Origin of the sequence: Lacimicrobium alkaliphilum, from assembly GCF_002591895.1 — a bacterium.
GTDB lineage: Bacteria > Pseudomonadota > Gammaproteobacteria > Enterobacterales > Alteromonadaceae > Lacimicrobium > Lacimicrobium alkaliphilum.
Genome location: NZ_NISX01000006.1, coordinates 173,014 through 222,024 on the forward strand (window position 1 = coordinate 173,014; position 49,011 = coordinate 222,024).

General features: G+C 49.6%; 40 protein-coding genes (1 of these 40 only partly in view). 23 read left to right on the plus strand and 17 right to left on the minus strand.

The features are described from left to right. From CDA54_RS07910 to asnB, 4 genes are all read left to right on the plus strand, one after another. On the plus strand, positions 1-771 hold the 3' portion of the coding sequence (locus tag CDA54_RS07910; protein ID WP_099034451.1) for a sodium:solute symporter family transporter. The gene continues 660 nt to the left of window position 1, outside the view; the window shows 771 of its 1,431 coding nt (coding positions 661-1,431); its start codon lies off the left edge, out of view; the stop codon is at positions 769-771. Further along, entirely contained in the window at positions 758-880 is a 123-nt protein-coding gene (locus CDA54_RS19940) for a hypothetical protein (protein ID WP_268235317.1), read from the plus strand. Before CDA54_RS07910 ends, CDA54_RS19940 begins: the two co-directional genes overlap by 14 nt. After that, a complete protein-coding gene (locus CDA54_RS07915; RefSeq protein WP_099034452.1) occupies positions 874-1,947 on the plus strand; it encodes an aspartate/ornithine carbamoyltransferase family protein in 1,074 nt (357 codons plus the stop codon). The genes CDA54_RS19940 and CDA54_RS07915 overlap by 7 nt, the downstream gene beginning before the upstream one ends. Positions 1,948-2,021: 74 nt before the next feature. After that, positions 2,022-4,031 (plus strand): asparagine synthase (glutamine-hydrolyzing), encoded by a 2,010-nt coding sequence (asnB, locus tag CDA54_RS07920; protein WP_099034453.1) that lies wholly within the window; start codon positions 2,022-2,024, stop codon positions 4,029-4,031. Positions 4,032-4,482: 451 nt separating this feature from the next. On the opposite strand, the gene CDA54_RS07925 is transcribed toward asnB, so the two are convergent. Further along, on the minus strand, positions 4,483-4,902 hold the full coding sequence (locus CDA54_RS07925; protein ID WP_099034495.1) for a Dabb family protein: 420 nt from the start codon (positions 4,900-4,902) through the stop codon (positions 4,483-4,485). 86 nt (positions 4,903-4,988) lie between these two features. After that, positions 4,989-6,026, minus strand: coding sequence for a sodium:calcium antiporter (locus CDA54_RS07930; protein ID WP_229748117.1), 1,038 nt, complete (start codon positions 6,024-6,026; stop codon positions 4,989-4,991). A gap of 104 nt (positions 6,027-6,130) precedes the next feature. Here CDA54_RS07930 and CDA54_RS07935 point away from each other — a divergent pair, with 104 nt between their 5' ends. Then, on the plus strand, positions 6,131-6,445 hold the full coding sequence (locus CDA54_RS07935; protein WP_099034454.1) for a hypothetical protein: 315 nt from the start codon (positions 6,131-6,133) through the stop codon (positions 6,443-6,445). 161 nt (positions 6,446-6,606) lie between these two features. Here CDA54_RS07935 and CDA54_RS07940 read toward each other — a convergent pair whose 3' ends face one another. Then, complete coding sequence (locus CDA54_RS07940) at positions 6,607-7,059, minus strand: hypothetical protein (protein ID WP_099034455.1); 453 nt, start codon at positions 7,057-7,059, stop codon at positions 6,607-6,609. 102 nt (positions 7,060-7,161) lie between these two features. On the opposite strand from CDA54_RS07940, the gene CDA54_RS07945 reads away from it, so the two are divergent. Beyond that, positions 7,162-8,262, plus strand: a complete 1,101-nt coding sequence (locus CDA54_RS07945) for a PQQ-dependent sugar dehydrogenase (RefSeq protein ID WP_099034456.1) — start codon at positions 7,162-7,164, stop codon at positions 8,260-8,262. Between the two features lie 69 nt (positions 8,263-8,331). Here the strand turns inward: CDA54_RS07945 and CDA54_RS07950 are convergent, their stop codons facing one another. The 4 genes from CDA54_RS07950 to CDA54_RS07965 form a co-directional block, all read right to left on the minus strand. Further along, entirely contained in the window at positions 8,332-8,604 is a 273-nt protein-coding gene (locus CDA54_RS07950; protein ID WP_062481643.1) for an HU family DNA-binding protein, read from the minus strand. 255 nt (positions 8,605-8,859) lie between these two features. Continuing rightward, complete coding sequence (gene ppx, locus CDA54_RS07955; RefSeq protein ID WP_099034457.1) at positions 8,860-10,389, minus strand: exopolyphosphatase; 1,530 nt, start codon at positions 10,387-10,389, stop codon at positions 8,860-8,862. Positions 10,390-10,393: 4 nt separating this feature from the next. After that, positions 10,394-12,469: a polyphosphate kinase 1 gene (gene ppk1 / locus CDA54_RS07960; protein ID WP_099034458.1), complete on the minus strand. Its 2,076-nt coding sequence runs from the start codon at positions 12,467-12,469 to the stop codon at positions 10,394-10,396. Between the two features lie 85 nt (positions 12,470-12,554). Then, positions 12,555-13,058 (minus strand): glycine cleavage system transcriptional repressor, encoded by a 504-nt coding sequence (locus tag CDA54_RS07965; protein WP_099034497.1) that lies wholly within the window; start codon positions 13,056-13,058, stop codon positions 12,555-12,557. 179 nt (positions 13,059-13,237) lie between these two features. Between CDA54_RS07965 and CDA54_RS07970 the strand changes: the two genes are divergently transcribed. The 6 genes from CDA54_RS07970 to CDA54_RS07995 all read left to right on the plus strand — a co-directional run bounded on the left by CDA54_RS07970 (position 13,238) and on the right by CDA54_RS07995 (position 20,674). Further along, the gene (locus tag CDA54_RS07970; protein WP_099034459.1) at positions 13,238-15,343 is read left to right on the plus strand and encodes an ABC transporter permease subunit; all 2,106 of its coding nucleotides are present in this window, start codon (positions 13,238-13,240) and stop codon (positions 15,341-15,343) included. Continuing rightward, positions 15,336-16,913, plus strand: a complete 1,578-nt coding sequence (pstA, locus tag CDA54_RS07975) for a phosphate ABC transporter permease PstA (RefSeq protein ID WP_099034460.1) — start codon at positions 15,336-15,338, stop codon at positions 16,911-16,913. Before CDA54_RS07970 ends, pstA begins: the two co-directional genes overlap by 8 nt. Positions 16,914-16,939: 26 nt before the next feature. Beyond that, the gene (gene pstB, locus CDA54_RS07980) at positions 16,940-17,752 is read left to right on the plus strand and encodes a phosphate ABC transporter ATP-binding protein PstB (protein ID WP_099034461.1); all 813 of its coding nucleotides are present in this window, start codon (positions 16,940-16,942) and stop codon (positions 17,750-17,752) included. A gap of 131 nt (positions 17,753-17,883) precedes the next feature. After that, positions 17,884-18,606 (plus strand): phosphate signaling complex protein PhoU, encoded by a 723-nt coding sequence (gene phoU, locus CDA54_RS07985; RefSeq protein ID WP_099034462.1) that lies wholly within the window; start codon positions 17,884-17,886, stop codon positions 18,604-18,606. A gap of 113 nt (positions 18,607-18,719) precedes the next feature. Further along, on the plus strand, positions 18,720-19,397 hold the full coding sequence (locus CDA54_RS07990; protein ID WP_099034498.1) for a TIGR00153 family protein: 678 nt from the start codon (positions 18,720-18,722) through the stop codon (positions 19,395-19,397). A gap of 11 nt (positions 19,398-19,408) precedes the next feature. Continuing rightward, a complete protein-coding gene (locus CDA54_RS07995; protein WP_099034463.1) occupies positions 19,409-20,674 on the plus strand; it encodes an inorganic phosphate transporter in 1,266 nt (421 codons plus the stop codon). 49 nt (positions 20,675-20,723) lie between these two features. Here the strand turns inward: CDA54_RS07995 and CDA54_RS08000 are convergent, their stop codons facing one another. The 3 genes from CDA54_RS08000 to CDA54_RS08010 all read right to left on the minus strand — a co-directional run bounded on the left by CDA54_RS08000 (position 20,724) and on the right by CDA54_RS08010 (position 25,120). Further along, entirely contained in the window at positions 20,724-21,761 is a 1,038-nt protein-coding gene (locus tag CDA54_RS08000) for a helix-turn-helix domain-containing protein (protein WP_180237150.1), read from the minus strand. A gap of 135 nt (positions 21,762-21,896) precedes the next feature. After that, positions 21,897-22,862 (minus strand): alpha/beta hydrolase, encoded by a 966-nt coding sequence (locus CDA54_RS08005; RefSeq protein WP_099034465.1) that lies wholly within the window; start codon positions 22,860-22,862, stop codon positions 21,897-21,899. Positions 22,863-22,867: 5 nt separating this feature from the next. Continuing rightward, positions 22,868-25,120, minus strand: a complete 2,253-nt coding sequence (locus CDA54_RS08010; protein ID WP_099034466.1) for a TonB-dependent receptor — start codon at positions 25,118-25,120, stop codon at positions 22,868-22,870. A gap of 202 nt (positions 25,121-25,322) precedes the next feature. Between CDA54_RS08010 and CDA54_RS08015 the strand changes: the two genes are divergently transcribed. The 5 genes from CDA54_RS08015 to CDA54_RS08035 all read left to right on the plus strand — a co-directional run bounded on the left by CDA54_RS08015 (position 25,323) and on the right by CDA54_RS08035 (position 30,246). After that, a complete protein-coding gene (locus CDA54_RS08015) occupies positions 25,323-26,228 on the plus strand; it encodes a hydrogen peroxide-inducible genes activator (RefSeq protein ID WP_099034467.1) in 906 nt (301 codons plus the stop codon). Between the two features lie 655 nt (positions 26,229-26,883). Further along, positions 26,884-27,426: an RNA polymerase sigma factor gene (locus tag CDA54_RS08020; RefSeq protein WP_099034468.1), complete on the plus strand. Its 543-nt coding sequence runs from the start codon at positions 26,884-26,886 to the stop codon at positions 27,424-27,426. Continuing rightward, positions 27,419-28,069, plus strand: coding sequence for a hypothetical protein (locus CDA54_RS08025; protein WP_099034469.1), 651 nt, complete (start codon positions 27,419-27,421; stop codon positions 28,067-28,069). The genes CDA54_RS08020 and CDA54_RS08025 overlap by 8 nt, the downstream gene beginning before the upstream one ends. Before the next feature lie 20 nt (positions 28,070-28,089). Beyond that, positions 28,090-29,013: a hypothetical protein gene (locus CDA54_RS08030; RefSeq protein WP_143452271.1), complete on the plus strand. Its 924-nt coding sequence runs from the start codon at positions 28,090-28,092 to the stop codon at positions 29,011-29,013. 105 nt (positions 29,014-29,118) lie between these two features. After that, on the plus strand, positions 29,119-30,246 hold the full coding sequence (locus CDA54_RS08035; protein WP_099034471.1) for a beta-ketoacyl-ACP synthase III: 1,128 nt from the start codon (positions 29,119-29,121) through the stop codon (positions 30,244-30,246). A 60-nt stretch (positions 30,247-30,306) separates the two neighbouring features. On the opposite strand, the gene CDA54_RS08040 is transcribed toward CDA54_RS08035, so the two are convergent. Together CDA54_RS08040 and CDA54_RS08045 are read right to left on the minus strand one after the other, a co-directional pair. Next, positions 30,307-31,182 (minus strand): metallophosphoesterase family protein, encoded by an 876-nt coding sequence (locus CDA54_RS08040; protein WP_099034472.1) that lies wholly within the window; start codon positions 31,180-31,182, stop codon positions 30,307-30,309. Between the two features lie 142 nt (positions 31,183-31,324). After that, positions 31,325-34,033, minus strand: coding sequence for a TonB-dependent receptor (locus tag CDA54_RS08045; protein ID WP_099034473.1), 2,709 nt, complete (start codon positions 34,031-34,033; stop codon positions 31,325-31,327). Between the two features lie 309 nt (positions 34,034-34,342). Here CDA54_RS08045 and CDA54_RS08050 point away from each other — a divergent pair, with 309 nt between their 5' ends. The 3 genes from CDA54_RS08050 (at position 34,343) to CDA54_RS08060 (ending at position 38,291) form a co-directional block, all read left to right on the plus strand. Next, positions 34,343-35,272: a GGDEF domain-containing protein gene (locus tag CDA54_RS08050; RefSeq protein ID WP_099034499.1), complete on the plus strand. Its 930-nt coding sequence runs from the start codon at positions 34,343-34,345 to the stop codon at positions 35,270-35,272. Continuing rightward, positions 35,244-36,257, plus strand: a complete 1,014-nt coding sequence (locus CDA54_RS08055; RefSeq protein ID WP_143452272.1) for a helix-turn-helix transcriptional regulator — start codon at positions 35,244-35,246, stop codon at positions 36,255-36,257. Before CDA54_RS08050 ends, CDA54_RS08055 begins: the two co-directional genes overlap by 29 nt. 117 nt (positions 36,258-36,374) lie before the next feature. After that, a complete protein-coding gene (locus CDA54_RS08060) occupies positions 36,375-38,291 on the plus strand; it encodes a S9 family peptidase (protein WP_180237152.1) in 1,917 nt (638 codons plus the stop codon). Between the two features lie 239 nt (positions 38,292-38,530). Here CDA54_RS08060 and CDA54_RS08065 read toward each other — a convergent pair whose 3' ends face one another. Continuing rightward, positions 38,531-40,702: a malate synthase G gene (locus tag CDA54_RS08065; RefSeq protein ID WP_099034475.1), complete on the minus strand. Its 2,172-nt coding sequence runs from the start codon at positions 40,700-40,702 to the stop codon at positions 38,531-38,533. Between the two features lie 207 nt (positions 40,703-40,909). Between CDA54_RS08065 and CDA54_RS08070 the strand changes: the two genes are divergently transcribed. After that, positions 40,910-41,710 carry a hypothetical protein gene (locus CDA54_RS08070; RefSeq protein WP_143452273.1) on the plus strand — a complete coding sequence of 267 codons (801 nt, stop codon included), beginning with the start codon at positions 40,910-40,912 and terminating at the stop codon, positions 41,708-41,710. On the opposite strand, the gene CDA54_RS08075 is transcribed toward CDA54_RS08070, so the two are convergent. Next, positions 41,707-42,645 carry a LysR family transcriptional regulator gene (locus tag CDA54_RS08075; RefSeq protein WP_099034477.1) on the minus strand — a complete coding sequence of 313 codons (939 nt, stop codon included), beginning with the start codon at positions 42,643-42,645 and terminating at the stop codon, positions 41,707-41,709. The two genes, CDA54_RS08070 and CDA54_RS08075, sit on opposite strands and share 4 nt — an antisense overlap. A gap of 169 nt (positions 42,646-42,814) precedes the next feature. On the opposite strand from CDA54_RS08075, the gene CDA54_RS08080 reads away from it, so the two are divergent. Further along, on the plus strand, positions 42,815-44,410 hold the full coding sequence (locus CDA54_RS08080) for an isocitrate lyase (RefSeq protein WP_099034478.1): 1,596 nt from the start codon (positions 42,815-42,817) through the stop codon (positions 44,408-44,410). A gap of 79 nt (positions 44,411-44,489) precedes the next feature. On the opposite strand, the gene CDA54_RS08085 is transcribed toward CDA54_RS08080, so the two are convergent. Next, the gene (locus tag CDA54_RS08085) at positions 44,490-46,490 is read right to left on the minus strand and encodes a tetratricopeptide repeat protein (RefSeq protein WP_180237154.1); all 2,001 of its coding nucleotides are present in this window, start codon (positions 46,488-46,490) and stop codon (positions 44,490-44,492) included. 196 nt (positions 46,491-46,686) lie between these two features. On the opposite strand from CDA54_RS08085, the gene CDA54_RS08090 reads away from it, so the two are divergent. Then, positions 46,687-47,637, plus strand: coding sequence for a chemotaxis protein CheV (locus CDA54_RS08090; RefSeq protein WP_099034480.1), 951 nt, complete (start codon positions 46,687-46,689; stop codon positions 47,635-47,637). A gap of 674 nt (positions 47,638-48,311) precedes the next feature. On the opposite strand, the gene CDA54_RS08095 is transcribed toward CDA54_RS08090, so the two are convergent. Continuing rightward, positions 48,312-48,686, minus strand: a complete 375-nt coding sequence (locus CDA54_RS08095) for a thiol-disulfide oxidoreductase DCC family protein (RefSeq protein WP_099034481.1) — start codon at positions 48,684-48,686, stop codon at positions 48,312-48,314. Between the two features lie 70 nt (positions 48,687-48,756). Next, a partial coding sequence (locus CDA54_RS19700) for a hypothetical protein (RefSeq protein ID WP_218962382.1) occupies positions 48,757-49,011 on the minus strand: 255 nt, incomplete at its 5' end.

A 49,011-nucleotide genomic window follows, 5' to 3' on the forward strand; every position in this document is an offset into this window, starting at 1 on the left:
GAATTGCTTAATGTAGCTTTTCCTGCCGCCATTATGTTCCTGTTTAACAATATCTTTTTTGGAATTGGCGAGATATTTCATTCCAATGTCTGGTGGTCGCGGGCCTTTGCATTTAAAACCGGTGTGGGTAAACGGGCCTTTTTGTTGGGTGGTTTACTGTGGCTGCCGATCCCGATTGTGACCGGCTTTGTGGCGCTGGCAGCTTTGTCATTGGGTATTATTCCACCCAGTGCCGATATGGTGGGCCCGCTGGTAGCGGCGAAGCTATTGGGTAGTATTGGCGCCATATTCGTGTTTGTGGTGGTGTTTTCTGCACTGGCATCAAGTATGGACTCGTTACTGGCCGCCACCTCGGATCTCATTACTCAGGATGGCTATAAACGCCTTATTAATCCCAGGGCAGACAGCGATACTCTGCTCAAAGCCAGCAAACGCATTGTTATCGGGTTAGGGGTATTGACCTGGTTATTATGTCTGCCCAAGGTGGCGACCCTGGGGGCCTTACTCAACTTCACCGGTGCCTTTGTGGCTTCGGCTATCTGGCCTATTGTCTTTGGCCTGTATCACCCGGGCCTGACCGGTCGGTTTGCGACCGCAGCTATGGCATTAGGCACTATTACCGGTCTCGTGCTTTACTTTGTTATTGGTTTTTATGTGGCGGCGATAAGTGCCTGCCTGATGTCTTTGGCCGTATGTTTGCTCGGTTTGTGGCTTGCCCCCGGTAAGTTCGACTGGCAAACCTTTAAGGAGCCTGACAATGTACCTGAGTGAGACGTTATTAACCTTACTGGTGTTAGTGGCATGCGCTGGCGCTGCACTGGCTCCGATTATTTTATTGCTGCTGTATAAGCGCGATCTGAAGGATAAGTCGTTATGGTAGATCCCAAAATCGAACAGGTAGTTCAGTTCGAGCGAACCCGACCTGATGTAAGAGGTGATGCGCACCCCAAAAAATTATTGCGGGCTATTGAAGAAGATGGTGACAATCTGGCCAAGCTTTCAGATCAGCATATATTTTCGTCTGACCAGTTTGATCGGGGAACGCTGCTGCAGTTGTTCCGGCTGGCGGCTAAGTATGAAGCTAATCCGGGGCGTTTCAGTACCTCGCTGAATGGCCAGATACTGATCTCTGCTTTTTACGAGCCCAGTACACGTACCCGTCTGTCCTTTGAGAGTGCGTGGCATCGTCTTGGTGGCGATATTATGTCAATTACCGACAGGTCAACCACCGGTATTGCCAAGGGTGAATCCCTCGGTGATGTAGCGGAAATGTTTAATAACTATGGCGACTGTGTGGTACTGCGTGATTCACAGGAAGGTTCAGTAAAAGAAATGATGAATGCCTTGCGCATTCCCATTATAAATGCCGGGAACGGGATTGATGAGCACCCTACGCAGGCGCTGGCTGACTTGTATACCATCTTCAAGTGGCGGCCGGATCTGGTTACAGATAATCCGGGCGAACCGCTCAACTTGTGCCTGGTTGGGTTGCCATCAAAAATGCGTACCGTGCGCAGCTTGTTAAAGCTGCTGTGTGATTTCCCGGAAGTGTTTGCCTCTGTCACTATTGTGAATGATTTCAGTCGTGAAGAAATGTTTGCACCGGGGCAACTTGAACAACTCGAAGAGTCTGGATTGAAAATTCATACCGCCGGTGACCTGGACAAGGTATTGCCCGAGGCCGATGTGGTATACATCAATGCCATCTCCTGGGAGGACAACTCGTTTAAGGAATATGGCAAGGTATTTCATATTGATGCCAAATCGCCATTGAAAGAAAACGCCATTGTGTTGCATCCCCTGGCGCGTGGTGAAGAACTGTGCACCAGTCTCGATGGCACAAGCCACAACTGGTATTTCTCACAGGCAAGGGGCGCCGTGTTTTTAAGAATGGCTTTGCTGACTTGTCTTGTACAGCGGGCCGAGCGGGTGCTGGACGTGATTTAAGGTTTTCAGCTATCACAAAGCAGAACATCCTTGCTGATAACGTATGACTGAAAACTGACAACTTAGGAGTATTTATGTGCGGAATAGCTGGCATCTTTGCCAACACCCCTGAGCGTGAAATAGATTCACAAATACTGGTCAATATGGCGGCTATAATGCATCACAGAGGGCCGGACAATTACGGATATTGTAACCCTAAGGAAGTGGGGGTTGGGTTCAGCCATGCCCGTTTGTCGATTATTGACCTGAACGAAAGCCGTGGCCGTCAACCCTTTTTCCTGCATGGTGGCAGGGTGATTTTCGCCCACAATGGTGAATTTTATGATTATCAGCGCCTGCGCGGTGAGCTGACAGCGGAAGGCGAATATTTCGAAACTAAAAGTGATTCAGAAATTGTACCCCATCTGTACCTGCGAGAGGGGATGGATGAAACCCTGAAACACCTGCGCGGTGAGTTTGCCTTTTCTTTGTATGATGAGCAGCAGGACGCACTGTACCTGGTCAGAGATCGCTTCGGCATTAAGCCGCTGTACTGGACCCAAACTAATAACCATATTGTGTTTGGCTCTGAGGTGAAAACGGTACTGGCCCATCCTGAAGTGAACGCAGAATTTGACAGTCACGGTTTGTTTCATCAGCTTATTCAGGTGATGGTGCCGGGTACTACGGCTTTTAAGGGTGTGCATCAGGTTGAACCGGGTTACATGCTCAAAATTACCCGTAAAGATGGCAAGTTCAATATCGAGAAAACCAAATACTGGGATATGGATTTCCCCACCCCTGAACAGCGCCCGCGTATGGACGATGATTATTACATTAAAGGCGTTCGTGACCAGCTGTTAGAGGCCGTTCAACTTCGCCTTACTGCGGATGTGCCGGTAGGGTGCTATCTTTCGGGGGGCATTGATTCCTGTTCCATTCTTGGCCTGGCATCGGCCGCGGCGCAGGATCCCATTCGCGCCTTTACCATCAGTTTCGATAACGATGAATATGATGAAGCCAGTATCGCCACTGAAATGGCCCGCGCCACGGGCGCCGAACAGGATATCCTGAAACTTAATGCGGAGTTGTTGTATGACAATTTCTCCCGCACCATCTGGCACACTGAACGAACCATCTACAATACACTGGCGGTTGCCAAGCTGATGATGAGCCAGCATGTGACCCACAATGACTACAAAGTGGTGTTGACAGGCGAGGGGTCTGATGAACTCTTTGCGGGTTATCCGGCTTTCAGAAAAGACATGTTCCTGCATGGTATGGAAGGGCTGAATGCCGAGCAGGCGGCAGAATGGCAGCAAACTCTGGCCGAATCGAACAAACTGTTCCAGGGTGCGATGTTACCTAAAGACGAATATGTGTCTGAGAAGATTAATGCCAAAGTCGGCTTTACCCCCAGTTGTCTGCAACCCTGGCTGGGCTGTTCTGAGCTGGCCCGTAATCTGTTGACGCCGGAAATTCGTGAAGAGCTGGCAGATTACGAGCCGGGCGAGGCGATTGCCGACAGACTGGACGAGGATTTTCTGACTGATCGCCATCCATTGGACAAGGCGCAGTATGTGTGGATTAAAACCATGCTGGAAGGGCAGATTCTTACCTGGGGCGGAGACAGAGTGGATATGGCTAACTCTATGGAAGCAAGACCGCCGTTTCTGGATCACCATCTGGCTGAGTTTGCGGCCACCATTCCCCCTGAAATGCGCATTAAGGGCAGCAAGGAAAAATACGTATTACGCGAAGCCATGAAAGGCTTATTGCCTACGGTGTTGTATGAGCGCCAGAAATTTGCCTTTATGGCGCCGCCGGCACATACCGACGATAAAAAGTGGCAAAAGCTCAAAGGCCTGTTTGAACGTTATGCTTCAAAAGAAAAGCTGGAAAAGGCTGGCTTTATCGATGCGGATTATGTGCAGACCCTGATGCGAAAACAGGAGAGCCGTGATACCGACCCGGCCGACAAGGTACAAATTGACGCTGTACTTAACCATGTGCTCGGTGTGATGCTGTTACATCATCACTTTATCGAGCAGGATCTTCCTCAACTGGCCCATGATAAGGCGCAGGAATTAGGCTGGGTAGTTTAGGTTTTCTAAGGCAATTGTGGACAGGCCGATACCCAGCCGGGTTCTCGGCCTGATCATCAAAACACGCGGGTATTTAAAGATTGTCTCGCAGAGGCGCTAAGGCGCAGGGTTGGGTACCGCAGAGAAGGTACTTAGCGCTGAAATATACGGAGAAAGTAAACGAATTAACAAGCGTATAGATACACTTTATCAAATAATAGCAAAGCCCTAGCGTCTGTGCGCGAGATGAACCCCGCTCGCGTTTTTTATGTGGTTAGTGGTAAAAAGCATTCAACCACGAAAGGCACGAAAAGACACGAAAGAATACCACAAGCATCTTTCTTTGCGCCTTAGCGCCTCTGCGAGATAAATGCTTTTAGCTCTTGCAGCAGGAAAGAGGTTATTTGATATCGAGCCTCTTTAGCGCTTTGTTGTGCGCCTCACCCCGTTCTCTTTTGCCGACAGCCAACGCTTAAAGGGTAATGGAGTCGTACACTACAACCTTAGCCCACAGATGGGAGTATTGTTCGACAAACTCCTGATGCAGGGGATGAACCTGATAACTATTTTGCCCCTCTGTATTGTCAAAAAACATGGTCTCTGAAACCTGATAGCTGTTATCCACCACTTCTCGCTTTTCGGTAGAAGCCGGAACGCCGATCTGTAAACCGCGTATACTTTCAATCCGGCGCAGGTCGTTGAGCCCCTCAACCAGCTTATCGCGATCCTCAATCGAATCTGGATTCTTAAGCCAGAAAAATACCTGATGAGTCAGTTTAGGTAACTGGCTACATATTTGTTGCGCACCTGCTTTTGCTTTGCCTGACAGCAGCGAGGCCGCGCCCAACACTGCAGTAGTGGAAAGAAAACGTCGGCGGGAAGTATCGGCCATGAGATGCTCCTGATTGAAACCTGCTTTCAAGTTACCAGAGTTATACCAATCCGCATAGATAATTGCCCACTGATTCCGGGCAAATATTACAAATTCTGGTCTATCAGCAGCCATGCTCCGCCAAGATAAAGCAGTATAAGCAATACGCTCTCCACGCCAATGCGCCCCGGGCCCTGGCGCTCTCGGCGGATCAGCCCCATCATCAGAATGCCAGACATTAATAACGTCAGGCCCGCCCAGAAGAGCGTGTCGTCGGTCATGGTGTGGTAAATAGAGCCTTTGCGATAGGAGATGTCTGAAGCGGCAGTGAACAGGGTATCGAAGGCGTTGCCGCCAATAATACCGCCCACTGCCAGGGTGAGAGCGCCCCGTCTTACCGCAGCAATTGAGGTCACCAGTTCAGGTATGGACGTGCTGATCGCGGTAAGCATTACCCCGACAATGGTCTGGGTCAATCCTGTCTGGGAGGCGATAACCGTCGCCGAAGGTTCTAAGGTCCAGCCTGCCACGCCGAGAATTACAAACAACAATGTAAATTCAGCCCAGAGTCGACCCATGGAGGACATCTGGCTGGTATCGTCTGGTTGGTCTTCCCGTGTTTCCCGTGTTCTGGTGGGGGCCCACATTGGTGAGATATGAGCACTCTGTGACAGATGGATACCATACATATATGCAATAAAAAGCACAGGGGTGACCGGATGTACGCCCCAAAAGGTTACATCTGGCAGTAGTGGTGCGATCATAATTAACGCCAGCAGCGTAATCAGCAAGGCGTTTTGTATCATGTTGGGCACTGACGCGGCGGCATGCTCCAGGTTGGCACGCCGATAAACCATGTCGGCAACTGCGAGGAAGAAGGTCTGCACGGCGATGCCGCCAAGGGCATTACTGACAGCCAGTTCTGCATTGCCATTCCAGGCTGCGGTCACCGACAGCACCGAGCCACCAATGGATGTAGCCGCGCCAAGCAATACCGCACCCGCAGCAGCTTCGCCAATTCCGGTACGATCGGCCAACTGATCAACAATCAGTGTAATGCGGGTACCCGCCACCGCAATGACTAACGCGCAGGATGAGAATACCAGCAATGCCTGCATTAAGGTCCAGTTTTCGGGATTCAGCAACTATGCGCTCCTTATCTTACTGAGTATTATCTCATTTCTACTGACCGTAATATAATACACTCAGTAGTATTTGTATGGCGCTCTAGGGCAGCAGAGAAAAGTATATGAAAGAAAGTGACTGGAAAAAGTTTAAAATAATCAAAGAAAAAGCCATTGAACGATTCTGCACTGAGACGCTGGAAGAGTTCGGGCAGATTATATCGAACAGCGAAGAGCATATTCATAACCGTTACCTTCAGCTCTATACACAGGTGCAGGATCGAAATAAAGAGATGGCGCGGATATTTGACGGCCACAGCAGAAATAATGCGTGGTGCCAGCTTATTGCAATGCGGGCCAGAGGTCTGGCAGATGAATCATTGTTAGCCGAATTGTCTGAGGAATTTCTTCAGCAAACTGATCCCAAGCGTTTTGGCTAAAGGTTTTTCAAGCACGAAAGGCATTAAATGACACAAAAAAATACCAGAAGCACCGCCAGCCTGGCCCAATAAATTGGGCCCCGTGTAGGGTTGAATTTATTCGACAAATATCCTGAGGCGGTCCATTAGATTGGGCTCTACAGGGGCAACACAGCGTAGAGTCAGTCAAAATGCAGTTTGGGTTTTTTACGCAGCGCGTAAAATGCCCATCCGCCAATCAATCCGGACAGTGCCTGTAACGCCAGACCGGTATTGCTTCTGGCTCCGGCAATCAGGGTGATGTCCATAATCGGCTGCATTGCCATCACAATACTGAGCATAGCCAATGCGCCTGCTACGGGATAAAGCAGTCCTCCCGGGGTGCCGGTTTTTTTGCATACCCATCCGCCAAAACACAACGCAATCAGCATTCCCACGGCGATAACGGCGCCATAGCCTGGTAATAATCCCCACCAGTCACTCAGCGTCATTTGCAGGCGTTCAAAAGGGGGAATGACAATACCCTGTTGTTCCAGACCAGATAGCACCATCTGACTGTGGGCGATACTGGCAAAGGTAAAGGTTGTCAGCCAGGCGAGAATAAAGCGAAGCGTCAATCGGGCAAATTTTTCCATTAGGTGTACTCTTTAAGCATTCGGCCTAAAATCTAAGTAAAACAAATAATTGCATAGTTGGTGAATAATTAACACACTGTCTGAAAACGCTGAGGAATATCTATGTTACTGATCAAACGATTGATACTGTTGCTTGCCTTAAGCTGGACTGCTGCTGTGTCAGCTAATGAGGCGGACTTCGGCGACTATGAGATTCAGACGCTGGCCTCCGGGTTACATTATCCATGGGCGACGGTGGAATTGCCTGATGGCAGCGTGCTGGTTACAGAGAAACCGGGCCAGCTGCGACGCATTCAGGATGGAAAAATTTCACCGCCAATTCAGGGGGTACCTCAGGTTTATTATAAGAGCCAGGGCGGGTTAATGGATATTATTCTGCACCCTCAATACAATGCCACCGGCTGGATATATCTCACCTACGCCCACGGCAGTGATGAGGCCAATCAACTGCGCCTCATGCGCGCGCGGCTTGAGGACGATACACTGACAGACCAGCAGATTTTGTTCAGTGCTGAGCCAGTCAAAGCGACACCTGTGCATTATGGTGGCCGGCTTGTTTTTATGGACGACAATACCCTGGTACTCAGCAGTGGTGACGGCTTTGATTATCGTGAACAGGCGCAGAATCCTGCCAGTCATCTGGGTAAGTTAATTCGTTTAAATGATGATGGCAGTATTCCGGCAGATAATCCGCAAATTGAAGGCGCGGCAGAAGGGGTGTACAGTCTCGGTCATCGCAATGCTCAGGGGCTGGCCTGGGACCCCTTCAAAACGTTGCTGTTTTCTAACGAGCATGGCCCCGCCGGTGGAGATGAGATCAATATTATTCGTCCTGGGCGTAATTATGGCTGGCCGGTGATCACGTATGGAAAGGATTACTCCGGCGCCAATATCAGCCCTTTTACCGAATATCCGGGAATGATACAGCCGCTGGTAGACTGGACGCCTTCCATTGCACCCTCCGCATTGGTGGTTTATCGCAGAGCCATGTTTCCTGAACTGGACGGCAACCTGCTGTCAACAACACTTAAATCAAAGGAAGTGCGACGGGTTGTACTTGGTGGTATCGAAGTGCGAGAACAACAAAGCCTGTTTACTGAACTGGATGTGAGGTTACGGGATATTGCACTGGCAAGTGATGGTGCGATTTATCTGTTAACGGATGAAGAATCGGGACGCTTACTGAAAGTGATACGGGATTGAGAGAATATCAGGGGCGCGCACTTTCACATACCGGGTATGAGAGAGCGCTGAGCCCCTGCATCAGAAACCTTAGTTACAGGCGTCTTTCAGTGCTTTACCTGCTTTGAAAGAAGGCAGCTTGGAGGCAGCGATCTGAATAGTCGCACCAGTTTGTGGGTTACGGCCGGTACGGGCGGCGCGTTCGGAGATTTTAAAGGTACCAAAACCCAGGATAGCGACTTCGTCACCACTGGCCAGGGCTTCTGTTACTGCGCCAGTGAAGGCGTCAACAACACGGCCAGCTGACGCTTTAGATACATCAGCGCTTTCTGCGATACGGTTAATAAGATCAGTTTTATTCATTGAATGCTTCCTTTTGTTTTACGTTGATAGTGAGCAGAAGCTAAGCTACTCCAAACTCATTATTTTAGCGACGGCTGCCGGGTATATGACGGTACTCGGAGTTACCAAAAAACATACATTACCCGCGTGCACCTGGCACAGTCTTTATATCACACCCTATCTGTTATCACATCTGACAAAACGCGATTGCGGCTCAGGCTGTGATAATTTGATTAATGGTTATACTGCGCTGCCCTGAAAGAGCAGCAATCATCATTAACGCACAACCAGACGAATCCCGCAACCCCGCATGTACTCTGCTTCAAGCTCGAGGTCGGCCAGGACCAGCGGAGAATTCTGTAACCAGTGCTGGTCAAATTCCAGTATTAACTTATCTTGTTTCGCTTGTGCACTAATTTCGGGTAAAAAATCATCCTGGCGTCGAATATTTAAAAGCACGCCAAGTTGCAGGATACAAATCAGCTTCAGTACCTGTTCGTTGCTGTATTCAATAAACTCCGGTAACTCATTAGTGCGAACTTTTTTGCGGTGAAAACGCACCAGAGTGGCGAGCAGATCCTGCTGTTGCTGGTTAAAGCCGGGCAGTTCAGCATTTTGCAGTATGTATCCGGAATGATGCTGTACCCGGCGTGAGTTGATTTGTAATCCGACTTCATGGAGCAGTGCAGCCCAGCCCAGTAATTGTTGTAATTCTGTCGTCTGCAGGCACCAATCTGACGCAACCTGCTGATAAATTTCCAGTGTGGTCTGCAATACCCGCCTGGCATGGTCAGTATCCACATCATAGCGGGTGGCAAGACTATCGGCGGTGCGCTCGCGAATATCATCATGTTCCAGGCGGTCCTCCATTTCATAGATGACCCCCTCGCGCAGGGCTGAAGGTGAAAAGACCAGCTCTGTTATATTCAGGCTATCAAAACTGGCAGCCAGAATGGCCAGGCCAGCGGCAAATACCGGGGCGCGTTCTTCGCTTAAGCTTTTAAAGGGCAGAAGTGAGTATTGGCCAGCCTCACAGCAACGTTTGATGATTGTCTCTATCTGGCTGAGGTTCACAGTGCCAGGTTTGGCTTGTGGATCAATCTCTTCGGCAATACTGACTATGGTCTTGATGGTTCCTGACGTGCCGATGCACTGGTCCCATGCCAGTTTGCGAAAGCGGCGCTGAATCATCTCCAGCTCCTGGCCTGCCGCCAGCCTGGCTTTATGAAAGGCTTTGGGTCTGAGTTCGGAACGGGTGAAGTATCGCTGCGTATAATTTACACAGCCCATCTGCAAACTACGCAATAACAGAGGTGTAAAACCTTCCCCGATAATAAACTCAGTGCTGCCACCACCAATATCCATTACCAGTCGTTTGCCGCTGTTTTCACTGGTATGGGCCACACCCTGATAGATCAGCCGGGCTTCTTCAATGCCGGCGATAATCTCAACGGGATAAGCCAGAACCTTGCGTGCCGCTTTGATAAATACATTAGCGTTGCGGGCCTGGCGCAGGGTATGCGTTGCAACGATACGCACCGAGTCAGGATTAAAGCCGCGCAGACTGTCGGCAAATTGCTGCAGAGTTTCTATGCCTCTGTCCATGGCTTCGTGGCTGAGGATATCTTTTTCATCAAGGCCTTCCGCCAGCCTGACTTTTTGCTTAACTTTATGCAGGATCTGCACACTACCTGCATTTATGCGCGCCACAATCAGGTGAAAGCTGTTTGAACCGAGATCCAGCGCGGCCACATGGGTTGTGTCCCTGACTTCTATATCGTTGAACGCTGTATCGAGTTGGTTCATTAATTTATCTGTTGTCTTCGAGTGCTTTCAGATAATGGTATATCTCTACCTGTGAACGCAACTTTTTCCGGTTGCCCCGGCGAACATATTTGTTGGTTTGTTCGGCATCAATGACTCTGGCCTTGATGGTATCTTTAAACTGAATGTTGAGAATATCCATAATGCGCTTTTTTAACACCGGGTCATTGATAGGGCAGCCTACTTCAATGCGGTTGTCCATGTTACGGGTCATCCAGTCAGCAGAGGAAATAAAGACCTTCTGGTCACCGCCGTTTTCAAACACCATCACCCTGGGGTGTTCAAGGAAGCGATCGACGATACTGGTGATATAGATGTTCTCACTCAGCCCTTTGATACCGGGTATTAAAGAACACATGCCGCGAATAATGGCCCTGACTTTCACGCCAGCCTGGCTTGCACGATACAGATCGTCAATCAGGGCGATGTCTACCAGATTATTAATTTTCAGCAGGATCTGAGCCTTTATTCCTTCCTTGGCATTCTGAGTTTCCTGACGGATATGCATTTGCAGGCGGGTACGCGCGTTAATAGGAGAGACCTGCAGATGCTGGAACTTAAAGCGGCGATAGGGGTACTGAATAAAATCAAACACTTCAATGGCCTCAAGGGCCAGTTCCTGATCCCGGGTAAAGAGACTGAAATCAGTGTAAATTTTAGCTGTTTTTTCGTTGAAGTTACCGGTGCCGAAGTGCGCGTAATGGATCAGTTCTGCGTCTTCTTCGCGACTGATGACACAGAGTTTGGAATGCACTTTCAGGGTTGGCAGTCCGAGCAATACCTTAACACCTGCATCGGTCATGGTTTTTGACCACTCGATATTGGCTTTTTCGTCAAAACGGGCACGCAGTTCTACCACCACGGTAACCTGCTTACCATTGTTTACAGCATCGATCAGGGAATTGATGATGCGGGACTTGTTTGCCACCCGGTAAATATTCAGGCGAATATGTTTAACGCTGGGATCGAAGGCGGCCTGACGCACAAATTCGGTCAGATGCAAAAAGCGGTGATAGGGATAGTACAGCAGTATGTCACCCTGGCGAATGGCATCGAAGGCAGTAAAATGATCGGCAAAATAACGGGTATTGATAGCCGGCAGTAAAGGGTTTTCCAGATAGGCGCGACCAATATTCGGGAAGCCGATAAAGTCTTTGAAATTGCGATAAGGGCCGCTGGCAATCAGGCTGTCGTAAGAAGAAATGCTGAGCTGTTTCCTGAGGAAGTTGAGCATGTCGTCAGGCATATCACCGTCATAAATAAAACGCACCGGCTCTGCAATCATGCGTTGTTTCATGCTTTCTGACATCTTCTCTACATAACTTTCATCAATTTCGTCATTGATGGAATATTCAGCATCCCGGGTCATTTTAAAGGAGTAGGCTTCGAGCTGGTCAAATTCGATAAAGCCACGAAAAATCTGCTCAAGACACAGAGTGATAATGTCGTCTAACAGAATGATGTACTTCTTTTTACGGCTTTTTTGCGGCGGAATCTGCACAAACCGGGAGGTATAATCGGTGGGGACTTCCAACAGCGCATATTCGGTCTTCTTATCTGCCTTGCGGATTGCGACGAACAGATAGGTTGCGGCGTCGTTGAGCCGCTCTACCAGCTTGACCCTGTTGTTGATCAGTACCGGGGCGATATAACGCAGGATCTTGTTCTGAAAGTAGCTCTGTAGCCAGTTCACCTGATACGCATCCAGCTGATCCTGGGTGATCAGGTATATATGGTACCTGGCCAGGCGCGCCACCACTTCAGCATGGATTTTTTCGAATTCCTCGGTCATGACTAAAACCCGTTCCTGGATTTTGTCCATCAGGGCTTTAGTCTGCTCTGCAGCTGCCAGGTTCTTATCGTTCAGATGGATGTATATCTGGCGTTTAACATCGGCGACCCGCACCCGGTAGAACTCATCCATATTATTTGAATAGATGCCTAGAAAACGGATACGCTCGACAATAGGATTGCGCTTATCTGCGGCTTCTTGCAGTACCCGCTGGTTGAACGCCAGCCAGCTAAGTTCTTTCGGATAGTAAGGCAGTGTCGTAATACTCATCTATTTGAAATGGCCGGGAAAAATTGGCGAGAGTTTAACAACAACTGTTCCTCGCCAGGATGAAGCTTTTATGACAGAGACGGCGCTAATCCTGCCAGTCAATGTCCACCACCAGATCGTTGGCAATCTGTTCCAGTGCCAGACTTAAAGGAGCAATATCGAAACCTTCAGGGTACGCGATATCAATATTCGCTTTAAATAAGAGGCCTCCCCAGTTGGGTGCCGCTTCACAGCTTGAACTGAACCTGATGATATTAATATTAAATTGATGCAGTACAGAGGTGATCTCCTGCACAATGCCCGATTTATCATTACCCATGATTTCCAGGCTGGCTCTCATCGTCTGGGCCGGCTGTGATTCGCCTTCAACCAGACGAATATTCAGCTCCGCCATCCCGTCCAGTTTATCCAGCAGCGCAGCGATGTTCTGTTCAGGCAACTGAATTTCCACAAAACCGGTAAAATGTCCCGCCATGTGGGCAAAATTACTGGCCAGCCAGTTGCCTTCTGACAATCTGACCTGTTTAGCGATGGTTTCCACAATGCCGGGTTTGTCTTTACCCAGCAGGGTGATAACAATGGATTTCATAGACTCTACCTCTTTGGCAACATTTTGTACCTTGATAGTGAAACTATAATGCACCTTGTAGGTGTGGGCGAACAAAAAAATGATTATTTTCCAGCGGCTTCAAAGCGTTAGTAATTCAGAGGCAGGATCTCTACAATGTCCCGATTATCAGGGTAGACTTATTCTCCAGTGGATACGCCGTGCAACTGAGTCAACAGCAATCACATAAAGGCCGCGCCTGGCGCGACAAAATGGCGGGTCGTATTATCACTGTTGGTGGTCTGACGGTATTGGTTACGCTGGCGGTTTTAATCTGGCATCTGCTATATGTGACGTCTCCCTTATTACTCACTCCTTCTTTAAAGTCAGTAAACAGCTGGTCAGTTCCGCAAAATGAGCAACTGCTTTTACTCGAAGACGTCAGCGCGGGTCGCACGGTATTGAGTATGGCAGAGGATTGTCAGCTCAATCTTTATCAGGCGAAAGCCCCCCGCAGCAGCGATATGGAATTGTTGAAGACATTGCCGCAGTCATGTCAGGTCAGTACCAGGGCATTGCATCACGGCGGTGAACGTTACTTATTTCAGCTCGGTGGCGATGGTCTGATAAGAATGGAGCGGCTGATTCGCGTGGCACAGCGGATTGAGAGAATGCAGGAGTTGTCTTTTTTGGTGAAACCGGCTTTACCAGAGGTTATTCAACACTGGCAGGTGGCGTTGTCACAACGATGGCTGACAGTGGCGATTCAGTCTGACCAGCAATGGCACATTCACTGGGTATCGAGAGACAGACCGCTGGATAACTTTACTCAGGAGCTGGATGGAAGTGGCCGTTTATTGTTGTTGCCTTCAGTCAAATCGGCGTTGTGGTATGAAGATAATCAGGCTGTTTTCACCAGCCCGGACTCAAGCCAACGGATTGTCACCCAACAGCCTATTGAGACCGTTACCGCGTTCCCGGATCATAAAGCCGTACTGATTGGCTTGGAGGGAGGCGAAGTGCAGAAGTGGTCGAGCTTTAATCAGCAAGGCCAGTTTGTGTATCAGCAGATTTATACCCTGCCTGAACAGGTTTCAATCAGGCAGATGCAGATGTTCAGTGGCAAGGATCTTGGCGTGATCCTGTCCCACGAACAAGAACTGTTGCTCTTTCTTGGCAGTACCGGTGAAATACTCCAACGTCACACGCTGGACAAGCCAGCACGGGGATTTTTCCTTTCCGGAAATAAGCTGTTTGTGCATCATAACAGCAGTATTGAACAGTGGCATATCGACCATGCCAGTTCTATTGTCAGCTTTGAATCTTTGTGGGAAAAAGTCTGGTATCACGGTTACGAAGAGCCGGATTATATCTGGCAATCCACCACATCTGCTGATACCGCTCAGGCAAAATATAGTCTGGTTCCACTGGTGGTGGGTAGCCTAAAAGCAGCGTTATTCGCTTTAATGGTGGCCATTCCTCTGGCCCTGGGCGCCGCGATTTATACCGCATACTTTGTACCCGACAGCCTGCGCAGCTGGCTTAAGCCCGGTATTGAGATGCTCGAGGCGGTGCCTTCAGTGGTAATTGGCTTTATTGCTGCTATCTGGCTTGTTCCTGTTGTCGAGCACCACATGCTGGCAATTGTACTGTTTCTCTGGGGCTTGCCTGTGGGGCTGATTATCAGCGCATTTTTGCAAAAACCCGTATCCCGTTGGTTTAGTCTGAAATGGCAGTCTGGCTGGGAGTTAATTATGGCTGTGCCACTGGTACTGCTGATTGCCTGGCTGGCATTTGAATCTGGTGGCAGCCTTCAGCAATGGCTGTGGCCACAGGGCTGGTTTACAGACAGTCATACCTACAGCAGCAAGAATGCTCTGGTGGTGGCATTGGCTCTGGGTTTAGCCATAGTACCCAGCATTTATTCTCTGGCCGAGGATGCTATTTATGAAGTGCCTTCCCATTTGCGACAAGCGTCTTTTGCACTCGGCGCGACCCGTGCTCAGACCTTAAGATATGTGGTGCTGGTGGCGGCTTATCCGGGGATCTTTTCTTCGGTGATGCTGGGTCTGTCGCGAGCATTTGGTGAGACCATGATCGTATTGATGGTGACAGGTAATACACCGGTGGCAGACTGGGATCCGTTCTCCGGGTTAAGGGCCCTTACGGCAAATATTGCCATTGAGTTGCCAGAAGCCGAGGTGAACAGCATTCATTACCGTATCCTGTTTTTTACTGCCCTGTTACTTTTTGCCTTTACCTTTGTCATTAATACGCTGGCGGAACTGATTCGGGGCCGTCTGAGGAGGCATTATCAGAATGTCTGACGGAAAATGGTTTAAGGCTCAGAAAGAAGGGCTGCCGGTGATCACCAGCGCGGCCCTCGTTGGTATCATTCTGCTGTTACTTGGCGGCATCATCACGCTGATGTTGTTTAAAGGCGCGCAGCATTTCTGGCCACCCTCACTGTATAAGGTGACATATATAGAAGAGGACGCTTCAGATCAGCCGGTTAAGACAATCTACGCAACCCTGCTGGCCGATGATTTTGTTACTACCGGCAGTGAAACGCGTTGGCTGTTTAACGAGGCCAGATTGGATCAATTCACTGATCAGCAATACCTGATCCCTAAGGGGCAGCTTATTGAGCTGTCGACTCCGGAGTCTCTGATAGATATCCGGCTTACCAGTGGTAACCGGCTTTTCGCCAGCTTGCAAAGCGTGGTTTTTGATCAACATGCCATCGCAGCTGATGAAATTGAGGCAAGATGGAGGGAGGTCACAGAGCACCAAGAGCGTATTCTGGACCTGACTGTGAATGAATTAGCCGCTGTTCACTCAGAGCTGGCGGAACTCGACCGACGCCAGGTTGAAGCAGACGCCCCGGCCAGAGTAAAGCTGTTGCAACGTTATCAGGAAATTAATCAGCAGATCAGCGTATTACAAAAGGATATCGATCGTTATCGTGTACGGGTCCGGCTTGCTGATGGTTCGGCCAGATCTCTGGCGCTGGCTGATATCGAAGAGTATCGCTTGCTAAATCAGTTATCCGGGCCACAAAAGGCCGGCGCAGCACTGGAAGCCATATGGCGGTTTGTCAGTGAAAAGCCGAAACGAGCCAATAATGTAGGTGGCGTATTCCCGGCTTTGTTCGGCACGGTGGTAATGGTGCTTATGATGACGGTTATTGTAACGCCTCTGGGGGTGCTGGCTGCGATTTATCTGAACGAATATGCACCGGCTAACATGCTGACATCACTCATTCGTATTGGCGTAAACAATCTGGCGGGTGTCCCCTCTATTGTTTATGGCGTGTTTGGCCTGGGCTTTTTTGTCTACCAGGTGGGTGGCAACATCGATAAATTGTTTTTTTCCGAACAGTTACCCGCTCCTACCTTTGGCGCACCGGGTATTTTTTGGGCTGCGCTGACCATGGCGATGCTGACATTGCCGGTCGTTATCGTAGCCACGGAAGAAGGATTGCGACGGGTACCCAACACCCTCAGACAGGCGAGCTTTGCTCTTGGCGCGACAAAGTTTGAAACCATCTGGCGTACCGTTATTCCCATGGCGAGTCCCGGCATAATGACCGGGGTTATTCTGGCGATTGCCCGCGGGGCAGGGGAAGTGGCACCGTTATTATTGGTGGGCGCAGTTAAATTTGCGCCCAGCCTGCCAGTGGACGGAGAATTTCCTTATCTGCATCTGGAGCGGCAGTTTATGCACCTGGGAGTACTGATTTATGATGGTGCCTTTCACAGCAACAATATCGGTCATGGCTCGTCAATGATGTTTGCCTCATGTCTGTTGTTGCTGCTGGTAGTATTGTCTCTGAACACCATAGCGGTGATGGTTCGGGCCCGGTTACGTCGTCAGTATCTGGCTATGTCCAGATGAGAAAACTGAACTCAAGAGAGTATTGAATGTTTGATTATTTCGATTTGGTAAAACCACAGGTCAGTCTCGATAACCTGCCTGCTGATCAGGTAGCCATTGATGTGGTGGGGCTGACTTTAACCTTTGGTCAGACCCGGGCCCTGCATAATATCAATATGCGTGTTCCAAAGTGTCAGATTACCTCATTGATTGGTCCCAGTGGCTGCGGCAAGTCTACGTTGCTGGGATGCTTTAACCGCCTTAATGATCTGACGCCAGGGTGCCATGTAGAGGGCGAAGTGTTGATTAACGGTAAGAATATTTACCATCGCAGGCAGGATGTGGCTGTATTACGAACTCAGGTAGGTATGGTGTTTCAGCGGCCAAACCCCTTTCCGATGTCCATCTATGACAATCTGGTTTATGGTCTGAAAATACAGGGGATTCGGGACCGGCGGACACTGGACAATGCGGTAGAGCAGGCGCTGATTGATGTGGCGCTGTGGAAGGAAGTCCGAGACCGGTTGTTTGACTCGGCACTGACCCTCTCCGGTGGTCAGCAACAGCGGCTGGTGATTGCCAGAGCAATCATTCTGCAGCCGGAAATCCTGTTGCTGGATGAGCCGACTTCGGCACTGGATCCGATCTCGACCCTGACCATTGAGGAGCTGATCTACCAGCTCAAGGAAAAATATACGGTGCTGGTGGTGACCCATAATATGCAACAGGCAGCCAGAGTCTCCGACTTCACTGCCTTTTTACACGAAGGGCATCTGATTGAATATTCCGATACTAATCAATTATTTACTCGTCCAAGACAACAGCAAACCGAAGAATATATAACGGGCAGATATGGGTAAGAAAGAGGAGTCAGGGGTGAGGAGTCCTCACGCTTAACCCCTCACTCCTAACCGATCATTCTTTTTCGGGCCTTATAAGTAACGATATGTTAAATTCGCCGGGCTATAAATGGCGAGTCAGGCATTTTCTTATGCAAGAAATTAAACTCAATACGCATATCTCCGGTCGATTTAATCTAGAGCTGGAAAATCTGCGCAATTCCGTACTGACCATGGGAGGCATGGTTGAACAGCAGCTTTGTGATGCTATCGCTGCGCTGAGAGATAATCATATGGCCCTGGCAGAGAAGGTCATTGTCAATGATTTCACGCTCAATACCATGGAAGTGCAGATCGATGAAGAATGCACGCGGATTATTGCCAAACGTCACCCCGCCGCCAGTGATTTGCGACTGGTTCTGGCCATCAATAAAACTACCGCCGACCTTGAAAGAATGGGAGATGATATTGAACGCATCGCCAATCTGCTGATCAAGGGCAGCTTACCTGTTTCTCAGGACATCAAGAACGGCATGATTGCTACCGGCAATCATGTGATGGAAATGCTCAGGAAAACGCTCAATGCTTTTGCCCGGCTCGACGGTGAAGCGGCATTAGAGATTCATATGGGCGATCAGGAAATTGATGAGCAATATAAGCAGTTGCTGACCCTGGCGGTGACCGAAATGCAGCAGGATACGGAACTGTTACCTCAGTGGCTGGAAGTCTTATGGGCAATGCGGGCCCTGGAGCGGGTTGGAGACAGGTGTAAGAATGTATGTGAGTATATTATTTATCTGGTTAAAGGTAAGGATGTCCGGCATATCTCCAGGGAAGAATTGCAGAAACGACTTGCAGAGCTTCGCCAGAGTTAATCTCTACACTAAAATGTTACTTAGGTATATGGTTGTCATCAAACTGAAATATTTCTGTCATCTACTATGGTGTATTATGCGCCGCACAAAAAAGGGTTAATGTTGTGTCATTTATGTCTACAAGTGCATTCCTTGAGGTTTTTGCCAAATCACCGTTAAAACCTCTCGAAGAACATATCAATACCGTACATCAGTGCAGTCAGGGTCTTTTGCCGTTTTTTGAAGCGGTATTCAAAAACGACTGGAAACAAGCGGAGAAATGTCAGGGCGATATCTCTCATCTTGAACGCAAAGCTGACGCACTGAAACATGAACTACGTGTGAACCTGCCGGCCGGTATATTTATGCCGATTCAGCGCCAGGATTTGCTCGATCTGCTAACCACTCAGGATAAAATTGCTAACCGGGCCCGGGATATATCCGGTTTGGTGCTGGGACGTGAACTTCAGCTCCCGGAGCCGATGCAGGAAGATTTTCTGAAGTATTTACAGCGTTGTCTGGATGCGACAAAGCAGGCCAAAAAGGTTACCAACGAACTGGACGAATTGCTGGAAACCGGTTTTCGTGGTCGTGAAGTAAAAGTGGTTGAGGAAATGATCAACGAACTGGACCAGATTGAAGATGATACGGACAAGATTCAAATCAGTGTTCGTCGATCCTTATGGAAGATGGAAGACAAGCTCAATCCTGTTGACGTGATGTTTTTATATAAAATCATCGAATGGATCGGCGACCTGGCCGATATCGCTGAGCGTGTTGGTTCACGCCTGGAACTCATGCTAGCTAAGTAAAGGCCTGATTGATGGATATACTTACAACATACGGTTTTGTACTGATCATCACTGCTGCGGTAGTGGGATTCTTAATGGCCTGGGGTATTGGTGCCAATGATGTGGCCAATGCTATGGGCACTTCCGTTGGCTCCAAGGCACTGACGATTAAACAGGCGATATTGATCGCCATGATTTTTGAGTTCGCCGGGGCTTATCTGGCTGGTGGTGAGGTGACGTCCACCATTCGTAAAGGCATTATTGACAGTGCTTATTTTGTAGATAGTCCGGAGCTGCTGGTATATGGCATGATTGCCGCACTTTTTGCTGCCGGTATATGGCTGGTTATCGCGTCCTGGTTGGGCTGGCCGGTTTCCACTACTCATTCCATTATCGGCGCTATTGTTGGTTTTGCGGCTGTAGGCGTCAGCCCCGAGGCTGTTGAGTGGATGAAGGTGGCTGGTGTTGTCGGCAGCTGGGTTGTAACGCCGGCAATTTCAGGGATTATAGCGTACATCATCTTTATGAGTGCTCAGCGGCTGATCTTTGACACCGACAATCCGTTTGCCAGCGCTAAACGTTATGTGCCTTTTTATATGGCATTAGCCGGGTTCGTGATGGCGCTGGTGACGATAAAAAAAGGCCTCAAACACGTGGGCCTGGGAATGGGCACCGCCGAAGGTTTTATGCTGGCAATCGCTCTGGCCGTAGTGGTCGGCTTGATCGGCAAGGTTGTTATCAATCGCATCAAAACAGACAAGTTATCTAATCGCCGCATGCAATTTGCCAGCGTGGAGAAAGTCTTTGCTGTTCTGATGGTGGTTACCGCCTGCTGTATGGCCTTTGCCCATGGTTCAAACGATGTCGCCAATGCCATCGGTCCTCTTGCCGCAGTGGTCAGCGTGGTGCAGAACAATGGTCAGATTGCCAGTAAAGCGGCGTTGGCCTGGTGGATTCTGCCGCTGGGTGCAGTAGGTATTGTTATGGGGCTTGCACTGTTTGGCTCAAGGGTAATGGCCACTATTGGTAAAGGCATTACGCACCTTACGCCAAGTCGCGGGTTTGCCGCCGAGCTGGCCGCCGCAACGACAGTCATCATCGCTTCCGGCACCGGATTGCCTATTTCTACCACACAGACACTGGTGGGTGCAGTACTGGGTGTGGGCATGGCACGCGGTATTGCTGCATTGAATCTTGGTGTGGTGCGGAATATCGTGATTTCCTGGGTTGTTACGCTTCCGGTCGGTGCCGCACTGTCTATTATGTTCTTCTTTATGCTCAAAGGTATATTTGCCTGAGAGGCCAGTTGACCTGTTCCCAGAATAACCTCGTTGTATATGATGCCGGTCAGCTTAGCTGACTGGCATTTTTCCTTTTCGTCAGGCTGTATTCTTTTGGTGTCAGGCCGTTCCAGCTTTTAAAAGCACGGTTAAAACTCCGTACATCGGAAAAGCCCAGCGCCAGTGCCACATCCTCTATGGCTAACTGCGCAGACAGCAGCGTTTTAGCCTGATGATCCAGCACCTGCTCTTTTACGGCCCGAAAGCTGGTTTGGTATTCTGCCAGTTTGCGCCTGAGGGTCGCGCCACTGCAACCTAAGTAATCTGCTACGGCATCCTGACTACGGTAATCCGAATTAATTGCCTGTCTGACCTTTTCGAGAAAATCCTGATGTTGCTGGTCTCCTGAAGGCGCGATTATCCTTCGTTGTAACTCACTATAAACTTTGGCTGAAGTCAGAGTACCTATTCTCTGCCAGTCAAGAGGCTCAGAGGCAACAGTATTGGCATAGCGCAGAGCGTAACAAGAGGCCTCAGATTTAATCGGGGTGGCATTGAGAACAGATTGTAATAATGTATGTTTAGTTGCAGGGGCCCGGCTATAGATCTTCAGCAGAGGAATATGGGGCTTATCGGGCAGTAAAGCACATATGATTCCGTGCACATACAGCAATACCGATTCCAGATTAAATTGGATGTATTCAGATCTGGCATCAGACAGATAGGGAAATTCTCTGTCATCGATAATATATTCCAGGTGCCTTTCTGATAACTCTGCCTGATTGTAATTACCACCGTGAATCACATTATAGGATAAGGCTAATTGTTTCAGGGCGTCATTCAGGTGCTGGCAATGCCCCAGACTTGCCAGCACATAGTCATTAGTACCGGGTAACAGAGGCCGCTTGGACATATGCCAGGACTCATCGCCAACTTCCAGCGCAAAAGCTTCCTGAAGTCTCAGGAAATCTATGATTTCCAGTCCAGGCTCATCCGTCTGAATATGCAACTGCCGCATCAGGCGTGCCAATGAAACATCCACCGAGGCCATCATGGTTTGCATCAGCTCAATATTCCCGGACGGGATACAGGTTTTGCTCGTCACAGACTGATGCGCTCCTGTCATAATCTTGAGAATAAGTAGATCAAGAATAGAGCACAAAGCGCCAGGCGGGTCAATCTGACTAAAGTACAGGCCCTGTGTGTTTAAGGGCCGTGAATGCCCTGAATCAGATGGCATTTAGCTGTTATCCAGATCCTCTTGTAATTGTTTGGCGAGCAGGGCTCGTGTCTGTCTGGCGACGGGTAATACACCAAAAGACAAAAACGCGTGAATCGTTCCTTCCTCACAGTGATAACGACTGAGCACGCCATCCTCCCTGAGCCTGTTTGCAAACTCCTTGCCTTCGTCCTGAAGGGGATCGAGACCGGCAGTTATGATCGATGTAGCGGGCAGGTGACTGAGTTTTGACAGAAAAACCGGTGAAACTTCCGGATTATCGCTGCGGCTGTTTTCATCCAGATACCAGTCGCGGGTGCCATCTATAGCATCTCTGGATAGCAGATAATCGCCGTTACCATAGGTGATCCTCGACGGATATGTCTTATGGGGGTTGTGAACATCCATTACCGGGTAAATCAGGTACATGGCCGTCAATCGTATTGAGGTTTTGCTGTGCAGCCGATGACTGACCGCAATGGCCAGGTTGGCGCCGGCACTGTCTCCCATAATAGCGATACGCTTGCTATCTGCCCCTAACTGCTTTGCATTGGAAAATATCCACTCCATGGCATCGGTGGCATCGTTGAGTCCTTTCGGATATTTGTGCTCCGGTGCCAGACGGTAATCGACACTGATAAAGAGGCAGCCGCTGAGACTGCATAGCTCTCTGATCAGGCCGTCGTAGCAGTCCAGGTCTCCTAAAGACCAGCCTCCGCCATGCAGGAACATCACCAGCGGCATATTTTTTTGCGTTGTTAACGCTGGGCGATAGAGCCGGGCGGTGATGCTTTGAGTCGGGCCGTTTATGTTCAGCTCTTTTACCTGGCAATCGCTATCAATAATCCCGGCGAGGTTGAGAAACATCGCCCTGGCACCGTCCCGCGCGCTCAGGATTACGTTCTCAGCGTCGGCTTCTGGCTGCTGAATATCCGGCGTTTGCTGATTGAACTGTGCCAGTAACGCCTGGGTATCTTTATCAATCATGTGCTTCAGAACCTGTAGGTAAAGTTAATGCCAAAGGTACGGGGAGCCCCGTAATAGCCTAGTTGCACGCCAGGAGAGGCGCTGAGATCAAAAGCATGGTGACGGTAACGTTTATCGGTAAGGTTATTGACGTAGAGGCTGGCCTGCCAGTCCTGGTCAGAAAGGTAATTCAGTGATACATCCACCAGTGAGTAACCACCCTGAGCAAGAATTTCACTGCTGCTTACTGTCAGATAGGTTTTGGAGCGATAGCTGACAGAAGCATTTAATGACAGGCTGCCGCTGGTGACGCTGTTGAACCAATATTCGAGGGCCGCACGACCATTCCACTTTGGGGCATTGACCAGCTCGCGCTGATCACTGACTTCCTGTTCAAAATCACCGATGAGCTCGTCATAGCCTCCGCCCAGATAGCCGGCATTCAGGTTCAGCGTCAGTGCATCACTGATAACAGCACTGAGTTCCATTTCACCGCCGTAAATCGTGGCTTTACCGGCATTTTCAAACAGTGATAAAAAGGCGCCTGTGTCTGCATCGATGGAGAATCGGCTTAGTTGGAAGTTTTTGTAATCATTGTAAAAGGCGGCCAGATTCAGTCGCACGTTTTGCTGATTGAGCAAGGATTTTGAACCTATTTCATAGCTCCAGAGGGTTTCCGGGTCGAATGGCTGGGCAAATGACGTCAGCCGCCCATTAAAACCACCACTTTTAAAGCCTTTGCTGGCACTGGCATAGAGCAGTGTATCCGCTGAAGCCTTGTAATCGAGAACCAGTTTGGGAGAGAAATTACTCCATTGTTGTTCTGCACTAAAACCCGTCTGACCGTAGCCGATTCCGGTACCGAAGACAGCCTCCATTTGCTCTGCGCTGTCGATGCCCGTGCCGGCAAACTCTTCACCTGCGCTGATAACCTGTTTTTTCTCTTTGGTATAGCGTGCGCCAAGGGTCAGTCCCAGAGCATCGGTCAGATCCATGCTGAGGTTGGCATATATTGCCCGGCTGCTATTTTGTTGGTCCCTTTCTCCGGCATTGATTACGGGAAAAGGCAGGAATACATCATTACCTAATGGCACAAAAAAGTCCGGTGCAACAGCACCGCCAAAGGTCAGATCATCTTCGCTGAAATAGTACAGTCCTGAAACCAGAGAAAGGTTATCGGTGCGATACAACAGCTGTAGTTCCTGACTGACCTGGTGTTGATCTTCGAAGTTGTAAATACCAAACGAACTGTCCGGGGTGCCATCCAGATCCAGATGGGTGCGGTATTCCATTTCCCGGTAAGCGCTGATGGACTTCAGAGTCATGTTTCCGACCTGATACTCAAGCGTCAGGGCTGCACCCTGGGTTTCAAGCTGCTCAAGATCGTTATAATTGGCATTAACCGTGAAAGGATCGCTGCCGGGTTGGCGGTAGTCATCACTGACAACAGAATAAATGGGCGTCTCTCGATGGGGCGTTCGAGAGCGATCGGGGCTGTTATCAGAGCCATCTATCACCAGGTAGGCATTAAACTGCTCGCTCGGGGTGTACAAGAGACTGCCACGCCAGGCAAGACTGTCCTTGTCGTAATCTTCTTTTTCGTCAAACAGATTGTCGGCATAACCATCGCGATCGGTTTTGGCGATGGCAAACCGCCCGGCCAGCTTACTCTCCATTAACGGGCCGCTGATACTGGCTTTGAGTCCCCGGTGATTATAGTTGCCAATGTTAAGGCCAACATAGCCTTCGGTATCCTGGGTTGGTTTGGCACTGGTGAATTTTACTGCACCGCCGATGGTATTGCGGCCATACAATGTGCCCTGGGGCCCACGCAGAACCTCTATTTGCTGAGGATCTACGACATCCAGAAAGGAGCCCTGCACACGTCCCATATAGACATCATCAAGATAAACGCCGACACCGGGATCGTTAAAAGAGATGGAATCTATCTGACCGACCCCACGAATATAGATAACCGCATTGGAGGCATCACCAACGTGCAGATTTAAGTTAGGAATATGGGACTCCAGATCACCGAGATCCATAATCTGCATCTTTTCCAGCTCGCTGGCTGAGAGGGCCGTGATGGCAATGGGTACATCCTGAAGGTTCTCGGTCTGGCGGGTGGCAGTGACATTAATGACTTCAATACTGCGCTGCAGCTCCTGGTCTTGTTGCTGTTGTGCTATTGCCTGATGGCAACAGAGGCTTAAAGCCAGCGCAGTTAGTTTGAAAGCGACGGGATACACCCTGTGCTCTTGCATGGATAAAGCAAACATAAGCTCTCTCTATGTAAACGGATTGTTATATCGATGTAAGGAATCATACGTGTTGCTGAACCGCCAACAAGGACAAAACCAGTCAAATTAGGTGGGTAAAACAGCTCATATGAGGATGTTTACGGCTGCAATCAACGCTGGCCATATTAGTGAAACTGATTGATAATGGGTTTTCTAATCGTTAAAAATGGAGTTTCTGTTAATGAAATGGCCCAACCTTAAGCATCTGCATTATCTGGTTACTCTGTATGAAGAACAGCATTTTAACCGCGCAGCGCAGCGCTGTTTTGTCAGTCAGTCTACCTTAAGTACGGCAATCCAGAACTTAGAGGAGCAACTGGGCTGTCAGTTGCTGGAGCGGGATCACAAAACCTTTATCTTCACTGCCCTGGGTCTGGAGATGGTGGAGCGTAGCAAAATTTTGCTAAACGGCGCCAACGAACTGGTTGAGTATGCACAAAGCGCAGGGAACTGGCAGGCTGGTAAACTCAAACTGGGCATTATTCCCACTATTGCGCCATTTTTACTCGAAGGGTTGATCGATAAGGTAGGCCAGTCTTTACCCCAGTTGAACCTGCAACTGCAGGAAAATACCACCTCTAATCTGCTTAAAGAGCTCACTAGTGGAGAGCTGGATCTGTTAATTCTCGCATTGCCTATGGACACCCCAGGTTGTAAACAGATGGTGATTGGTCATGACCCATTTCATCTGGTTGCCCATCCTGAAATGATGAAGCAAATGCCCATGCCTATGGATTATTCGGCGCTGCCCAAAAATAGTGTGTTTCTGCTCCAGCAGGAACACTGTATGACCGGTCATGCGGTGAGTGCTTGTGGGCTAAAGCATAAAGAGCAGGTGAGTGCCCTGGCCGCAAGCAGTCTGTTTACGCTGGTTCAACTGGCCAACAGTAAACTGGGGCTGACGTTCTTGCCTGAGTTGGCTTTAAAAAGCGATATCCTCTCTCATAGTCAGTTAGTTTCATTTCCGGCAGAGGATAAAGCCTACCGGGAAATAGGTCTGGTCTGGCGCAGCGGTACTACCAGAGTTAAGCTGTTCCGGCGTCTCGCCGAATTGTTACAGCCGCTGATGCCCATTCCAACTCTCTGAACGGGTTTCTTAAACACTAAAAGCGGATTTTCACCACAGAGACACAGAGGGCACAGAGGTTTTCCGGCTATTGGCTCCGCGACCTTTGCGGCTCTGCGAGAAATAGCAATAGGTTCGTGCTTTTAGTGTTTTTCGTGGTTGAAGGCTTTTTACCAATTACCACGCGAAAAAAAAGTCTGCAGTGATTTTTAACGCCAGTAGTTTAATGGTGACCCGAAGGCCACAGAGATAAGAAGAGTTCTAATCCTCTGTGCCCTCTGTGTCTCTGTGGTTAATTTTTTAATAAAAAGTTTTTTCAAAACCGGCAAACTTTTTTGCAGCAGCTAACGACTTTATAACTAAGCCGATAATCAGAGCGCGATAAGAACAAGAAGGAACGGCCCTAGAGCGCCGAATGGTTAGATAATGAACACCAGCGGAGACTGAAATTTTTCCAGACAATCCAGGTCGTTTTAGGGTTTAGTGGGCCTAAATCTTAAAACGCCTGGGGCAGACTGGGGAAATTTCAGCCCCGCCCTTCGGGAGCCGCCTGAAATTCGCTCATCCTGCGTTGCGGCAGTTTGAAATATGGCCGATATTCCTGCACAGCCACGCCTTGACTGAGCGAATTTCAGTCAGGCTCTGGTGGTTATTATCTAACTATTAGGTGCTCTAAATGTTTTCACAAAGTGATGCCAGCCTGATTCACAAGGCGCTGGCTGGCAATAATAAAGCCTGGCTTAAGCTGATCAAGCGCTATGAACAGGCAATCTATAACTATGGCCTGCGCATGACCGGCAATGCCGATGATTCAATGGATCTGATGCAGGAAGTGTTTCTTTCTGTATTCAGAAACCTGGCCAGCTACCGGGGAGAGGGGAGTTTTAAGAGCTGGTTGTTTCGTATAGCTCACTTTCGTTGTGTAGAGTTTTACCGGCGCAAACGGTATCACCAGGATATTGATGAGGGTGAAGAAATGATCGATGACCGTGCCTGTGCAAGCCAATGGACGTTTGAGCACACTCAGAGCCAGGAACTGGTGGCCGCGATGCAGGCCTTGCCTCTGGAGCAAAAGGCCGTTATTGAACTCAAGTTTTTCGGTCAGTTTACCTTTGAGGAAATCGCACAGCAGCTGGATGTATCGGCGAATACAATCAAATCTCGTTTGTACAGCGCGTTGGGTAAAATGAAGACGCTACTGGAGGTAACCGATGTCTGACAAAGAAAATTTATTTGCGCTGTGGCTGGAAGAAAGACTTAATCCGGCGCAACAACAACAGTTCGAACAGCTGTTAGCGCAGGACGATGAGCTGGCGCAACGTGTAGCGACTGCCCGGCAGATAAAACAATCTGCCAGTGAATATCGCCCTCAGTCTGTGCCACCCTGGCAGCCCGGTGCTGTTGCACATCGACAACAACGTTCTCAGCCCTGGCGGGGATGGCTACCCTTGTCATTTGCGACCTCTATGCTGGCTATCGTGATGGTGCTGCTGCAGGTGGAAATTCAATGGCATAAACAGGGAGTGATGATCAGTTTTGCCGGTCAGGGCACCGAGCAAAAAATTGCCAATGAGGTTGCAGCCCGGCTGGAGAACTTTGAACAACAGCAACAGCAGCAACTGGCGCAATATGTAAATGAACTGGAGAAATCTCAGCAGCAGGCCAATATGCAACTGACTAATTATCTGCTCTCATCCAGCCGCACCGAGCGTCGAGAGGATTTTGCTGAGTTAATTAAGTTTGTGAATGAGCAGCGCAGTGATGATCAACTTTATTTTGCGCGGCAGTTAAATCAAATACAGCAGCAGGTTTATGAGACTACGGTACCAATGAGTCTGGAACCCAAATCAGTGAATAACTGAGAATGAATGAGGTGTACAAGATGAAAAAGACAACGATTGCACTGGCTTTATCCGCTCTGGTAGCAGGCAGCGCGGGCGCAGCAACGGACATGCAGGAACTGCATAAAGAACTGGAAATTATGCAAAGTATTATGCAGACGGCTCTTGAGCAGAACAGTAAAGACGAAAAATTAAAGGTTCGCGATCTGGATGCCACCTATCTTGACGGATACGGTGTGGTGTTTGAAATCGCTGCGGCTGGGGGTAACCGTATTTTCCGTTTTAATTTTGGTGAGTTATTTGAGGGGCTGGCACCTAATCCGCCCATGCCACCCTCACCCGGTGGCGAGAATGGTGATTTTGAGATTAACCTTGATTTCGATGAGCAGACCATAGAAGAGAATATCGAATATGCTATGGAGCAGGCCTCAGAAGTGTGGCAGCAGGTGGCCGAGAAAACACAGCGACTTAAATCAGAGGTTCGTGAACTGGCCTGGGAGATGCGGGAAAATGAACGCAGGCTAACGGACCTGAGGTTCGAAAAACGCCATGCCGATGAGCAGCGCCTGAAAGAAATTGAACAACAGAGTGCCGAATTGAGAAAAGAACTGCGTGAACTGGAGCAGAAAAAAGAAAAGCTGACCGCATCTGCCGAGAAAATGGAGCAGGAAAAGCGACAGCAAATAGCACTTAAGCGTCAGGCCAGACAACAACAGTACAAGAGCTTTCTGGCGCGCTTTGAAGACACCCTTGCCGATACACTGTGTAAGTATGGTAGTGGCCTGAAATCGTTGCCAGAGGATGAGTCGGTTTCCGTTGTACTTAAAGATTTTGTACAACAGGATGAGCGTGGTGATCGCCAGGATAAAATCTATATTTTCCGTCAGCAGGATATTACTGCCTGTGTTACCGGCAGGCTGGACAAAGACACGCTGTTAGGCAAAGTGAACACCTATCAGTTCTGAAAACGAATATCTGTCCGGATTATATTCGGGAGCAGGGGCATCCTGTCATGACAAAACAGGCGTAACTGGTTAAGCTAGGGCAAAGTGTCCTTAATCGGAATCAATATGCCTTCAAAATCTGTCGTTATCAGTGGCAGTGGTCTGTGGACCCCGGAATACAAAATTACTAATGCCGAACTGGTAGAAAGTTATAACGCCTGGGCCGACCAGTACAATCAGCAACATCAGCATGAAATTGATCAGGGGGAACTAACAGGCAAACCCCAATCCAGTGTCGAATTTATCGAAAAGGCTTCAGGGATAAAAAGCCGCTATGTTTACGCCAAGGAGGGAGTGCTTGATATCAACCGTATGAAGCCCCGTTTTCCTGAGCGGAGTGATGACGAGTTATCTCAGCAGGCTGAGATTGCCCTGGCTGCGGCGAAAAAAGCGCTTAAAGCGGCAAATAAGCAGGCATCTGACATCGATGCAGTGATTGTCTCCTGTGCCTATACGCAACGTTCTTATCCGGCCATTGCCATAGAAGTGCAGGATGCGCTGGGTATTGAGGGCTTTGGTTTCGATATGCTGGTGGCCTGTTCGGCGGCGACTTTTGGATTGCACCGGGCTTATGAGATGGTCAAAGCCGGTAGCGCGGGCGCGGTACTGGTGATCAATCCGGAACTGGTATCCCCCCAGGTGAATTACTGTGACCGGGACAGCCATTTTATTTTCGGTGATGTGGCCACGGCCATGGTGATCGAAGGGGCCGATACTGCAACCAGCGAACATCAGTTTGAAGTTCTGGGTACCAAAGCTGTGACAAAATATTCTAATAATATCCGTTCAAACTTTGGCTTTATGAGCCGGGCGCAGGATACGGATCCATATGCACCGGATAAGCTGTTTCATCAAAATGGTCGCAGTGTATTCAAAGAGGTCTGCCCCATGGCGGCCGCGCATTTAGAAGCGCATCTTCTCCAGTATGGCTTCACCACTGCGGATGTGCGGCGCTGGTGGCTGCACCAGGCCAATATCAATATGAACCTGCTGATCGTGAAGAAGCTGTTGGGTCGTGACGCCAGCGCTGACGAAGCGCCCATTGTGCTGGATGAATACGCCAATACGGCTTCAGCGGGTTCGATGATAGCGTTTAATCTGCATCATCAGGATCTGCAATCCGGTGATATTGGTGTGCTGTGCTCCTTTGGTGCCGGTTATTCCATTGGCTCTCTGGTGATTAAAAAGCGCTAAGCACAAGAATACCGGGGCGGGTAATTTGTGTCAGCCCCGGAACCTCTCATCAAGCTTGCTTCACAGCGTAAATTGATAATCATGACGGGTAAGCGGCTGGGGCTCTCCCACTGCATAGGTCTCTACCGTCACTTTCCCTGAGCGGCTTACGCTGAATACTCTGAACATTGGCGAATGGTTGCTGGCATCAGGTATTTTGGTGCGCTCCAGAGCCGGAATGTGCAGGTAATGCACACCATCTTTCTGTTTGGAATGTACGACTCTGTCCATATCCATATGCAAATCACCTGAGATGATTGCACCAAGATTCGGCTGCGTAGCGACTTCAGCAAAACGAGGATGGGTAATCCCCTTATCTGCCCGTTCAGGGTAAATACCAGTCTGAGCGCCATGTACTACCAGTAATACCGGTTTGGGATGCAGGCGTTGTAATTGTTTAAGTAACCACTTAATGCCCTGATCATTAAAATCCCGGCCATGATCCGGTGAGGCCATCACCAGTGCTACAGAATCAAATTCCAAAACATACTTGCTTGACTCAATAGCAGGCTTACCCTGATTCCATTGACTGGCGAAGTCCAGAAAGCGTTCAACGGCGTTTTCAGCATTATGCTCTTCATTACCCATGATGGGGTAAAAGGGCAACTCAAGACGCTGTAACACCGGAGTGATATTCTGATACTGAATCATGGTGCCTTTGTGGGGCAGGTCACCCACACCTATTACAAAATCGAGTTTACGTTGCTCTGCCAGCCGGTTTACATCCTCAACGGCGCGGATCAGGTTAGGAAATTCAGGCAGAGGCTTGGGCTCGGCATCGCCTAATACGGCAAAGCGCACGGTTACTTCCTGTTCCTTGTCGGTGTCAGCCTGGGCGCTGCTGAGTAACATCAGCTTTCCGAGTAAAACCGCCAGCAGCAGTGTGAGTCGTTTCATTTTATTGCTTATCCATTGTGTTAATGCCCCTGATAGCAGGGGCGAATTGCCGGACCTGGCAGTCAGTATCTCTGATCTGTCCGTCTTTGTACCTGACGCCAGTGCGGCCTGTTTATTGATACCCGGAATCAGCCTGTTGCCGTTACATCTTCCAGGTGAAGCCTAATTCAAAGGTACGGCCATATTCTTCATACTGGGCATTGCGGCTGCGCTGGTTAAAATAGGCGTAAAAGGGCTCATCAGTAATATTGATGGCGTTCAGATACAAATGCATATCCTCGCTGATGTAGTATTTTCCGGAGAAATCCAGCTGTTGGTGGCTGTCTTCCATTAACAGCATATCACCGTCGACCTCCTCCAGATTCTCACTCTTGTGTGTCATGGTCAGGCGCAGACTCCAGTGATTGTCCTCATAACCCAGTGTGAAGTTGCCGACCCGGTCAGACTGATTGGGCAGAGACGTTTCAAAACGTTCGCCGTCTAACAGGGTCACGGCCTCTGAGTCTGAAAAGGTGGCGTTGGCGGCCAGCAACAGACCGCTATCAAAGGTTTTTACCCAGGCCAGCTCAATACCCTGCAATTTGGCATCTTCACCGTTAATGGGCTGAACGACTTCATCAAAGCCATCCCACTCGGGTAAATCTGCCACATCGGCAAAAATAACGAAGTTACTGATATCTTTGTAGAAGTAACCCGCCGACAGCACGCCTATACCACCGGGGTAGTATTCTAAGGTGAGGTCAATATTATCTGACTCGAAGGGCTTCAGTTCCGGGTTACCCACTTCGGCTTCACGCTCAGTATCGAACCCGCCTTCATCATTTTCTTCGGTTTTGGATTCGATGATCTGAAAGGCGGCCGATTCCTCAAATTTTGGCCGGGCTACAGTCTGCGTGTAAGCAAAACGCGCCAGCATGTTATCACTGATGGCGTAACGCATATTCAGACTGGGCAACAGATAGTCGTAATTTTGCTCAGCTATCCAGGGAGTATTGACGACCTGTTCGATATCATTGAGTTCATCTTCAATCAGTTCAACCCGTTGTCCGGAGGTGCTGAAGTCGGTTTTTTCATAACGCAGACCTGCCACGATACGCAGGTTGTCCATGTCGATTTTACCCATCAGATAGGCGGCAAAGATATCCTCCTCATTGACAAAAGACTCCCCGTTGGACTCGATCTCTGAGTCCAGTTTCGCAATCTCAAAGCCACTGCGGCTGGTATTGAAATAGCTTCGCAATGCGGCTTTATCCAGGCCCTGACCAAAATCTCCCAGACCCCAGTCCGGCGTCTCGTCTGCGAACATACCCGGGTCAATATCATCAAAGTCACCGTCAAAGAAGGTAACATTGGTATTCTGTTGCTTTTCGCGGTTGCGGTATTTGCTACCAAACTTGATTTGTGCAGCATGGCCGGAGAACGTCAGATCGCGGGCGATATCAACTTTAATGCTGTATTCCTGATCCTCAGCCTGGTTACTGGCAAATTCAATTTCATCCAGTTCATAGTTACTTAGCTGTGAAACGCCGGCTTCCTGTTCAACATAAGGGATCTGATCGAGCAGATCAGAGTTAATCGCGAAGCCGTCTGTTTTAAACACATAGTAAAGGGCATCTGGTTCGTCTTCGGAAGACTCGGAATAGCCCGCCTGATAGGTGAGCAGCCATTGATCGAGCTGGTGTTCGGCACCGGCGGTTACTGAGAAAATCTGCTGCTCTTCAAAACGGTCTTTAGACTCGCGCTCGACTTCTGAATCTTCACCATCGAAAACAAAGATATTTGCCTGTCTGAATTCGGTATCGGAAAACTCACTGTACAGGGTGCGCAGGTAATACTGGTTGTTAAAGTCCGGGCGATAATCCAGGTTCAGTGCAGCGCCCAATCGTTCCCGGTTAACCGTGTAATGGCGCTGCTCCAGTTCATCTTCACCGTTTGTTTCGATATTGTCTGAGCCAAAATCGCGGTCAAACCAGGATACGGCTGTGGCAATGCCCAGCACATCCTGCTTGCCAGCCAGATCGTAGCGATTGGTGTAACTGGCAGAAACTTTCGGGCTGGTTTGATCCCGTAACTGATTCTGGCTGCCTTGCACTGTAAGGCTGGCTGACTGACCGGCGCGATCAAAGGCACTGAGACTCTTCACTTCAATGCTGCCGCCGATGGCATCTGCGTCCATGTCCGGGGTGACCGTCTTAGAAACCTCAAGCCCTTCCACCAGCTCAGAGGGGAATACATCCAGCGCCACCGAACGCACACCGGCTTCCGGAGAAGGAATGTTAACGCCATTAACCGTAACATTGTTCAGGTTGGGATCCAGCCCGCGGATCCCGACAAAACGGCCTTCACCCTGATCTCTCTCAATCGACAACCCCGGCAGACGTTGCAGCGCTTCAGCCACATTCTGATCCGGAAACTGACCGATGGCATCGGAGGAGACAATGGACTTAATGCTGTCGGCACTGCGCTGCATATTCAGAGCACCAGCCTGACCTGCCCGTTGCCCGTAAACCACTACATCCTCAATCGGTGAGCGGTTATCACTTAAGGTAAATTCACCAGTGCGGGTCTGATTTTCCGCAATGGTGATGGTTTTTGTTACGGGCGCAGTGCCCAGGTAGGAGATTTCCAGCGTGTAGGTCCCGGCATCCAGATTGGTAAAACGAAAACTGCCGTCACGCCGGGTTGTGGTGGTCAGATTGAGCTCCTTTAGCCTTACCTGAGCCCCCTCAAAGTAAACCTGTTTGGCGCTATCACTGAGTTTGCCGACAAAGCTGCCCTGGTCGGCGAAGGCGCCGGTGCTGATGAGTGCAGCCACGCAGGCTGTGGTGAGTGTGGATAATCTGTGTTGCATCGCTGTGCGTCCTGTTTTTCTGTATGAACTTGATGCAGGCACGCTAAAGAACAAGGATGACGGATTTATGAAAGATTTATGGCCAGACTAAGACAGACGGTGTCTCAGAGCGGGTTTTGTATTTATTCCGGGTCTGTGTGAGCTTTTCTGACCCGGTAAAATGGCCCGCTGTACGAGCGATGTGAGAGCGATGCAGGCAGGTGGAAGCTGCGAACGTCATCAGGTTGTCATCTGGCTGAGCTAATTTGACCCTGATGAGAAGTGTTCTGTGTCGTTATTCTGATAGAACACCGTTTACTGGGCAATATTATGAACTTTTCCTTACTAAGACTGCATCCGCAAATGCTGCTTGTCAGTGGCTTCGCCATCGCCCTGGCTATTGTTCTGAGCTTTAGCATTGGGGACCTGAAACATTCGCATCAGATTGAATGGCTGGACGTAGTAGGAGAAGGCGGGATTGTACTGCTGACCATCCTCTGGCAGTTGTTTTTGCTGATTAGTCGGCCATCGGGTCGGGTAACCACGTTGCTGACCATTGGTCTGTGTTGCTTTATGTTTTCCAGCCTGCTGGACGCTCTGGATGAATTTATTCATTACCCGGAGCAAGCCTGGCTGCCTTTGTTTGAATCGGTTCCGGCCCCTTTTGGTATGATTCTGATGACATGGGGGTTGTATCAGTGGCATCAGGAAATGCTCACCCTGAATGCGCAGTTGCGTCGCCGCGAGGCGGATGTGCGGGAACATGGCCGGGTGGATCTGGTGACCCGTTTATACCGGGCCGATTATATGCGTGAGCAAATTAACCAGCTTTTAAATAAGCGCAATACCAACTTTTGTGTGGCGCTGGTGGATATCGACCAGTTTGATGCCTTTAACCGCCGTTTTGGTCATCCTGAAGGAGATCGGTTATTGCGCGAGATTGCCGAACTGATCCTGATGAATGTGCGTCAAAGTGATCTGGTCTGCCGTTATGCCGGTGACCGTTTTATTTTACTGATGCCTGATCTGCCTCTTAAACGAGCCCGGCAGCAGGTGCAGCAAATTGCCAGCGCGGTTAAACATCTGGCTTTTAAAACCGGTAATCAGGCGGTATTTCATACCCTCACCACCGCAGTAGCCGCAGCGCAGGAGAACGAGTCTTGTGCTTCATTGTTGTTGCGGGTGAATCAGCGCCTTGAACAGGACAAGCAATACAGCGGGGAAAAGCAACGTGCGCCGTTATATCACGCAGGCAGATAAGTTTCTGCCCGCTCATGGTCTGGCCGCCTGCCTTGTGGATCTTGCTTGTCAGCGCCAGGTTAATCAGCACAAACTGCTGCGGGGAACCGGTATTTTCCGGGAAGATTTATTGCGCCCTGACTGCTATCTGAGTCTGTCGCAATTGATGCGACTGCTGAGCCAGTTTCAGCGGCTTATGCCCGGCCATGACAGTGCCTTTCAGCTCGGGCACCGGCTGTTTCCCGATTTCAGCGCCGAGGCTAATGCCATCCGTTACAGTAGCCATTTGTCCCAGGCTTTGCGTCTGCTAACCCGCTTTCGCCTGCAGCTGGCACCGCTGTTATTTGCGTATCGTTATCGCCATAAGGGCTTCAGTTATTTGTTACTCAGCGATGCAGTGGGAATGGATAGCCGGCAATATCAGTTTGTGGTGGAGCTGTATTGTTGTCTGCTGGTGTCCGCCAGCCGTCATTTACTGGGTCAGCGGATGCCGTTTTGGTTTGAGTTTCCCTTTAGTCGCCCCCGGCATATTCAGGAATATGAAGAACATCTGGGCTTAAGGCTGGCCTTTGACAGACCGGCGATGGCGATCCGGTTTGAGGAAAAGTGGCTGAGCCAGCCATTGCCTCAGGCCAGCGCGTTACGACAACAACTGGCTTTGCAACAGATTCAGGCCAGCAGAGTGGTCAGGTATACCCTTGTGGAGGCGGTTTCGGGCTGTCTGCGACGCCAACGTCATGGCGGTTTGCAGGAGGTAGCTGATCGTCTGGAAATGAGCCCGGCAACACTCAAACGCAGACTTAAAGAACATAACTTACGTTTTTCTCAATTGCAGGACAGGGTCAATATGCAAGAGGCTCTTTATTTGTTGACCGTACAAGGTTTAAACAATGGAGAGGTGGCAGAGAAACTATCGTTTAACGATGTGCCGAACTTTCGCAGAGCCTGTAAGCGTTGGACAGGTTTAACGCCCAGCGAACTCAGGGCTTTGTCCCCAGGCTGCTGACTTATGATCAGCGACAGTTTTATAGCCGGTTTAGTGAGGGCATCGACACGATCGTTGTAATTAACCGGCAGCTGGCTTAAGTTTACGACTGATAAAAACAACATCAAAGGAAAGAATATGGATTTTCACTTTACCCGTGTGCTGTGTGTATCGGCTCTGGTACTTGCCCTTTTCAGTGGCTGCAGCCAGTTAAGCTCAGACTCACCTCCCGCTCCAACCCCCGATCGTAGTTCTGTTGAGCAATACAGTGCTGAACAATTTTTTGAAACCCGTAACTATCGTGGCAATGACATTAATCATCGCAATGATGCGTTACTGGTAGCGTCTGATGAAAGCGGTGTTTATAACCTGTACAAAGTATCACTGGACGGTGAAACCTGGACACCGCTGACCGATTCAAAATCCGACCCGCAGTTTCCTATCAGTTGGTTCCCCGAAGATGATCGGGTGTTGTTCACCGCCGATCAGGGGGGGAATGAGCTGAATCACATATATGTGCGCGAAACTGATGGCACGGTGGTGGATCTGACGCCCGGAGAAGACCTTAAGGCGATGTTTTTAAAGTGGACGACTGATAATAACCTGTGGCTGGTCTCAAATGAACGTGATAACCGATATTTCGATATCTATCGCTACAATAGTGAGGATTATCAGCGGGAGCTGATGTTTGAAAATAACCTTGGTTATACCCCGCAGGCACTCAGTGATGACGGCCGCTGGCTGGCGCTGGTTAAATCCCGTAATAATGCTGACAATGATGTCTATCTGGTAGATCTGCAACAACAGTCAGCACAGCCGGAGTTAATCACGGCTCATGACGGAGACATCTCCCATAGCGTGTATGGATTCAGTCGCGATAATCAAACCCTGGTTTTTGGCTCCAATGAGGGCTCAGAGTTTGTGCGGGCCTTTACCCATGAACTGAGTAGTGGCAAACAGCAATTATACAGCGAGGCCGACTGGGATATCAGTTTTATAGGTTTCAGCAAAGACAACCGCTACAGAGTGGAGGCGGTAAATGCTGATGCTTCTACACAGATAAGTATTATTGATCAAAAAACCGAACAGCCTTTGCAGCTTCCGCAGCTACCCGCCGGAGATTTGCGCGGCATCCGCTTTTCTGATGACAGCAGTATTCTGAGCTTCTATTTAAATGCCGACAACAGTCCCTCGAACCTGTATGTCTGGCATATCGGTGATGTACAGGTAAAACGTCTTACCGAAGCACTGAACCCTGCTATAGACGAGCAGGACCTGGTGGTGAGTGAAGTCGTGCGTTTTCAGAGCTTTGATGGATTAGAAATTCCCGCACTGCAATACAAACCACACCAGGCCAGCGCACAAAATAAGGTTCCGGCGCTGATTCTGATCCACGGTGGCCCGGGTGGGCAGTCTCGCACAGGTTACAGTCCGCTGATTCAACACCTGGTCAATCATGGCTATGCGATTCTGGCAGTAAATAACCGTGGGTCGTCGGGTTATGGTAAAACGTTTTACCATCTGGACGATCTTCGCCATGGTGAAGATGACTTGCAGGATATCGTGTTTGGTAAGAACTATTTGCAAGGCATGGAGTGGATAGATGAAAAGCGTATCGGTGTAATGGGTGGCAGCTACGGTGGGTATCTGACGATGGCGGCTATGGCGTTTACCGATGAGTTTGAAGCGGGCATCAATATATTTGGTGTTACCAATTGGGTACGCACACTGACTAGTATTCCGCCGTGGTGGGAAGCGTTTCGTGAAGCACTGTATGCAGAACTGGGCGACCCTGAAAAAGATGCTGAGCGTTTACATCGAATCTCGCCGCTGTTTCATGCGGACAAAGTGCAGAATCCGGTATTGGTGGTACAGGGGGCCAATGATCCCAGAGTGTTACAGGTAGAGAGTGACGAAATGGTGGAAGCCATCCGCGCTCAGGGCGTGCCGGTGGAATATGTGTTATTTGATGATGAAGGCCATGGTTTCTTAAAACGTGAAAACCGGATCACGGCACAGAAAGCCTATCTGAAATTCTTACAGCAGCATTTGTAGTCGCTGTTATTTCAGTAGTCTCGCCAAGGCGCAAAGACGCAGAGAATATTAATAGTAATCTTTACAAACCTCTGCGTCTCTGCGAAATAGATCAACAATCTGACAAAATCATAGTATCCGGCCGATCCCGGGTATTGTTTAATCAGCCAGACGCTGTTTCATTTCCAGACGTTTTTTATGCAGTACCGGCTCGGTATAGCCACTGGGTATATCCAGCCAGCTATACCCCCGGGAGTGATTTATCCAGCCAGACGCTGTTTCATTTCCAGGCGTTTTTTATGCAGCACAGGCTCAGTATAGCCGCTGGGCTGATTACAGCCCTCAAAGATGAGCTCTGCTGCGGCCTGAAAGGCTATGGCATTGGCGGTATCCGGTGTCATCGGAATATAATCCGGGTCGCCTTCATTCTGTTTGTCTACCAGTCTGGCCATTTTCTCCAGTGAAGCCTGAACCTGCTCGCGACTGAGAATACCGTGATGCAGCCAGTTGGCAATATGCTGGCTGGAGATACGCAGGGTGGCTCTGTCTTCCATCAGTCCCACGTTGTTGATATCCGGTACCTTAGAACAGCCAATGCCCTGATGCACCCAGCGCACCACATAACCCAGAATGCCCTGCACATTATTATCCAGTTCCTGTTGGATCTGTTCCGGACTGAGAGCGGTATCCGCAGGCATTAAGGGTATTTGCAGAATCTCATCCAGAACATCAAACTTTTCCGCCGCCAGTTGTTGTTGACGGGCAAACACGTCGCACTGGTGATAATGCAGGGCGTGCAGGGTGGCAGCCGTGGGTGAGGGCACCCAGGCGGTGTTGGCGCCCGCTTCGGGGTGGCCTGTTTTCGCCTTCATCATATCCGCCATCTGATCCGGGATCGGCCACATGCCTTTACCGATTTGTGCTTTACCGGATAACCCTGATTCCAGCCCTGCCGCCACATTGGCCTTTTCGTAGGCCTGGATCCAGGCCATGGTTTTCAGCTCAGCTTTGGGCGCAAAGGCGCCGGCCAACATACTGGTATGAATTTCATCACCGGTTCTGTCTAAAAAGCCGGTGTTAATAAAGATCACCCGTTCGCGGGCTGCCGCAATACAGGCTTTTAAGTTGACGCTGGTGCGGCGTTCTTCGTCCATAATACCCATTTTCAGGGTGTTGGCTTTCAGCCCCAGCAAAGATTCAACCCTGGCAAATAATGTGTCTGTGAAAGCCACTTCCTCAGGCCCGTGCATCTTCGGTTTAACGATATAGACACTGCCACTGCGACTGTTTTTATAACGGCCAAGACTGAGCAGATCATGTTTGGCAATCAGGCTGGTGATCACGCCGTCCATGATCCCTTCGGGAATTTCTTCACCTCTGAATAAGATGGCACTGTTGGTCATCAGGTGGCCTACATTGCGCACCAGCATCAGGCTGCGCCCTGGCAGGCTGATACGTTCGCCAGTGGGGCGGATATACTCGCGATCCGGATTCATTCCGCGAATGCGGGTCTCTCCGCCTTTACTGATTTCGGTGCTGAGATCGCCACGCATCAGCCCTAGCCAGTTTTTATACACCAGGGTTTTGTCTTCACCATCCACTGCCGCTACGGAGTCTTCACAATCCATAATGGTGGTCAGGGCGGATTCCATCAATACATCCTTAATGCCAGCCGGGTCGGTTTTGCCGATGGGATGATCTTTGTCGAACTGGATCTCCGCGTGTAACTGATGATGCCTGAGTAAAATCGCGCAAGGCTGGCTGATATGACCGCGGTAGCCTGTATAAGCTGACGGGTCTTTTAAGTTGCTGGTGCTGCCATCACTGAGCGTCACCACCAGCTGGCCACCGCGGATATCATAGGCCACTGACTGTTGGTGTGAGCCCGCTGTCAGTGGTGCGATGATATCCAGCCAGGCTCTGGCCCAGGCTACTACTTTTTGTCCGCGTACCGGATTATAGGCCCCGCCTTTTTCTGCGCCGTCAGTTTCGGGGATCACGTCAGTGCCATAGGCGGCATCATACAGGCTACCCCACCGGGCATTGGCGGCGTTTAAGGAATAGCGGGCATTGTTGATCGGCACCACCAGTTGTGGCCCGGCCATGGTGGCGATCTCCGCGTCCACATCAGCGGTACTGATCTGGCTGTCATCAGGCTGGCGCTGCAGATAGCCAATCTGTTCTAAAAAGGACTTATAGTGTGCGGCGTCAATCTCTTTATGCTGGCGATGATAGTCATCAATCTGCTGTTGGAGTAGCTCGCGTTTTTTAAGCAGAGACTGATTCTGCGGTATCAGGTCAGCGCAGATCTGCTCAAAACCCTGCCAGAAGACTTCTTTGTCCACATGGGTGCCGCGCAGCGCCTGCTGATTAATAAACTCAAACAATCCGGCGTCGATACTTAACTGACCTTGTTCGATTCGATCTGGCATGGGGAAGTCCTCTTGTTGCATGGGCGATGACATAAATCTGCTCGCTTTTTATAAACTGGTCCTGCCAGTCTAGCCACCCCACCGTCTTTTGTTGAGTTTATGAAGTCTATCTTCACTATTCACAGTGCTTATGATTGGAGCGACTTGCTCCGTTATCCTGGCTGTGCCTAAAATACCAGGGGTGCCGCAAAGCAAATGGAGTACCTGATGAAATGGATGATAATAGGAGTGAGCCTCATATTCATGGCGCTGGCTTTGGTCGGCGTTTTTGAGCAACAGGAAGCGGCGCTTCCCGACTCGCATAAATCCTCTGCACCATCTTCTTTGAATCAGCGTAAGGCTGACGTTAAGCAAAACTCTGAAAATCCTTTTGCGCTTGTAACTCGTTCTCAGAATCAACAGTCTGAACGTAGCCAACCAGGTAACGAAGTCCCCTCAACTGAGCCTGAATTGAAGCAACAGGCACGGACTGATTCAGTCGATACCGCGCTTCGCGGTTCCTCTGAGGCCAGGTCAAGCGATGAGCACTCACAGTCGACTTTTGATACGCCGGAAGAAGAGCAAGCAGAACGAACACAGATCAGTTTAAAAGCGGCTAGAGATTACTGGCCTGAGGCTATTGTTAATTATATTAAGGAACTACCTGGGGGCATCCCATATGCGATTGCCAGACATGTTAATACGATATTATTATCTGACCAGCCCAGGCAAACTGGTATGGAGACTCAGGTTCAGGCGTATATAAAGTCTGAGTTAGGAGCTTATGGTTTGGAGAGTAACGCTACGTTGTGTCGTGATGATCAATGCATGCTGATTTTGCTGAAGCGATACGACTCACCTCGCAGGTCTTTAGATGAGGCAATAGACTTCGGTAATGGTATGAAGCGCCAGTTTGGATTATATCCAGAGCGAGCTTTAGTGGGAGGACATCCAGTCAACCATTCCCACCACGTGCATATAAGATTTTACAGTAAGTCGGGGCTTGGCGCTCAACCAGAATCTGATTAAGCCTGTTTCTTCGCTATTTCAATAATCAACCGGCGCAGCCAGATATGTCCGGCGTCGTGTTGTAGCAGCGCGCTCCAGGCCATTTTCAGGGCAATAGGCGGAATATCAAAGGGCGGTTCGAGGATCACCATATTGGGATCATCTTTATGAATGCTGGCGGCGCGACTTGGCAGGGTAGCCACCAGATTCTGCTCCCGTGCCAGCTGCAATGCCACATGGTAGTGGCGGGTAAACACGCGGATACGGCGCTTTTTGCCCAGTTTGGACAGCTCCAAATCAACCCAGCCAAGCTTTTGCACTTCATTAGGATCGATGCCTACACCCACACCAAAGCCGGTTTTACTGACCCAGATATGCTGGGCACTTAAATACTTATCCAGGGTAAAGTCTTTCACTACCGGATTGAGTTTATTCACCACACAGGAAAAGGTGTCATACCACAATACCTTTTGGTGAAACGACAATGGCAGCTCTTCAAAGCGGTTAATGGCCATATCCACTTTGCCATGTTCCACATCGTGAAAGGTCACATCACTGGGGGTGATCACATCCAGTGTAATACCCGGTGCCTGCTGATTAAGCTGGCGCACCACCTCTAGCAGCAAAGTGGACTCGGCGTAGTCACTCGCCATGATCCTGAAGGTGCGCTCTGAGGTTTTCGGATCAAACTCGGTCTGCGGTTGGATCGCCGATTCCAGCTTTGACAGTGCATCTCTGACCACAGGCTGCAACTGTAATGCCCGCTGAGTGGGAGTCATGCCCTCACTGGTGCGTACCAGAATAGGATCGGCGAGCAGATCGCGCAGGCGTTTCAAGCCGTTACTCATGGCAGGTTGGGTGATACTGAGCTGATTGGCGGCACGGGTTACGCTGCGCTCACGCATCAGCACATCGAAATACACCAGTAAATTCAGATCCATTTTGGATATATTCATAAATAAAATACCGAATATGAATTTTATAAATTGGTTGAATTATAGGGTGTCCGACTATGCTTGTCAGCAACAGATTCGGCTGTCGGACAAATCCGGCGCAAGACAAAAATCTGATTCACAACAAGTTTGAAAGCATTACGCCAGCGGCGTTAAATACCGGAGAAACCCTATGTCAAGCTATCAACAGGATATCGAACAGTTCAGACAATTGCTTAAAGAGCGTCAGACCTGGAACGCCATTAACCCTGAATATGCGGCACGTATGAAAGCCCAGAACCGTTTTCAGAGCAGTCTGGACATTGCCCGCTACACCGCCGGTATTATGCGCCGCGATATGGACGAATATGACGCTAATCCCGCCAATTATACTCAGTCTCTGGGTTGCTGGCATGGCTTTATCGGCCAGCAGAAGATGCTGTCGATCAAAAAACATCATGGCAATACCAACAAGCGCTACTTGTATCTTTCCGGCTGGATGATTGCCGCCCTGCGCAGTGAGTTTGGTCCATTGCCGGATCAGTCAATGCACGAGAAGACCTCGGTGCCGGCGCTGATTGAAGAGCTGTATACCTTCCTGCGTCAGGCCGATGCACGCGAGCTGGGCCATTTATTCCAGGCACTGGATCAGGCCAATGCCGCCGGCGATATGGTTAAAGCCCAGGGAATTCAGCGTGAGATTGACAATTACCAGACCCATGTGGTGCCGATTATTGCCGATATCGACGCTGGCTTTGGTAACGAAGAAGCCACCTATCTGCTGGCGAAAAAGATGATTGAAGCCGGTGCCTGCTGTATTCAGATCGAAAATCAGGTGTCTGATGCCAAACAATGTGGTCACCAGGACGGCAAAGTGACGGTGCCCCATGAGGATTTTCTGGCCAAGATAAACGCCGTACGTTACGCCTTTCTGGAACTCGGTGTTGAGGAAGGTGTGATTGTGGCCCGTACTGACTCACTGGGTGCAGGTCTTACTCAAAAGGTACCGGTATCGAAAGAGCCCGGTGATCTGGCTTCACAATATACCGTCTTTCTGGAAACCACACCGGTAAATGGTGTCGAGGATCTGGCAGAGGGTGATACCGCCATGAAGATCGATGGCAAGCTGGTTAAACCCGTGCGTCTGCCCAATGGTCTGTATAAATTTATAGCCGGAAGTGGTGAAGATCGTGTAGTACTGGACTGTATCACCAGCCTGCAAAACGGTGCCGACTTACTGTGGATTGAAACGGAGAAACCCCATATCGGGCAGATCGCCGGTATGGTAAACCGGATCCGTGAAGCCGTGCCAAACGCCAAGCTGGTGTACAACAACTCGCCGTCATTCAACTGGACATTAAGCTTCCGCCAGCAAATTTTTGATCTCTGGAGTGAGCAGGGCAAAGATGTCAGTGCTTACAACAGAGAAAATCTGATGAGCATCGAATACGATTTGTCGGAACTTGCTCAGGAAGCCGATGCTAAGATCCGTAGCTTCCAGGCGGATGCGGCGAAAGAGGCGGGTATTTTCCACCATCTGATTACCTTACCCACTTATCACACGGCTGCGTTGTCTACCGATAATCTGGCCAAAGGTTATTTCGGTGACCAGGGTATGCTGGCCTATGTGGAAGGTGTCCAGCGTCGTGAAATCCGTGAAGGTCTTGCCTGTGTTAAACATCAGGACATGGCGGGCTCTAACCTGGGAGATGATCACAAAGAGTACTTCAGTGGTGAGCAGGCGCTTAAAGCCTCGGGTGACAATAACACCATGAACCAGTTTGGCTAACTTGCCATAACAACCCAAAGCCGGGCATCGCCCGGCTTTGTTGTATGCGTAGTCAGGTTAATTCCGTCAGGTTACAGCGTTACTCTGCTACCTGAAGTTGAACAGGCAGGCGGATAACAAAACAAGCTCCGCTACTGGCATCTTCACAGGAAAGTTCTCCCTTAAGAACATGAACGACGGCGTTATAGATGATATTCAGGCCCAGCCCTAGCTTACCCTGGCCCAGTTGGCTGGTATAAAAAGGATCAAATATCTGTTGTTGTTTGTCTTTGCTGATCCCCGCACCATTGTCCCGATAAGTTATAATCACCTGTTCCATTTTGCGCTCGATATAAATTGTGACTCTGGGAGAGTCTTGCTCTGAAAAACCATGGGAGCAGGAGTTATCTAACAGCTGCGAAATAACTTTCAATAGTACCTCTGGGTGAGAAAAGATCTCAACATTGTCTCCTTCCAATAACACCTCTACATGTACAGGAAGGCTTTGGCGAAGCAGTGGCAGTTTGTCTCGCAAATAACTGAGGACTTCGAACTGATCGGATTCACTCGAGTCCAGACTAGCGGAAATCGTTTTAAACCTGGCGATCATATCGGCCGCCCGGGCTGAATTTCTGGCGGTTAACGTCAACATTTCGGCGGCTTCATCAAGGAAACGCCTTAGTTGATTACTACTTAGCTGTCGCTCGGTTAGTTTTACCCGGATCTTGCTAAGCTTGTCCTCCAGGCACGACGCAGAGGTCACCACCAGGCCCAATGGCGTGTTGAGCTGATGGGCCATACCGGATACCAGTGTTGTCATTGCTGACATTTTTTCCGCTTCCAGTAGCTGTTTCTGGGTGTGCTTAAGGTCGCCAAGAGTGGCTGTCAGAATACGGTTCTGGCTCCTGATCCGGAGAATGAAAAAGGTGGTAAGCAAGGCAATAACAGATACTGAAATGATGACTATTAACAACTGAGTCCGGGCGGCTTCGGTGTTTGCTTTATGTAGCTCATTTTCCTGTGTTAAGCGTACGATGTCTTTCTCTTTTGTGGCCATATTCATCTGTGCTGCATAAAAGGCGACACCGGTGGCAGCTTGTTTCTCCAGCAAATCAAATTTACTCTGCATATATTGGTCTGACGCATCCAGCGCTTTTTGCCAGTTCTCCAGCTGCTTGTGGTATTCCCGCAATAGCTGGTAGGCCTCGGCTTTTTCCTGCAACCGACCCAGGGTGGTGCTGAGGTCTATGGCCTCGTTCAGCAGGCTCAGTGTGGTGGCGCTATCTTTTTGTTGAATATGAAGTCTTGCCAGGTCAATTTGTGGGGCAATACTGTCTGCCAGACCTTTACCCTGGCGGCGAATGTCGATGGCTTGTCGAAGATGATATTCTGCCCGTTGCCCCTGCTGCAGGGCCATATAAGTGCGGCCTAAATTGTGGTGAGACCACGAGCTATGGTAGGTAAATCCATGCGCTTCACGAAGTTGCAGACTTCGAAGGTGGTAGGAGAGCGCCTTTTGCCATTGCTCCAGACCGAAATAGGCTTCACCTATGTTGTTGAGTCCAACCGCCTTTTGCGAGGGAAGCTGACGTTCTTCTGCATCCTGATAAAAACGCGTGAAATAATCCAGTGCCTCCTCGTAACGGCCAAGTTTCAGATAGATATTGCCGATATTATTCTCTGTCTGGCGCAGATATTGTTCGGTGTCCATCAGGCCCGCGATATGATAGCTACTGAGGTAGTTTTCCAGTGCTCTTTCGTACATATTCAGGCGGCTAAAAGCACCAGCTGTCAGGCTGTAATAGCTAAACAGGATTGTCGGGTCAGATACTCTGGCGCTCATCAGCTTGCATTGCGAAAGTGTATCAATGGCACTGTTGACGTCATCTGTCTGAATCTGAAACCAGGCCTTACCGTACAACAGCCGGATTTGCTGGGCCACAGTCAGTTTGTGCACATGCCCTGCCAGAATGTCATTGGTTTTGCTGATTGCCCTGGAAGGGGACTTCGATGACACCTTGTTGATCTCATTTCTGAGTTGCTCGAATTCCGCCTCGGTGTAAGGGTCCGCCAGTGCGAAGAACACCGGTAATGAAAGCAAGAGGACTAGCCATCGATAAAGCATTGTAATGTGAATACACCGTTGAGCTATCTTCACAAAGCATAGCACTTAGATCACCAGAGTAGATCTGTATATAACAGCGGACACGAGCCGGTAAGCACGCAATAAAGCCAAGTGTGACGAATGTGCTGGTTTCAGGCTATTATTGTGATATCAGTCAGTTAAACGATACTTTATGTCAAAAATACTCGCGTCAGTCGATCAACGTACCAAGCTGGTGGGCGAAAACCGCCTGGAGTTGTTGATGTTTCGTCTCGGCTCAAGGCAAATCTTTGCCATTAACGTATTTAAGGTCAAAGAAGTCATTCCTGTTCCGGCGATGAATAAAATGCCGGGCAGCCATAACAACCTGCGCGGCATTACCAATTACCGTGGCAAATCTGTGCCTGTTATTGATCTGGCGCAGGCCATCGGGATAAAAAAACGCCAGGCGGATAAATCTGATTTAAATGTGATTGTTACCGAGTATAACCGCTCGGTGCAGGGCTTTCTGATTGGTGAGGTAATGAACATCGTCAATACGTCCTGGGGAGATATCTTACCGCCTCCGAGCAGCGCAGGGCGCAATAATTATCTTACCGCCATCACCCATCACGAAGAAGATGGGGTGCGGGAAATTGTTGAGATTGTGGATGTGGAAAAAGTGCTGGCTGAGATTATTTTTTACGATGTAAAAATCTCCGAGGAGCTGCTTGCCGACGAAGTCACGCAGAAGCTTAAAGGGCATAAGGTACTGATTGTTGATGACTCTTCCACCGCCAGGGCACAGATCCGCGATACCCTCAAACAACTGGATCTGGAAATACTCGAATGTCGGGACGGCCTACAGGCGCTGAATTTGCTGAAAGGCTGGGCCGATGAGGGTAAGAAGGTCACCGACGAGATCCTGATGATGTTTACCGATGCAGAAATGCCCGAAATGGATGGTTACCGGCTCACGGCAGAGGTGCGCGAGGATCCGAGAATGAGTGATCTTTATATCACCCTGAATACCTCTTTAAGCGGTAGCTTTAACAATGCCATGGTGGAAAAGGTGGGCTGCGACAAGTTTATTTCAAAATTCCAGCCCGATTTGCTGGTGGTGGCGGCACAGGATCGTATGCGCCAGAAAATCACCGGCGGATAGTTAAAAGATACTAACCACAGAGGGCACGGAGATATGGAAGGAGTGAAGCCCTTGATACCTCTGTGTCTCTGTATTTAGCTTTGTTTTCTCAAAGGGCGCTGGATGCCCGATAACAACATTCGGGCATGACAACGGTGTAGCCTGTAAGGAGCGTAGCGGATTGCGGGGATATAAAGATACCGCCGCATATTATCCGGGTTACGTTTCTCTGCGTCCTCCGCGACTCTGCGGTGAATTGCAGCATCAACAGGCCATTATTTCGTGAGTTTAGTGTTTTTCGTGGTTGAAGGCTTTTTACCACGAAAGGCATGAAAAAATCCCAGGAGCGATTTTTAACGCCAGCCGTTTAATGGCGGCCCGCAGGGCGTAGGACAGGGACAGTCCGGAGAAAAAGGCATTTTTCACCGCGGAGTCGCAGAGGGCACGGAGAAGAGCAGTATTACGGTTCCTGAAGCTGCGCGCGCNAAAAAGGCATTTTTCACCGCGGAGTCGCAGAGGGCACGGAGAAGAGCAGTATTACGGTTCCTGAAGCTGCGCGCGCTCTGCATCTTTGCGATGAATTGCATAACCCGCAGGCCACTATTTCGTGAGTTTCGTGGTTTTCGTGGTTGAATGCTCTTTACCTCTGCGGCCTCTGCGTCTCTGCGGCGAATCAGGGATGACGGCGTAAAGGATTACAAACGGCCTTCGCGCTTTAGCCGCTGGCGTACCCATATACGATAGAGCCAGGACAGCATGGGTTTAATCAGCGGCAGGCTAATCAGCCAGGCCAGCCAGCGATAACCGGGCAAACGGCTCAGGAGTATCTGATAAGCGGGCAGTTCCCGCCAGATCTTGCCGTTTTCATCCTGTACATGTAATTCCAGCATCGCTCTGTGGGGATCTATCCCAAGCGCTTTTAGCTCCTGCTCACTGCTATTGATATCCAGCCACTGAACCTGTTCACCCTGACCCACACGCTTCTCATACCAGGCCCGGTCTTTGATGCAGCCAGGGCAGGCGGCGTCATAAAACACACGGATAGGGGATTTTTGAGAATGATTATCCATACTCACAGCTTAGCCGATATAGCGGGCTGTGTTTAGCCTCAAGCGCATGTTCGAGGACTCTTTGGCGGCGTTATGGCAATAGGCTTTCATAATCTGTAAATTTCTGTAAGGTACAGTGACTATTAAACTCATTAATCATATTGATATTTTGCACAAGAAGTAGCTTGTCTGAAGACATGCACCCTAAAACGCTCATCACCGATGTATACTTTGCCTGTAATTTATCGAGTGCCTTTTGTTTGGAATTAACTCCATTACCAGTCCATATCGGTTCGTGATGGAAAAGTCGGTTTCTCAGTTTATTTAGAGAGTGTAAAGGATTTTG

What these genes read in the sequence shown, in the direction of transcription:
- CDA54_RS19940 (WP_268235317.1), top strand. Translation starts at nt 758, where the DNA reads ATGTACCTGAGTGAGACGTTATTAACCTTACTGGTGTTAGTGGCATGC.
- CDA54_RS07915 (WP_099034452.1), top strand. Translation starts at nt 874, where the DNA reads ATGGTAGATCCCAAAATCGAACAGGTAGTTCAGTTCGAGCGAACCCGA.
- asnB (WP_099034453.1), top strand. Translation starts at nt 2,022, where the DNA reads ATGTGCGGAATAGCTGGCATCTTTGCCAACACCCCTGAGCGTGAAATA.
- CDA54_RS07925 (WP_099034495.1), bottom strand. Translation starts at nt 4,902, where the DNA reads ATGGCCGATACTTCCCGCCGACGTTTTCTTTCCACTACTGCAGTGTTG.
- CDA54_RS07935 (WP_099034454.1), top strand. Translation starts at nt 6,131, where the DNA reads ATGAAAGAAAGTGACTGGAAAAAGTTTAAAATAATCAAAGAAAAAGCC.
- CDA54_RS07940 (WP_099034455.1), bottom strand. Translation starts at nt 7,059, where the DNA reads ATGGAAAAATTTGCCCGATTGACGCTTCGCTTTATTCTCGCCTGGCTG.
- CDA54_RS07945 (WP_099034456.1), top strand. Translation starts at nt 7,162, where the DNA reads ATGTTACTGATCAAACGATTGATACTGTTGCTTGCCTTAAGCTGGACT.
- CDA54_RS07950 (WP_062481643.1), bottom strand. Translation starts at nt 8,604, where the DNA reads ATGAATAAAACTGATCTTATTAACCGTATCGCAGAAAGCGCTGATGTA.
- ppx (WP_099034457.1), bottom strand. Translation starts at nt 10,389, where the DNA reads ATGAACCAACTCGATACAGCGTTCAACGATATAGAAGTCAGGGACACA.
- ppk1 (WP_099034458.1), bottom strand. Translation starts at nt 12,469, where the DNA reads ATGAGTATTACGACACTGCCTTACTATCCGAAAGAACTTAGCTGGCTG.
- CDA54_RS07965 (WP_099034497.1), bottom strand. Translation starts at nt 13,058, where the DNA reads ATGAAATCCATTGTTATCACCCTGCTGGGTAAAGACAAACCCGGCATT.
- pstA (WP_099034460.1), top strand. Translation starts at nt 15,336, where the DNA reads ATGTCTGACGGAAAATGGTTTAAGGCTCAGAAAGAAGGGCTGCCGGTG.
- pstB (WP_099034461.1), top strand. Translation starts at nt 16,940, where the DNA reads ATGTTTGATTATTTCGATTTGGTAAAACCACAGGTCAGTCTCGATAAC.
- phoU (WP_099034462.1), top strand. Translation starts at nt 17,884, where the DNA reads ATGCAAGAAATTAAACTCAATACGCATATCTCCGGTCGATTTAATCTA.
- CDA54_RS07990 (WP_099034498.1), top strand. Translation starts at nt 18,720, where the DNA reads ATGTCTACAAGTGCATTCCTTGAGGTTTTTGCCAAATCACCGTTAAAA.
- CDA54_RS07995 (WP_099034463.1), top strand. Translation starts at nt 19,409, where the DNA reads ATGGATATACTTACAACATACGGTTTTGTACTGATCATCACTGCTGCG.
- CDA54_RS08005 (WP_099034465.1), bottom strand. Translation starts at nt 22,862, where the DNA reads ATGATTGATAAAGATACCCAGGCGTTACTGGCACAGTTCAATCAGCAA.
- CDA54_RS08010 (WP_099034466.1), bottom strand. Translation starts at nt 25,120, where the DNA reads ATGTTTGCTTTATCCATGCAAGAGCACAGGGTGTATCCCGTCGCTTTC.
- CDA54_RS08015 (WP_099034467.1), top strand. Translation starts at nt 25,323, where the DNA reads ATGAAATGGCCCAACCTTAAGCATCTGCATTATCTGGTTACTCTGTAT.
- CDA54_RS08020 (WP_099034468.1), top strand. Translation starts at nt 26,884, where the DNA reads ATGTTTTCACAAAGTGATGCCAGCCTGATTCACAAGGCGCTGGCTGGC.
- CDA54_RS08025 (WP_099034469.1), top strand. Translation starts at nt 27,419, where the DNA reads ATGTCTGACAAAGAAAATTTATTTGCGCTGTGGCTGGAAGAAAGACTT.
- CDA54_RS08030 (WP_143452271.1), top strand. Translation starts at nt 28,090, where the DNA reads ATGAAAAAGACAACGATTGCACTGGCTTTATCCGCTCTGGTAGCAGGC.
- CDA54_RS08035 (WP_099034471.1), top strand. Translation starts at nt 29,119, where the DNA reads ATGCCTTCAAAATCTGTCGTTATCAGTGGCAGTGGTCTGTGGACCCCG.
- CDA54_RS08040 (WP_099034472.1), bottom strand. Translation starts at nt 31,182, where the DNA reads ATGAAACGACTCACACTGCTGCTGGCGGTTTTACTCGGAAAGCTGATG.
- CDA54_RS08045 (WP_099034473.1), bottom strand. Translation starts at nt 34,033, where the DNA reads ATGCAACACAGATTATCCACACTCACCACAGCCTGCGTGGCTGCACTC.
- CDA54_RS08050 (WP_099034499.1), top strand. Translation starts at nt 34,343, where the DNA reads ATGAACTTTTCCTTACTAAGACTGCATCCGCAAATGCTGCTTGTCAGT.
- CDA54_RS08060 (WP_180237152.1), top strand. Translation starts at nt 36,375, where the DNA reads ATGGATTTTCACTTTACCCGTGTGCTGTGTGTATCGGCTCTGGTACTT.
- CDA54_RS08065 (WP_099034475.1), bottom strand. Translation starts at nt 40,702, where the DNA reads ATGCCAGATCGAATCGAACAAGGTCAGTTAAGTATCGACGCCGGATTG.
- CDA54_RS08070 (WP_143452273.1), top strand. Translation starts at nt 40,910, where the DNA reads ATGAAATGGATGATAATAGGAGTGAGCCTCATATTCATGGCGCTGGCT.
- CDA54_RS08075 (WP_099034477.1), bottom strand. Translation starts at nt 42,645, where the DNA reads ATGAATATATCCAAAATGGATCTGAATTTACTGGTGTATTTCGATGTG.
- CDA54_RS08080 (WP_099034478.1), top strand. Translation starts at nt 42,815, where the DNA reads ATGTCAAGCTATCAACAGGATATCGAACAGTTCAGACAATTGCTTAAA.
- CDA54_RS08090 (WP_099034480.1), top strand. Translation starts at nt 46,687, where the DNA reads ATGTCAAAAATACTCGCGTCAGTCGATCAACGTACCAAGCTGGTGGGC.
- CDA54_RS08095 (WP_099034481.1), bottom strand. Translation starts at nt 48,686, where the DNA reads ATGGATAATCATTCTCAAAAATCCCCTATCCGTGTGTTTTATGACGCC.